Raw genomic sequence first — 57671 nt, forward strand, 5'->3', positions numbered from 1 at the left:
CCAGGCGACGGCGGAATTCGGGACTATGGTTCGGGCGGCCTTTACGGCTGCCAGGCCTCTGAGTTGGCTCTGACAAAATGGTGTCCACCACTTCGAAAATGATGGACATCACTTTGATGCCGATTCTAGCGCCCGTCTACGACGGCCCATCGCGAGCCGCTTACACTTCAGCGCAAGCAGGCGCTGGAGGTGTATGGCTCCGAAGGCAGTGTAACGTGATAAGCCTTTAAGAAGCCTTATTAACGGTTGCCGATCTGGCAGCTGTGTGCGCTCCCGCGCATTGCCAGCACACAAAGGTTTGACGATCGTCAGTCTTCTGCGCACGTATTCTCTTACTGGCAGACCTTAAGCGCATGGCGCGATCGATGTTTGTTGCCCGTTAAACGTGAGCCAAAAGGTCACCGCGCGATCTGAGGGGTAGCTATCGGCGGCGCGGGTGTCGCGTGCTGCCCGATGGGCAAGCCTGTCCAGATAATCACTCGCCCGGACCACAATTTCCATACGCGTTACGGAAATCTGGCGATCGTATTCGTTGATCACGGCAGTGAGGCCATCGATTAACGTTTCAGGAATATCCCACGTCCCGGTGTTATCGGCCTCGATGAGGACATCTTCCAGGCCACCCTTAACGGCTTCAAGGACCTCGATATCAAGCTTCCCGTGGCCTGCCTGGGTGATAAACCTCGCGATGAGGGTGACCTGCGAGACGAGATTGATCAGGGATCGGTCAGCCTCGCCATTGCGCAAACGCTCAAGCGCGATCCGTGCGCGCAGCACCAGATCGGAGGCCTCTTTTCGCGGCATAGGGAGTAACAGCGCCTTTGAATGGGCTGCGGCCGATGGCTGAAGCAATGAAGGGTGTTTTTTCCTGTTCGGCATGTCCTGGGTCGGGCAATTCAGTTTCAAATCACATCTTGGGATGATTTCCCTGTGATCAAGAGTCACTGGGGCATTAAACATCACTCACCGAACTGTCTTCTGAGCGCAGACGGCCTCAACTGAATTGGCTGGCAGTGACTTTTCTCGCGAAATTGAGAGGCCCAGCAGGTGAGCCCGCGCGCCCGCCCCGGCCCGGAAAGCAGCTAACGGAAGCCGTCAGGGAGGCGCTTAGCGAGCTGGTCGGCTACGGTCCTGAAAACGGCTCAGGAAATCGCAGAATACGCAACTAACGGTCATGCCAATGAGCGGCGGCCACGGCCTCTCGGCCCACCAAAGGTCGAGCAGCAGAAGGGACGACCTCGTTAAGTGCTGGTGCGTTTCCGGACGCCCCGAGAGCGAATGCAGGCAACAACGGCAAAGGTTCACTTCACTTCCTTTACTCCCTTGACAACCTTGACGGCATTGCCATCTTCGGATTACTCTTGATCGTTCACACGGAGAGATGTCATGTCTACGGCAACCATACAAGCGTCAGAGTTTTCGCGGCTACTCGTGCGTGCGGCGAAGGTGCTCGATCGTACCGGCGCGCGGACCCCGGAAGCGATCCGCAAGGTCGTGGCGAGTTCCATGCAAGCCGATATCGGGCAGCTCCCCGCGAAAAAGCAGCAGAAGTTCGCGCAGTCGATCGCGCTGTTCGCACAGGGCTTCGATGATGCGCTGGCGGCGGTAACCGACGCGGCGGGCGAGACGGCGTCGGCTACGAAGCCTGAAACCGGCCACCGCCGTCGTGCGCCCGCGCAGCGCGCCCGTTCCGCAGTGGACATCAGGGCGGGGCGGCGCGTGGGCACATCCTCCGTCGAAGCGGAGATGTTTGCTGAGGCGATGGCAGCCCGAGCGAAGCTCGCAAAGGAAGGGCGATTGCTCGAGCCAGCGGAATTCATGCGACGTGCGGGCGTCACACGGCAGGCAATCAACCAGCGGCTGAAAACGGGATCGCTGTTCACTGTGGACGGCCCCAACGGGATCAGCTATTACCCGGCCTTTTTTGTGGACGAGAGCCTCGACCGGCGCACCGTTGCCCGCGTGTCCCGGGCGCTGAAAGGGCTGCCTGGCGCCAGCAAATGGTCGTTCTTCACGAATCCGCGGCGTTCGCTCGGCGGTCTTACCCCGCTGGAGGTGATCGGCGGCAAGCAGCCCGGGCGCAGGCAAGGCGGTCGCAACAGCATTGATCAGGTCGAGCAGATCAATCTGCCGATGGTTCTGCGGGCCGCAGCGGGCTACGCGGAGGAATAGCATTTGTCTGCTCGCGCCCTCAAGAATCCCGCAAGGAATTTCAGCACACTTGAATTGCCGCTCGTCACCGTAAAAGCAGAGCGCCTGGTCCGTATCTCGAGCTACGAGTCAGGCGAGCCGCATTTTGGGAGAACTGCAAGTCACCGATTCGACGATGCCAGAAGGGAATACGGGACCAGTTACTTTGGTCTGAGTCTGGCAACTGCCGTCGCAGAGTCCCTGCTTCACGACCTCGAGCCAGTTGGGACCCGATATCATGTTGCGGCCGATGAAGTGAAGCGTCGCTTTATACACAGATTCGACGGCAAGGACCTGGCGCTCGCTGATCTGACGGGCCAAAGCATGAACATTCTTGGCGCGCACGCCGGGCTGTTTGGTACGGCAAACTACAGCATTCCGATGCGCTGGTCCCGGGCGATCTATACCCATCCGGCTGACGTGGACGGAATACTCTACGTCTCGCGCATGATGGCTCCCCACCTGGCTGTCGTGCTTTTTGATCGAGGCGGAAGTATCGGGCTCACGCAGCGCAAGCCCTCCAGCGCACTGGCGAGTTGGAGATGGCCACGCGATGCGTATAGCGCGACAGATAGGCGAGCACCGCCTCCGGTCCCGCGGTTCTGGTTGACGGTATGGAGTCTGACGGTATACGCAAAGGCAAAACTAGCGCTTGCGCCCGTGCTGACCGATACGAAGCTCGGGAACCTTTAAGTCCAGGACAGGCTGTACAAAGTCTTTGACCCAGACAGCCTGTACGCTGTTGTCAATCCCGGCGGAGTCGTCACGTTCAGGCTCGACCACCTCCGCTGAGACCCTTCGCGCACCAGCATCACGGCCTCGACCTCGACCACCATCCCGTGCGGCAACGATCCCAGGCCAAAGGCGGAGCTCGCGTGGCGGCCGGCTTCGTCGAAAAGCAGCCGTGATGACTTCAGAGAAGCCATTGATCACCTTCGGATGATGGCGGAATCCTGATGCGGCATGGACCATGCCGAGGACCTTTAGCACGCCCTCAACGCGATCCAGGTCGCGAGGCCAAGCTTCACGGTCGCGAGGCCAAGCTTCACGGTCGCGAGGCCAAGCTTCACGGTCGCGAGCATCTGCAAAGCCACGTAGGGGGCAGCTTCATAACCCGCCGACAATCCGGCGACACTACCGAATGAATCAGGAGGGCGACTTGGCTTCGCGCGCAATTTGGTTTTGAGCTCGGTGCGTACTATCGCTTCTTGAGTTTCTCAACCGAATCCAAACAAGGCCGCGACTATAAACCGAATTCCGCTTTCATCATGCTCAAGCGATCGACTACCCGTCGTGTATAGCCCTTGGCGCCCCCGCTATAGCGATATAACGCGTCCTCGAGGTTTCCACCTGACGCTCTTATATATTCTCGCAGAATTGCGGACCCGATGCGGACGTTCGTGCGTGCGTCGGTCAAATCAGACGTGCGAAGGGCGCGGTCTCTGTGTTGAGATGGTAGCACTTGCATGAGTCCCTTGGCGCCAACCACACTTACCGCAAATCGGTCGAAACTAGATTCGACCGCGATCACTGCAAGCAATAACAACGGTGAGATTGTGTAGCGCCTCGCCGCAATTAGCACCGCGTGACCGATTTCCAAGGCGTCGTGCAATCCTATATGGAAGCGGGCACTTACAACAGCTGCGATCTCCTCTGCAGAGGGCGCTTCCTCTGGCGGCACGTCGACAGTTTGCGTGCACGTCGGCCAAGCCGGTGCAACAGCGCCATAACACTGTCCCGTTAGCGAGTAGAAAACCACAATCGACGCGAGGACAATATCGCGGAGGCGGTGAGCACTAGTGCGTAACCACCCAATCGAATCTTCGCTGAGGTTCGTGAACACGGTCTATGTTCCTCAATATCAAGTGGTCACGAGCGGTTCAAGCGGTGCTTCCCCAAGAACAGCCTGACGACGGCAATTAAAAGCGATAAGGTAAAAATCAAAGGATCCCGTACTGTCCAATTCAGTGGTCAAAGTGGAAACAATCTGCCCAGCGACGACCGCTGCGTAAGCATCGGAGTCGCCAATCCAAGCGCTTTGGCGCCAAATCAATTCGAGCGGCGCGCGTTTCGCTGGCAACCGACTCGCGAACGCTGTTGGCAATGCGCTGCAGCGCCTTTAGGAACCCGGAATAATTGTCAAACCGCGAGATCAATTGCTGAAAATTACAGGCGCAACCCTTTTGAGAAATTGACAGCCATATTCGCTTCAGTTTTGATCGGTTCAATTTCTCATTGACGAGATGGCGCGTTTTCACCTCATGTGCCCGCAGTACGGGTGGAAGTGCAATACGCAAACGTCACAGTATGCAAACCTGACTAAAGTCTACAGTCCGACGGTAAACGTTCTTGTTCAGCCACGGCACGAACGTGTATTCGTCGTATGCATTGCTGCCCATATAGATCCAATTGCTGAGAATGCCGGACATCACGATCTCCCACCTTTTCCGCCGCTGAGGGGCGCCGCACCGGCTTCGCGACAAAAGCCGCTCCAAGCCACGTTTCCACGCCTTCCGATGCCAAGGCGCCGGGTTGCTAACTCGATCGACTGCAGCACGTCGCTGCCAAAAGGGAAGACCACACGCAAAAGGGCATTGCAGATATCCCCGAAGATCTTTCAGGTAGTACACAAAGACTAAGATAGGTACGTTTACCAAATAAAGCAAGGAAAATTTCGGCGGCGTGTCCGTTGCCTTCCGTCCGTGAAGGGCGCCCTCGTTCGCTCAAGATGCTTGCAGATGCCGCAACCATGTTCCGCGACTAACCGTGGGGTCGGCAGGCTGGTGTGTAACCCTGTGAAGACGGGGAATACCCCGTCATTTACTCCTTCTTCATTTTTCCATCATGACCTAATTTAGGCAGCATTTTCTACGAAGACGCTAGGGGGCGGAGCGAACGGCGAGGACACCGCCGTCTGGCCATAAGTCTTCTTGGCTAGCAGCAACTGGCACGGTGCCGGCAGTTCTTCGGCTGGGGTATAGAAAACCCTGGACCCATGGCCTGCTGCTTCTTCGAAGACACGGGCTACAAGACCCAACAACGCCAATCCGTTCGCGAAGGGCGCCCGGACGACCTGGTCGGACAGATGTCGTTCAGCGGACTGTTCGCGGATCTGTTGGCCCGGACCACGCCTGGTACTTCGCCATTGCCACCGATCCGCACACACAGGGAATTCCCTCTCTTTTTTCTTTTTTCATTATTTGTATCATGACCTAACTTTAGTAGCGTTTTCTACTAGGCGCCGCGGGGAAGCGATTGCAACCAAGCCGCCGATTGATGATTCAGGATTTCAGCCATGGATGAAGCCACGCGCAAGGCGTTCGCCGAGGACGGTGCCGTTCTGGTCAAAGGTCTTCTCAGCGAGCAGCAGTTGGCGCGGTGCCGGCAGGTCTTCGACTGGGGCATAGAGAACCCCGGGCCCATGGCCTGCAGCCTGTTCGAAGGCACGGTGCACAAGACGCACAACGACAACGCCAATCCGTTTGCAAAGGAGCGTCTGGACGAGCTGGCTGGCGAACTGCCGTTCGGCCGACTGTTCGCGGACCTGTGGGGCTCGGATCACGTCTGGTATTTCGCGGAGGAACTGTTCCTCAAAAGCGGAGGCAGGAGCGGTCGCTCGCCGTGGCATCAGGACACTTCCTACCTGCCATGGGAGGGCATGCACTTCGGCAATGCCTGGATCAGTTTCGAGGCCGTACCTAAACAGAATGCGCTCGAGATTGTGTGCGGCTCGCATCGAGGCCCGCGTCACGACGGCACGACCTTTCAAAACGCTGAAGATCCGACTGATCCTCTGCATGGCAGCGATATCTGGCCGCGCCTGCCGAATATCGAAGCTGAGCGCCGCGTCGACCCGGCTGCCTACGACATCATTTCGTGGGCGACTGAGCCCGGCGACGTCCTGCTGCTGCATCCCGGCGTGCTGCACGGCGGCGGCGCGGTGGACTCCGCATTTCCGGATCGCCACACGCTCGTGCTGCGCTTCTTCGGCGACGACGCGGTTTTCAGTCCGCTTCCACAACCGAGTGTCTCAGGCTTCACACCGGCGGGCGTCTTGTTCCTCGACGAGCTTGCCGGGTTAAGAGAAGGCGATCCGTTTCGCGCGCCGTGTTTCCGTCAACTCGTCTGATCATAGGAACCCACATCATGACAACCTCCACCAGGCGGCAATCGATCGTTCCGCCGCCGTTCCAGTCGTTCTACGACGCCTACCATTTTTCGCCCGCGACCCGCGTCGGGGACACGATCTGGATCTCCGGCCAGGTTGGCATCGGACCGGATATGAAAGCCGGTGAGGGCATGCAGGCGCAGGCCCGCATTGCCTTCGAGTCCCTGAAAGCCGTGCTCGAGACGGCAGGCGGGACCCTTGCCGATGTTGTGGAACTGACGACCTTCCACACGGACCTGCGCGGCGCGATCGAGGCCTTTTCGGCGGTGAAGGACGCGTACTTCCCGACGCGCTATCCGTCGTGGACGGCGGTTGGCGTAACACAGCTGGCGCTTGCCGAGTTGTGTATCGAGATTCGGGCGGTGGCCGTGGCCGGGTGCGGCGAGGGCTGAGCAGTTCGGTTCAAAGACATTCAGTTTGAATCAAACGATATGTACAGCGAATGAAAGTGGTATAGGACGGAGAGTCATGATGAGAAAGCACACAATCGGAGCCGTATCTGCAATCACGGCGGCGTTATTGTTCATGGCCGGAGTGGCCGCTGCCGACGACCTCACGCCAGTCGGCGGCGAGCGCGCGGCGAGCAAGGACGGGCTCGTCCCGGCGTTTGCCGGCAGGGAACCCACGCCCGCAGGCTGGGAATGGGGCAAGGTTCGCGGCGACTTCTGGACGCACAAGAACGAAAAACCCCTGTACACGATCGATGCGTCGAACGTCGACAAATACGCCGACAAATTGGCGCCGGGGCAGATCCAGCTCATCAAGCAGTTGAAGGGCTACCGCATGGACGTCTATCCGTCCCATCGCGAATGCCAGTTGCCGGATTTCGCCGAGCAGAATTCGAAGGCCAATCTCATGACGGCGAAACTCGCTTCGGATGGCGAGACGGTGCAGGCCGCAGTGCTCCCCGGGGTAGCCTTCCCGGAGCCGAAGAACGGCGCCGAAGCGATCCTCAACTACGAGACGCGTTATCGCGGCGAGGGTATCGAGTGGTCGCCGGTCGTCACGTCCATTTCCCCGCGCCCCGGCAACGGTGACTGGATCGACGCAATCGGTCCGCAGGCGTTCTATTTCCCGGCGGGCAAGGAGGGCAAGACCACACCGCAGGACGTCGACCAGTTCAACCTGGGCGCCTATTTCTCGGTCGATTCACCCGCGGCGCTGGCCGGTCAGGCCTTCGTGCAGCGCCAGTACTTCGACAAGGACTCGGAAACGTACTACTACTTTCCTGGCCAACGCCGCGTGAGGCGCATGCCGGCCTATACGCACGATGCGCCGCTGATCGGTTTCGAAAATCAGTATCTGATCGACGAATCCAACATGTTCAATGGCTCCATTGACCGGTTTAACTGGAAGCTCGTGGGCAAGAAGGAAATGATCGTCCCGTATGACGATTTCGGCATGTACGGCTTTAAAGACAAGCTGCACGACGTCGCCACGCCCAACGGCATTTCGTCCGATCATCGTCGTTACGAGGTACACCGCGTCTGGGTAGTGGAGGCAACGCTTAAGCCATCGGCCCGCCACGTCGCTTCAAAAAAGGTCTTCTATCTGGATGAGGACAGCTGGCTCGCGCTCGTGGGCGAGGACTATGACGCGCAGGGCAAGCTTTGGAAGATGCGCGAGAGCTACCCGATCCCGGTATGGGAACTGGGCGGCGCCTGCGATAACGAGCCGATGGTGCAGTACGACCTCAACAATGGACGCTACGTCTTTGACGCCTCGTCGATCGGCCAGGGCAAGGACGTCCGCTGGTACCAGCAGGCCAACGATCCTCGTTTCAAGACCGACTTCTACTCGGCCGAATCCCTGCGGTCGGTGAGCGAGCGCTGAAGTTCGGCAAACCACAAAAGGGGGCCGGGGCGCATCGATGAGGCGCGCCGGCAATGAGATTGGCTGCAGGGGAGAATCATGAAAACGAAGACGTTAGGAAGGACTGCTACGGTCTCGCTGGCGATCGCCGGTGCGGCTGCTACCTCCAGCGCGTATGGGTACGAGTTTTCGACCGGGATCAACGATCTTACCGGCTCGTGGGTGACCAACCTCACGGCAGGCGCTGGCATCCGCACCAAAAACCCGAGCTGCTCGCTCACGGGTGACCCGAACGCGTTTGACTGTGGAGCAGCCGCAAATGTGAACCAGTGGGGCGTTGGCGACAACGGCAACCTGAACTATCGCAAGGGTCAACCTTTCAGCACCTACATCAGCGCAACGAGCGAGCTGCTCTTCAAGATGCCGAGCGAGGGACTCAAGTTCATGATCCGTGGCACGGGCATGTACGACTTTCTTGCCGGTGATACGAACAGAACGCCGCTATCGAGCACCGCGTCGGCGCAGGTCGTTTATGACGTGCAGTTGCTCGATCTATGGGGTGAGAAGGATTTTACGATCGGCGGCAACGCCGCGCATGTGCGGCTCGGCAATCAGGTGATCAACTGGGGAGAAAGCATCTTCGCGATGGGTGGCGTGAACGCCACCAATTCGCTGGATGTCCAGAAGCTGCTGATTCCCGGCTCGCAACTCAAGCAGGCGCTCTTGCCCGCGCCCATGATCAGCTTCGCCGCCGATCTTTCTCATGGATTCAGTACGGAGGATTACTACCAATTTCAGTGGAACGGCAACCGCTATCCGCCGGTCGGTTCCTACTGGTCGGTGTCCAATAGCCTCGGCCGCGGGACGGAGCCATATACGGTCAGCACCAACAACCTCAACGTGGCCGGCCCGAGCGCCGGCACGATCGCCGGGCCTGCCAGCGGCAACCAGAATACGCTCAACGGTATCTACACGGGTCTCGTCAACGGCGCTTTCGCCGGGCCGCCGTACAACGTGATCGGCCTTCCGGTCGAGTGGCAGGCGCCATCAAAGTACAAGCCCCAGTTCGGCGTGAAGTTCAACTATTCGCCGCGGTCGTTCGACGCAAACTTCGCGATCTACTACCTGAACTATACCGACAAGTCGCCGGTGCTTTCGTCGCTGGCCAACGGGACATTGCAGTGGTCGTATCTGCAGAACCGTCAGCTTTTTGGAGCAAGCGCAAACTTCGGGCTTGGCCCCTGGGCGATCGGCACGGAGCTTTCGTACCGGCCTCATGACGCCGTAGCGCTGTCAAGCTGTTATGGCGCGGGTGGACCGCTCGACCTGAATACCAACGGCGTGGCAGGCATCGACTGCCAGCAATGGGCCGATAAAAAGAGATTCCAGTACGACATCAACGGCATTCTCGCGCTCACACGCAGCGAATATCCGTTTCTCAAACTGGTCGGCGCAGACGCTGCGGCGCTCACCTGGGAACTCACGTGGATCTACTACCCGGGTCTAGGCTCGAATGGCGTTACGCGCACGGTCAACGGGCAGAGCGTCACGCAGGTGCCGATGGCGGGATATTTCCCATGGCTGAACAACAACTCGAACCTGGGCTATCCGATCGCTATGGGACAGGGAACGTCGAGCTCGGTGGGCGCCACGGTGGACTTCAACTGGACCTATGACGGTTCTCTGATTCATGGCTGGCAGGTGACGCCGGGCATTACTTTTGCCGATGGCCTGTACGGCTATACCCCGACACTGAGTGCGAACTACATGCAGGGGGCGAAGTCGTTGAACCTCTACGTGCTGTTCAACCAGAACCCCACGGTGTGGCAGGCGGGAATCAACTACACGCTGTTCTGGGGAGGGCACAACACGGTCGGACAGCCTTATGCGGACCGAAACTTCGTCGGGATGTTCGTCACCCGCAACTTCTGACGATTCATCAGCTAGAAGGCGATCCCGCGCGCGGAGTCGTCGATACACCTGAGGGGATAATGCCGTGTTAAATCGCCTGGTAAAAACGCTGGAACGGGTCTTCTTCGGTTACCGTGCGGCGGTGCTCGTGAGCATCGTCGTGTTCACCGCCGTCATGGCCTTTTTCGCGGTGCAATTGCGCATGGATGCCGGCTTCGAGAAGCAGATGCCGATCGGCCACGAATACATCCAGACCTTCCAGAAGTACCGCTCCGATCTGCTCGGCGCGAACCGGATCACCGTGGTCGTGCGCGCCCGCAAGGGCCCGATCTGGACGAAGGACGGGCTCACGCGTCTGTATCGGGTGACCCAGGCGGTGACGTACCTGCCGAGCGTGGACCGCATTGGCGTGCAGTCACTGTGGACGCCGAACGCCTATGTGAACGAGATCACCGACGAGGGCTTCCGTGCCGAGCCGATCATCTCCGGAACGATCACGCCTGAGCAGCTCACGCCGGACGTCGTCGCGAAGATCCGCCGCGCGACCACACTCGGCGGCTATGTCGGCACGCTCGTTTCGCACAACGAAGACAGCGCCATGATTACGGCGGAGCTCAACGAGCGCGACCGCAACGGCAAGGTTCTCGACTACGTAGCGTTCAACCACCTGCTCGAAGCACAGATCCGCAAGCCGTTCGAAGACGCGGGCTATGAAATCCAGATCATCGGTTTTGCCAAGCAGATTGGCGATATCGCCGATGGCGCGACCGCCGTGCTCGGCTTCTGCGGCATTGCACTGCTGCTGACTGCGCTCGCGGTCTACTGGTACTGCCATTCGGTGCGTTTCACGGTGCTGCTGATCTCGTGCTCACTCACGTCGCTCGTCTGGCAGTTCGGCACGCTCAAGCTGCTGGGCTTCGGACTGGACCCGCTCGCGGTGCTGGTGCCATTCCTCGTCTTTGCGATTGGCGTCTCGCACGGCGTGCAGCAGGTCAACTTCATCGTGCGCGAGATCGCTCACGGTAACAGCTCGTTCGATGCGGCGCGGCACAGCTTCAGCGGTCTGCTGATTCCGGGCGTGCTGGCACTTGTCACCGCATTCGTGTCGTTCATCACGCTGCTGCTGATTCCGATTCCGATGGTGCGGGAACTGGCCATCACGGCCTCGCTCGGTGTCGCATACAAGATCGTGACGAACCTCGTGCTGCTGCCGCTCGCGGCGTCGTGCTTCAACTTCACGAAGCGCTATGCGGATAGCGCGCTCAAGCGCAGCGAGCGGCGCTCGGAGTGGCTGCGCGGGCTCGCGCGCATCGCCCAGCCGCGCTACGCGGCTGGCACCGTGGCATTGACGCTGGTGGTATTCGCACTCGCCGCGTGGCAAAGCCGCGACCGCGTGATCGGCACGCTGCAGCCGGGCGCACCCGAGTTGCGTGCGGACGCGCGTTTCAACCGTGACGCCGCATCGATTGCTTCGAGCTACGACATCGGCCTCGACTGGCTCACGGTCGCGATCGAGTCGACGCAGAAAGGCTGCGATAACCCGGCAGTCGGCCTGTACGAGGACGACCTCACGAGCGCGATGCGCACCGAGCCCGGCGTGGTGTCGGCACAGTCGTACTCGGCGATGCTGCGGCGCTACAACCAGGGCTACAACGAGGACTATCCGAAGATGAATGTCGTGCCGATCGACCCGGAGAACTACGGCTCGGTTTCGGTGGACGTGGGCCGGGTGAAGGGTTTCATGAAGGCGGATTGCAGCATGACGGCGGTGCATCTGTTCCTCACCGATCACAAGGCTACGACGATCAGCCGGATTCTGGATGACGTGAAGGCGTATCGCGCAACGCATTCATTCCCCGGCATCACCCTGCGTCTCGCGGCCGGCAATGCGGGCGTACTCGCCGCAACCAACGAGGAGGTGGCTGCAAGCGAGTTGCCGATGATGCTTTACGTGTACGCGGCGATCCTGATCCTCGTGTTCCTCGCCTATCGCGACTGGCGCGCGATGCTGGCGTGCTGCCTGCCGCTCTCGGTGGCGACTTTCATCGGCTACTGGTTCATGAAGGAACTGCAGATCGGGCTCACGGTGGCCACGCTTCCTGTGATGGTGCTGGCCGTGGGCATTGGCGTTGATTACGCGTTCTATATCTACAACCGGCTGCAGGTGCATCTGGCGGGCGCCCAGAACATCGTCAAGGCGGTGCAGCACGCGATGCTCGAAGTGGGCGTGGCGACGATTTTCACGGCGATCACGCTGGCGATCGGGGTGGCGACGTGGAGCTTCTCGGCGCTGAAGTTCCAGGCTGACATGGGCAAGCTGCTGGCGTTCATGTTCCTCGTGAACCTGCTGATGGCGATGACGGCACTGCCCGCACTCGCCTCGGTGCTGGAACGGTGGTTCCCGAGGCGCAAACCGGCCCGTGCGCCCGGACTCTTCAGTCATTGAACATGGGAGACGCAGTCATGATCAAGATGCTTATCGCCTGTGCCGCGCTGTGCGCGAGTGCGGCAGTCTGGGCCCTGCCGCCGGGAACCGTTGCGGACTGGGCGGCCAAACCCGCGCACGCGTGGAGCGCGCCGGCGCACATGATGTTGATGGACGCGGCGCGTGCAGGTAAGCGCATCGTGGCGGTGGGCGAGCACGGCGTGATCGTTCTATCGGATGACGAAGGAAAGACGTGGCGCCAGGTCCGGCAGGCGCCGGTCTCGGCCACGCTTTCGGCGGTGACGTTCATCGATGCGCAGCGCGGCTGGGCGGTCGGCCAGTGGGGCGTGATTCTCGCGACCACCGATGGCGGCGAAACGTGGGAGAGACAGCGCATGAACCTCTCGGTGGACCAGCCGCTGTTCTCGGTTCTGTTCACGAGCGAGAGGGACGGCCTGGCGGTAGGCCTGTGGTCGCTGATGCTGGCCACACACGATGGCGGCAAGACGTGGGCCAAAGTGACCGTGCCGAAGCCGCCAGGCGGCACGAGGGCGGACCGCAACCTGTACCACATCTTCGCGGACCGTCAGGGCGCGCTTTTTATCGATTCGGAACAAGGCATGGTGCTGAAGTCCACGGACGGTGGCGCGAACTGGAGTTATCTGGCGACGGGCGGCAAGGGCACGCTGTGGACGGGCGTGGCGCTACCCGACGGGCGGATCGTGGTGGGCGGCCTGCTGGGCAGCCTGTACCAGAGCAGCGACGGCGGGGCGACGTGGGCGGCGCTGAACGCGGGCACGAAGAGTTCGATCACCGATCTCGTGGCGACTCGAAACGGATTGATGGGCGTCGGGCTCGATGGCCTTGTGTTCCGGCAACGCGAGGGCAGCACGTCGTTCGAAGTTCAGCAGCGCGACGATCGCGCGACGCTCACCGCTGCAGTGATCGATGACGCCGGCAAACCGGTCTTGATTTCGCAGGACGGGGTGCTGGCGGCACGTTGAGAAACGCCAGTCGCTACCTTGTCAGAACGTTCTCCTTAGGTGCAGAGAAGAAAGGGGAGAAATAATGAAACTGAATTGGGCATCAAGCATGGATCGGAAAAATAAGCCGGATGCACAGACCCGGCGTCAGCTGCTACGCGTTACGGCGTTGGGCGCGGCGTCACTTGCGGCCGGCGGCATGTCGCTGGCGCAGGCCGCCGTAAAAACGCCCATCAACGGCGACATTCTGGACGTCGCGATCATCGGCGCGGGTCTAGCAGGACTGACCGCGGGTCGCGACCTCAAACAGGCCGGATGTGATTCGTTCGTCGTGCTCGAGGCACGCAACCGCGTCGGTGGGCGCACCTATAACCATGACCTCGGACAAGGCGTCGTTGCCGAAGCCGGAGGGCAGTGGATCGGTCCCGGCCAGACGGCGATCTTCGATCTGGCACGTCAACTCGAGATCGATACGTTTCCGAGCTGGTACACCGGCAAGACCGTGGTGATGGCGGAAGGCGCCACGATGGCCCAGGACTTTCATGGCGGGACTGGCGGCGACGACACGATCGGGAACCGGCTTGCCGAACTGTCGCGCGGTGTGCCGTCCGGCGCGCCATGGAAGGCGCCGCATCTGGCGGAACTGGACAAGCTCTCCTACGGCGAGTGGCTCCTGCAGCAGGGCGTGAAATACGAGGACGGGTATTTCCTCGCGCTGGCCGCGAAGCTGACCACGGGCGGTGCGCCGGCGCAGTTGGGGCTGCTGCATTACTTATCGATGATCAACAGTGCAAGCTGCAACTACACGCAGCTCGAAGCGTTCAAGGGCGGCGCGCAGGAAACACGCATCGTCGGCGGCTCGCAGCGTCTGAGCATCAAGATGGCCGAGCAACTGGGCGACAAGGTCAGGCTGTCCTCGCCGGTGCGCAGGATCGCGGGCTGGGATCACGATGTCGTTGAGCTTCACACCGATCAGGGCGTCCTCAAGGCGCGTCGTGTGATCGTTGCGATGAATCCGGCCCTTTGCAATCAGGTCGTTTTCGATCCGCCGTTGCCCGGCGGACGGGCGCAACTCCAGCAGAACTGGCCCACGAATGCCCCCATGCGCAAGACGGTCCACGTCTACGACAAGCCGTTCTGGCGTGACGCCGGATACTGCGGAACGATCTTCCAGGTCGGCGGCCCGGTCTTCATGGCCTACGACAACTCGCCACCCGATGCGTCGCTGGGCGTGATCGCCGCATTCGTTGCACCGGGGATGTTGCCGGACGATTCGGCGATGGCCGAAAAGACCCTGTCGGCCACTTTTGCCAAGGCATTCGGGGACCGCGCGCTGCATCCGACGCAGTTCCACGACTACGACTGGGGCCGGGTCGATCGCTGGACCCTGCATTGCATCAACCCCATGCCGCCGGGCTTCTGGACGAAGTGGGGCAAGTATCTGCATCCCGAAGTGGGGCGTCTGATCTGGTCAGGGACCGAAACCGCGGACATCTGGGCCGGCGCGATGGACGGTGCAGTGCGTTCGGGCCACCGCGCTGCCTTGCGGGCGCTGGCCGGTTTCACTCGACGCGGCGAGGTGGCGTGAATGAGACGCACATGGATCGTGAGCACAGCCGTCGTGCTGGCAGGCGTAGTGAGCGTGGGAGCGCTCTACGGACGCGATTGCCTCGACGGCATGCAGTTTGAGAAAGCGATGAGCGAGGTCGACAAGACGGAGGTGGCCAACGGCGGCCCCTGGCCGCAACGTCAGGAGACCTGCTACTTCTGCCACGGTGCGCACGGGCAATCCGTCAACGCCTGGTATCCGGCGCTGTCCGGGCAGCCAGAGGCTTATCTCGTCGCCCAGTTGCACGCGTTTGCCGGTGGGCAGCGACCCGACCCCTACATGGGTGCGATTGCGAGGGAGCTTACGGACGGGCAGATCAAAGCACTGGCTGCCTATTTCTCGCGGCAGACGTCGGCCCAAAACGAAGCGGTGCACGGCCAGCCGGCGCTCGAAAAGCGGGGCATGGAACTCGTGTCGGCGAAAAGCTGCCAGGCCTGCCACGGGGCAGCGTTCATGGGCCGGGAACAGGTGCCGCGGCTGGCCGGCCAGGGCGAAGCCTATCTCGCGAAGCAGCTTGCTGCGTTCAAGACGGGCGAACGTCGTGACCCGAGCGACGCAATGAACGGGATGGCCGCTACATTGTCCGGCGAAGACATCCATGCGGTGGCCAGCTACCTTGCGGGCTTGACGCCGGGAGGCAGCAGCGCAGGCATGCAATAGCCGTTATGGCATAGAGCGACAGGAGCCGGGAACAGGCAGGAAATAACCTGCTTTTTTTAAATCTACGTATTTTGTAATCTGACCTATATTTTGTATTGTGTTCTATAAAATAGGAGCGCATTATCGCGGCAAGCCCGGCATCAAGCCGACGCAAACATTCCACCAATCAGGTTTCAGGAGGCAAGTATGGCAAAGCATCCCGTCGTCGTTTATGGCGCAAGCGGTTACACCGGCATGTTGATCATGGACTGGCTCATCGACCAGGACATTCCCTTTACGGCGGTTGCGCGCAATGCGAAGCGCACGCAGGACATGATGGCGCAGCGGGTCGTGCGCCTCGAATCGGCGAACTACGAAATCATCGAGGCCGACCACAATGTTGATGCGCTCGTGAATGCATTTCGAGGTGCGAAGGTCGTGTGCACCACCGTAGGGCCGTTCTTCGATTTCGGGCTGGTTGCGGTAGAGGCGGCACTCAAGGCAGGGTGTCACTACCTCGACACCACCGGCGAGCAACACTTCATCCGCGAGGCGCGCGATCAATTTGGCGAGTTGTACCGTCAGGCTGGTCTGCTGTTGTCGCCGTCGAACGCGTACATGTACACGTTCGCGGAAATTGCCGCCGAGCTGGCACTCGAGACGCCGGGTGTCGACGCGCTGGAGACGGCGACCTTGACGCGCGGCCCGCGCGGTGCCGGCGCCGGTGTGAGCGTCGGTTCCACGGCGACCATCTTCGGAGGCTACCGCCAGGAGTCGTGCTATCTGTGGGAAAAGGAGCTGGTGCCGCATGACAAGCACGCTTCATTCAACGTTGCCTCCCCCGATTTCCTTCAGCCCGTGTTCGCGCTCCCTTGGGGTGGCACGTCGCTGCCGGTGTACTTCGAGCACGATCCGCGCGTGCGCAGCTGCATTTCTTGCGTCGGCTTCTACGACAACAACGCGATGCAGATGGTGCATGTGCTCGGACAGAAGTGGGATGCCGAGTACGCGAACCTGCCCCGCGAGCACCAGGATGCGGTGCTCAAGCAGCTCGTCGATTCCACCACGCCGGCCATGCCGCCGCGCGAGCGCACCTCGCTTCATCGCACTGTCGACTTCGCGATCGGTCGCGGCCAGCTTGCAGCGGTGCGTGCAACCCTGCACGGCATCACGCCGTACATCTCCACTGGCGCCATTCATGCGGCCGGTGCCATCAAGCTGCTTGACGGCGAGACCGCCAGGGTGGGCTTCGCTTCAGGTTCGAAGGCATTCGGGCAACGCTATCTGCTCGGGTTCCTCGAGCAGCGTGGGCTGGCGCGCGCAACGATCGCGCAGCTGTAAGCGCCGCGCGTGCAGATTCCGGAATGACTCAGGGAAACATGGGACATGGCAATCATTGACTTCTTCGACCGCGGTTGGCGCATCAACCCCAACGGCGTCGCCTACATTCAGGACGAGCGTAGCTATTCGTTCAGTGAGGTTCACACACTGTCGTGCCGCATCGCCAACGGCCTGCTCGCAGCCGGCTTCGAAAAAGAAGCGAAGGCGGCGGTCTGGGCCGACAACGACGTCACGGCATGGACCTGCACGCTGGGGCTGTGGCGTGCCGGGGTGGTATGGATCCCCGTGAACGGACGCAGCGCACCGCGGGAGAATCAGTACCTGCTCGACGCATTCGATTGCGAAGCGCTTTTCTTTCATCAGGCGTTCGCACCGGCGATCGAAGCGTTGCGTCCCAGCCTGCCCGGAGTCAGGCTCTGGGTCTGTATCGATGCCGATCTGCCGTGGGCGCCGTCGCTCGAGAAATGGAGCGCGGCGCAACCCGCGACCGAACCGCGCGTCGATTACGACATGGACGACATCGTGACCCTTTCGGGCACAGGCGGGACGACCGGCTTGCCCAAGGGCGTGATGAACACGCATCGCGCGTTTCAGACTTACTTCGCGCAGTTCATGATGGCGTATCCGTATGGTGTTGAGCGCCCGGTGAATCTCGCCGCCGCGCCCATGACGCATACCGCAGGGATGCTGTCGCTGCCGTGCACCGCCCGCGGCGGTACGGTGGTCGTGCTGCCGAAGCCGGATCCGGCGCTTCTGCTCGCGGCGATCGCGAAGCATCGGGTCACGGAGTTCTTCCTGCCACCGACGGTCATCTATCGCCTGCTCGATATCCCGGGCATCGAGAGCCAGGATTTTTCGTCGCTCAAATGCTTCCTGTATGGCGCGGCACCGATGTCGGTGGAGAAGCTCAAGCGCGCGATCGAGGTGTTCGGTCCGGTCATGGCGGGCGGCTATGGCCAGACGGAAGCCCCGGCGTCCATCTCCTATCTCACGCCTGCCGAGCACTTCGTCGACGGCAAGCTTGGGCTGGACAGCCGGCTCTCGTCGGTCGGCAGGCCCAACCCGCTGATCCGCGTCGAAATCATGAACGACCGCGGTGAGATCGTGCCGCAAGGCGAGACGGGAGAAATCTGCGTACGCGGCGACCTCGTCATGAAGGGCTACTACAAGGCGCCGGAGAAGACCGCGGAAACGATTGTGGACGGCTGGCTGCACACGGGCGACGTCGGGCATCTTGACCCGGAAGGGTATCTGCACATCACTGATCGTAAGAAGGACATGATCATCAGCGGTGGCTTCAACGTCTATCCGAGCGAAGTCGAGCAAGTGATCTGGGCGCATCCGGCGGTGCAGGATTGCGCGGTGATCGGCGTGCCCGACGAAAAGTGGGGCGAAGCCGTGAAGGCGGTAGTGGAGCTCAACGCGGGTCATAGCGTCAGTGCCGAAGAGCTCGTGGCGTTGTGCAAGGAGAAGCTCGGCTCGGTCAAGTCACCGAAGAGCGTGGACTTCATCGGCGCGTTGCCGCGCAGCCCGGCCGGCAAGGTGCTGAAAAAGGATCTGCGCGAGCAGTACTGGCAGGGAGAAACCCGCCGCATCTGAGTCAGCCACGCTGGGATAAAACACCATGAGCGACATTTACATTGCCGGCATTGCGATGACCGTGTTCGGCCGGCATTTCGAACGCAGCGTCGACGATCTCGCGGGCGAAGCACTCCGCGGAGCGTTGAAGGATGCGGGTTGGGGAGCCGAGGCGATCGGCGCGGCTTTCTATGCAGGCATCACCAGCGGGCCGTTGCAAGGCCAACTGTCGATTCCGGGTCAGGTCGTCTTCAGCAAGATCGGTATTGAAGGCATCCCGGTCTACAACGTCGAAAACGCCTGCGCATCCGGCAGCACCGCTGTGCATCTCGCGGTACAGGCATTGAGGTCGGGTGCCTGCGATGTTGCGCTGGCGCTCGGTGCGGAGAAGATGAACGTCCCGGACAAGGCGAAGTCATTCGCCCTGTTCGAGGCGGGTTGGGACGTGACGCGCGTCGATGAAAACTTCGCCAGCCTGTTGAAGCTCGGCGAAGGCGTCGAGCCGCCGCCCGGTTCCGAGTCGGATCGCCCCTATAGCCGCTTCATGTCGGTCTATGCCGCGCTGTGCCGGTATCACATGAAGACCTACGGCACCACGCAGCGCCAGATCGCCGCCGTGTCTTCGAAGAACCATCTGCATTCGGTGCACAACCCGTATTCGCAGTTCCGCCAGGCTTTCACGATCGACGAGGTGCTCGCGGCGCCGCCCATCACGTATCCGATCACGCTGCCCATGTGTGCGCCCGTTTCGGACGGCGCTGCTGCGGCGATCCTGTGCACGGGGGAGGGCTTGAGACGCATCGGCGCGGACCGTAGCCGATGCATCCGGGTCGCGGCCAGCGTGGTGCGCAGCTTCACGCATCGTCGCGTCGACGAGACGCAGAAGAACATCGGCCGCCTCGCGGCGCTGCAGGCCTACGAGCAGGCGAGTCTCGGTCCCGATGACATCGATGTCGCCGAGGTGCACGACGCGTCGGCGATGGGCGAAATCATCCAGGCCGAAAACCTCCAACTGGTTCCACCCGGTCAGGGCGGTCCGGCTGCCGAGCGCGGCGAGTTCACGCTGGGCGGGCGCATTCCCATCAACACGTCGGGCGGACTCGAATCGAAGGGACATCCATTGGGTGCGACGGGGATCGGTCAGCTTTACGAACTGGTGACCCAACTGCGCGGTGAAGCGGGGGCGCGTCAGGTACCCGGCGCGCGTCACGCGATTCAGGAAAATGGCGGTGGATTTCAAGGCATCGAAGAGGCGGCGCTTGCCGTCCACATTCTGAGCAAGTCTTGACGGAGCAGGTATGGACGAGATGACGGAAACCCAGGCAGGGCGGCAAGACCACTCGCGCTCCGGAGTGAATCGCCGCACTTTCCTCAAGGGCGCGGCTGCTGCTGCCGTGGTGGTGCCAGCAGTGGCGGCCACGCAATGCTCACGTGTCGATTCTGCTGGACCCGTTGTGGAGGGCAGAATGTCTGCGGACATGGAGAAGTACCGCACGCTAGGCGGCTGGGTCGAAAGGCCAGACGATATGCAACCCGAACTCGTAGGCGACGTGAGCGCGGATGTAGTCATCGTCGGCGCCGGTTTTGCTGGACTTTCGGCGGCGCTGGAGCTGGTCAGCCATGGAGCGAAAGTGGTCGTGCTCGAGCGTGAGTTCGCCGGATTTGGCGCGAGCGGACGCAACGCGGGCTATCTGGCCGGCGCGCTCGCGCTCGAATACGATCTGTTTCTCAAGAGCATCGGCCATGAGAAAGGGAAGGCGATCGTCCGCTACTACGAGGACGCCGTCCCCTTCGTGGAGGGCAAGCTCAAAGAGTACGAGATCGACTGTGACTACAACCAGACGGGCATCATCCGCGCGGGGATCGATCCCGCCCAGGAGGAGAAGGTACGCGAGGACATGCGAACCGGCGCCGAACTGGGCTTTCGCTCGGACTTTCTCGATCAGGGCGAGATGCGTGCACGCGGCATTCCGCCGGCGTTTCTGTTCGGCAACTACGTGCCGCGCGGTGGCACGCTCCACCCCGGCAAGTACGTGATGGGGCTCCGGCGCGCGGCTCTGCGGGCTGGGGTTAAGCTCTACGAGAATGCGCCGCTGCTGTCTTACACGGAGGGGCCGGTCATCAAGGTGCAAACCCCTCGAGGCAGTGCGAGCGCCCCGGTGCTGATGCTGGCCACCAACGCCTACACCCCGCAGCTCGGCCTCCTTGCAGACAAGGTCGTACCGTTGCGTGTCTCGGCCATCGAGACCGAGCCGCTTTCCGATGCGCAGCGCAAGACCTTGGGCTGGCCGCGGCGCGAAGGCATCGTGACGGCACACTGGACCATGGAAAGCCACCGCCTGACCGTCAACAACACGCTCGTTGTGACGACGAAGCGAATCCATTATCCATACGGCTCCAAAACGCCGAACGTGCCGGACTACGAGTCGTATCGCGAGCTGCGCACGGCGCTGCATGACCGCTTTCCGACACTCAAAGGCATTGCGTTGCGGGCCTGCTGGAGCGGCTATATCAGTTTGGCCAATGACGCGTTGCCGGTTGTAGGGGCGACAGGGGCGCACCGGAACATCTTCTACAGCGCGGGGTGCTCCGGACATGGCGTGGCCGCTCAATCCATGGTCGGAAACATGATTGCCGGGCGGATTCGCGGCACCGACAATCCGCTCCTTTCCGCGCTGGATCACAAGACGCCATCGACGCTTCCAGAGCCCCTGCGATGGTGCGTGATCAACGGGACGCTGGGCGTCGTGGACGCGCTCGACGACCGCGTGAACGACAAGGCGCGCGCAGCGCAAGCGCAGCGGGCGTAATGTGCATAGCGCCACGAAATGCATACAGAGATCATGCTTCGACGGGGTGCGATTGAGGTGTTGGGCAAGTGACTCGACGGTTGGCCACGGTGAACGAACGTGATAACAGGCGGGGACAAACGCTGCGTCACGCGCCCTCCATGTGGATGGATGTTCAGCCTGGCGTAAGGTATAGTCAAGTTTACCTAGAGAACGGTTCGTGTGACCGCATTGCTTCGCTTCGGCGAGGCGTCATACTTCACTCAGGACGGAAAGCGATGACAGTGCCAAAAGAACCAAGCACCCGTAAGCGGCACACGTCGAGCGTGGCAGCCTCCACGGGAACCGCCCCCGACGGCCTGCGTGCCCAGGGTCTACGTACGCGCAACGCGATTATTCGTGTGGCAAGGAAGCTCCTGCTCGAGAGTGGTCCCATGGACTTCTCGCTGCGCGCCGTCGCCCTCAAAGCGGGAATCAGTGTAAGCAACCTGCAGTATTACTTCCCGACGCGGCCTGCCGTCCTGCGGGCGGTCATGGCGCCCATCATCGACACGTATCTCGATACGCTGAAACAGGCGCTTCAGAGCAACGTTTCGCCGCGTGCAACGCTCGACGCTATTTTCGATCAGTCGGTGAAAGACGCGAAGGACTCGAAGAACATCGCGCTGTGGTGGCATTTCTTTTCGTTTGCGTCTACCGACCCGGAGTGCGGACAGTTGCGCGACGAATGGTACGACACCTTGACGACCGAACTTGCCACGCTCATTCGCGCGGCGAATCCGGAGCGTGGGGCGGCCGAGAGTGCCCACATTGCCGTGCTGCTCATTTCGATGGCGGACGGCATGACAATGCATCTGGGCACTCCGCGCGCCAAGCGCGCGTACATGCGAGGGTTCGAAGCGAAGTTTCTTCAGATCGCGCATGAGCTGGTGTGGGGAAAGACGGTGGACGCCGAGGCGGCTTAGGGCCGCTCACGCCGGTACAGGCACTGGCAGCCGCAGCGCCGTGCCAGTGAAGAAAGAGGACAGGGGAATACCCTGTCTTTTTTTTTCATCTCGTGTTTTGTATTGTTACCTATGTTTGGTATGTTGATCTATTAATGAAGTGATCGGGTTGCGGGGCAGTCCGGTCGACATGCGTCCAGGAAAGGAGGAGTACCGAAATGATTCGACTGCACAAGTCCGTAGGGTTGCCGCTGGCAGGATTGACCGGTTTCGAAACGCCGATGAGCGAAGAGGAGCGTGCGATCCAGGACACGGTTCACCGTTTCGCACGCGACGTACTGAAGCCCGTCGGCCGCGAACTCGACCGCATGACGCCGGAAGAAGTGATCGCGCCCGGTTCGCCGTACTGGGCGGCCATGATGGAAAGCGCGAAACTCGGCCTCGATCCGCAGCTTCTCGCGCAGCTTCCTCCGGACATGGCGGTGCGGATTGAATCGTTGATCGGCGAAGAACTCGGCTGGGGTGATGCCGGGTTTGCCATCTCGATCGGTGTCGCGCCCGCACCTTTGATGATGGCGCAGTCGGTCGGTAATCAGGAACTGATTGACATGTGCACGGGCAAGATTGGTTGCTGGATGAACACGCAGCCCGACCGTGGCACCGATGCCGCGATTCTCTACCGCGACGAGATCGGCGCGGGCGGCAAGCAACCGGTGGGTAACCTCACGGCGAAGGTAGGCGCGGACGAAATCGTCATCAACGGGCAGAGTTCGGCGTGGATCTCTAACGGCTCGGTCGCGCAGGTGGCGCTCGCGTACATGGCGGCGGACTATGGCGATGGCTTCTATGGCACCGGCGAACATGGCTCGTTTACCAATGGCGTGGGCATGATCATTCCACTCGATCTGCCGGGTATCTCGCGCGGCAAGCCGCTCGACAAGATTGGCCAGCGCTCGCTGCCGCAGGGCGAGATCTACTTCGACAACGTGAAGGTGCCCAAGCGCTTCGCCATTGCGTTGCAGGACGAATATCTCGGCAATCTGGCCTCGACCTGGTCGTTCGCAGGCACACACATGTGCCAGGTGTTCGTGGGGGTGGCGCGCGCGGCGTTCGAACTCGCACTGGCGTATTGTCACGAGCGCAAGCAAGGTGGAGCGTTGTTGATCGACCACCAGATGACGCAACTGCGCGTTGGCGAGATGCTGCGCCGGCTGGAGATGGCGCGTGCGATCGCGCGGCGCAGCCTCGCTTTCTCGCGTCTGTCTCCGAAGAGCCATCCCTATGCGACGGCCCAGGCAAAGGTAAGCGTGACCGAAGAGGCGATGAAGATCACGCACGAGGCGTTCCAGCTATTTGGCGGCAACGGCACTACCCGCGAATTTGCGATCGAGAAACTGTTCCGCGACGTGCGATCCGCACTGATCGAAGATGGCGAGAACTACCACCTCACGTTGCGTCTGGGCGTGCTGGCAGGAAAGCTCTATCAGAACGGGTGGACGAAGGAGTAACCACGCCTTCGGCGCCGAAGAATCGGTTCGGCGTTGGAGTTCGATGGCATTCGGATCGGGTTATCAGTTAGCAGCTGGTGTGGGGGAGTGCCGTCAATCTGGGTTCGCTGAAGCGACAGATCTCGCGGTTCCCGGTCGAGGCGCGCAAGTGATTATCAAAGGAGTGCGAAGGAGTTGCGCGGCAAGGTGAATCGACCAGATATGGAGACTCGCCTCTGACCGGGCAGTAGCGGTGACCGCGCGGAGCGGGAGCTCTCATCACGTAGACAGAGTCAATATGGCAAAAAAATCTTCCCCAGACAGCGCTGCAAACCCGCAGCGCAGGCAATGGCTCAAATATGCCGGTGCCTCGGCTGCCGCGGGCACGCTCGCCATGGGTGCGCAGCAGTCGTATGCCGCAATCACCAAGGCCGCGCCAGGCGAGGACGGCATTCTCGACGTCGCCATCATCGGCGCGGGACTGGCCGGACTGACCGCCGCGCGCGACCTGCGTCAGGCGGGCTGCGAGTCCTTTCTCGTGCTGGAAGCCCGGGACCGCGTGGGGGGGCGAACGCTTAACTACAACATCCCCGGCGGATACGTTTCGGAAGTCGGCGGGCAATGGATCGGGCCCGGCCAGACCGCCGTCGTGGATCTCGCGCGCGAGCTGGGCGTCGGGACCTTTCCGACCTACTACGACGGGAACACGGTCATTCTGGGCGGAGACGGTCGCGTGGCAGTCGATCTGAAGGGCACGTTCGGCACCGACGAGTCGGTCGGGGCAAAGCTCAGCAGGCTTTCGCGCGACGTGCCTTGTGGCGCACCATGGACGTCCCCGAAGGCCGGTGAACTGGACAAGCTCTCGGTTGGTGATTGGCTGGAAAAGCAGAATATCAAGCCTGAAGACCAGGTTGCGTGGAATGGCAGCATCACCCTTTCGGGCGGCGCGGCGCCGGCGAAGATGGGGCTGCTGCATTTCCTTTCGATGGTCAATTCGGCGGATTGCGACTACTCGCAGCTCGATTCGATCAAGCACAGTGCCCAGGAAACCCGCTTCATCGGCGGCTCGCAAATCCTCAGCATCAAGATGGCCCAGCAACTTGGCGACAAGGTGCGCATGTCCTCTCCGGTTCGCCAGATTTCCGGTTGGGATGGCGATGTCGTCACCGTGCATACCGACCATGGCGAAGTGCGGGCACGGACCGTCATCATGGCCATCCATCCGGCTTTGTGTCATCGGGTGCAGTTCGATCCGCCCCTGCCCGAAAAGCGCGCGGCCCTGCAGCGAGCCTGGCCCACGCATTCTCCTGCACGGAAGACGGCGATGGTCTATCGCCGCCCGTTCTGGCGTGACAAGGGCATGAACGGCAGCATTTTCCAGTTCAATGGCCCAATCCTCTGGGCCTATGACAACTCCCCGCCCGGCGCAGAGATCGGAGTCGTCAACGCATTCGTCGAGAATGCGATGGTCCCGTCGGATCGGGACGCGGCAATGGCCATGCATAAGCAGTTCTACGCGCAGGCATGGGGCGACGAAGCGCTGTCTCCAATCGCCTACCACGATCAGGACTGGGGCCGGGCCGATCCGTGGACGATTACCTGCGTTTCCGCGATTCCGCCGGGATTCTGGAGCGCCCACGGCGAAGCGCTGCGCCCCTCGTGCGGCAAGCTGATCTGGTCGGGGACGGAGACTGCGAATATCTGGGCCGGCTACATGGATGGTGCCGTGCGTTCTGGCCATCATGGCGCGCTTCAGGCGCTGAATGCCCTGCGTCGGGCGTAGGAAGGCGACGATGAAAAAAATTCTATTGATTGGCATTCCTTTGGTTGTCGTCCTGTTGCTGGCTATTTTCGGTTCCGATCTGCTGGGTCTTTATCGCCTTCAGAGCTATATCACGACGTCGACCACGGCTTACCTGGCCGACGGCGGCGCCTGGCCGCATATGACCGATGTCTGCATGGGCTGCCATGGGGTCAAAGGCAATTCGCTCGATCAGGGGTATCCGAGCCTGGCGGGGCAGCCAGCGCCTTACCTTGAAGCCCAGCTCCACAGTTTCGCGAGTGAGGCGCGGCGCAATCCGAACATGGGGCCTCTCGCGATGACGATGAGCGATCCGCAGATCAAATCGCTCGCTGAATATTTTGCCGCCGTGGCCCCTGCCGCGAATCGCTACTTCAAGCCGGATGCTCAACTGCGCGAGCAGGGGCAGCGCCTGGTCGCCACGGGCAACTGTGTCGCATGTCACGGTGCCCAATTGACGGGCCACGACCAGTTTCCGCGTCTGGCTGGTCAGGGATATGACTATCTGCTCGCGCAGTTCGACGAGTTCGCTTCCGGAATCCGCAGCGAACCCACTGGCGTCATGAAGAACCTTGCAACAGGTTTTTCGCCCGAAGACCGCAAGGCCATCGCCACCTATCTGGCAAGCCTCGACCCGAAGAAAGATTGACCAATCAGATGCAACCGGAGTTAGGAGTTTAGTCATGGACCTCAGAACCTTAGTTCTTATGCAATCCAGTGCTGTGCTGGCATTGAGTTCGTTTTTTTACGGCTGGAAGATCGTCAGGAAACGAAACTATCTTCTCGGGCTGGAGATGTGGATCGTCGGTACCTCGGCCACGAACGCCATCGGATTTTTTGCTACTGGCAATGCAGTTTCCTATGAGATAGCACACTTCTTTGACGCGTTTTCTCGTGGGTTCGGCATGCCTATTATCGCCGTCGCGGGCTTGATGGCGATTACGCATGACTACAGGCCATCAATTCGCCAGGACGTCGTGGTATTCGTCGCTTCCTTTGCGCTCACATTCGTCCTCGTTGGGGCGGATTTCATCTCCGGAGTTTTGCCCTACTTCTATCTGGCGATGTGGATCTGGCTGTCGATATATCTCGCTTATTTCGTCAAGCGATTACTGGACATCGGCGCGATGCTCGAGGCGTTGGGAGTGGCAGTGGCGCTGGCGACATCGCTCGCGATTGCCGGCATTTATGACTTCTACAAGATCCCTGGAGAGGAAACCAACGTCGTGCTCAATTTCTTCACGCTTGCGCTGTGCACGTGGGCCTACTTCATGCCAGCGATCTATTACGGCTATTGCGCCTTGGAGCGAGTCCAAAGCCGGAGTATGGCGTCAAATAACCCCATTCCTTATGGCAATTGAGCAAAAGCCCCCGCTGTTGCCGCGGTCCGATGCGACTGGAAGTCCAACGCGGGCAACGCTGAACGTTTCTCCTGGAGAATTGTGATGAATCAGACCTCGCGCAGGGTAATGCGCTTCACTGCCTGGAGTGCCATCATCGGCGGCTTGCTGGCATACGCGAATGTTGGATTGTCCGTGGCGGTGACGGGCTCGGATGCGGATATGGTGCTGCACGGTGCATCGATGCTGGCATTGCCACCGGATACCCGCGACCTGTTCCGCTGGAGTATGGCTGCCGATGTGTTTGGCTTCTACCTGCCTTTCCTGCCCATCGGTGGATACTTTGTGCACGCATTTCGCGAGGAACTGGGCGCACTCGGCAACATGGTGGCGATGGCCGTCGTGCTGTATGTCATGGTGGGCGTGACCGGCGCGGTCATGCAGTTTGCAATCCTTCACCCGCTGGCACATCTCTATGCGGGCGGCGACGATGCCACGAGAAACGCCGCGTCGGCGGTATGGACGGGGATAGCCAATGGGACGCAATACGGTCTCTGGTGGATTGAGGGTCCCCTCGTGCTCTTCTGGACGCCGATTGCCGCCAACGTGCTCAAAAGAGCGGGGTGGAAGGGGTCGATCCTGCTGAAGATCGTCGGCGGGGCTTTCGGGGTCCTCTTCCTGTTCGGTTTTTTTCCGGATCTCGACGCGCTTTCGAATGCGAGCGAGATGGTCGTCGTGCTGGTTCTACCGTTGTGGATGTTGTTGTTCGGCTGGCAGTTGCTGCGCCGCGCACGAACGCTACCGGCACGCTTGCAGGGCGCTGGCGTGACCACCTGAACCCACTCTCACATACATCTCGACACGGAATTGAATATGGCTACCCTGATCGTGAGCTACCCGAGCGCAGAAGGCGGGACGTTTGACCGCGAGTATTACCTTTCGACCCATGCTCCGCTTGTCCGCTCGGCGTGGAGTGAGTTTGGTCTGCAATCGGCCGAGGTTCTGTTTCCATCATCAAAGCTGCAACCTTTCGCATGCATAGCGATATTGCGTTTCAGCGATCGCGTCGGGATCGATGACGCCCTTTCCTCCGCGAAGGCCGCCGAGGTGATCGGCGACGTGAAGAACTTCACCAATACCACGCCGACGATTTTCTGCGCGGACGACTGACCGATTGCGCGGCCTGACTGATTTCGCCCGTGCCGCCAGACCTGCTTTGCATTACTGCGCCTTCTGTTGCCGCAGGGGGGCGACTCGCTCACCCTTCTTGGGGGGGCCGATACCAATGTGAACAATCAACTTGCCCTATGACTTTACTGATTGGAATTCCCCAGGAGACAGCCACCGGGGAGCGGCGTGTAGCGACGGTGCCCGAGGTGGTCGAGAAACTGATCAAGCTGGGGTTCGCAGTTGCCGTGCAAAGCGGTGCAGGGGCCGCCGCGAACTTTGACGGTGAAGCCTACCGTGCGGCCGGTGCCGAAGTCGTCGCAACGGCCGCCGAACTTTGGGCCCGCAGTGACATCGTTTTCAAGGTGCGCCCCCCGAGCAGCGAAGAAGTGTCCCTGATGCGCGATGGCGGCACGCTGATCGGCTTCGTGTGGCCGGCCCAGAACCCCAAACTGATGCAGCAACTGGCCGCGAAGAGCGCCACCGTGCTGGCGATCGATTCGCTGCCGCGCACGCTGTCACGTGCGCAGAAGATGGACGCGCTGACCTCGATGGCCGGCATCAGCGGCTACCGGGCGGTGATCGAGGCAGCCCATGCGTTCGGCCGCTTCCTGAATGGTCAGGTCACCGCCGCCGGCAAGGTCCCGCCTGCCAGGGTCTTCATCGCCGGCGCCGGCGTGGCAGGCCTGACTGCAATCGGCACCGCGGCCAGTCTCGGCGCGATCGTGCGCGCCAACGACACGCGCGCCGAGGTGGCCGACCAGGTCAAGTCCCTGGGTGGCGAATTCGTCAAGGTGGACTACGACGAAGAAGGCTCGGGCGGCGGCGGCTACGCCAAGGTCATGAGCGAGGGCTTCCAGCAGGCGCAGCGCGCGATGTACGCGCAGCAGGCGAAGGACGCGGACATCATCATCACGACCGCGCTGATTCCCGGCAAGCCGGCTCCGAAGCTCATCACGGCCGGGATGGTGCTGTCGATGACGCCGGGCAGCGTGATCGTGGACATGGCCGCGGAGCAGGGCGGCAACTGCGAGCTGACCGTGCCCGGCGAGGCGGTGGTGCGCCACGGCGTGACCATCGTCGGCTATACCGATCTTGCGTCGCGTCTGGCGAGGCAGTCGTCCACGTTGTATGCAAACAATCTGCTGCGCGTGGTCGAGGAGTTGTGCAAGACGAAGGACGGCACGATCAATGTCGACTTCGATGACGACGCCATTCGTGGCCTTACGGTCATCAAGGAAGGCAACATTACCTGGCCGCCGCCGCCGATCAGGCAGCCGGCCGCCGCAACCGCGCCTCAATCGGCCGCGCCGGCGGTGGCGGGGGTCAAGCCCAAAGGCCATGGCCACGGCACCGGCGAGCCGATGTCGGCCAGGACGCTCGCCATCGTCTTCGGCCTCGGCGCACTGGCGTTCCTGCTGGTCGGCCAATTTGCGCCGGCCGCGTTCCTGTCGCACTTCACGGTGTTCGTGCTGGCCTGCTTCATCGGCTACATGGTGATCTGGAATGTCACGCCGGCGCTGCATACGCCGCTGATGAGCGTGACCAACGCGATCTCGTCGATCATCGCGATCGGTGCGCTGGTGCAGGTCGCGCCGCCGTTAGGCGAGGCCGCGGTGGGCGACCGGCCATCAGGGCTGATCCTTGGCCTGGCCGTGGGCGCGCTGGCACTCACGGCCGTCAACATGTTCGGCGGCTTCGCGGTGACGCGACGCATGCTCGCGATGTTCCGCAAATAATGGAACGACAATAATGACTTCCAACCTGACTACCGTTTCCTACATCGGCGCGGCCATCCTCTTCATCCTCAGCCTCGGCGGGCTGGCCAATCCCGAGACCGCGCGCCGTGGCAACCTGCTCGGCATGATCGGCATGGTCATCGCCGTGCTGGCAACCATCCTCGGTCCGCGCGTGTCGGCTGCGGGCATTCCGTACGTCGTCGCTGCGCTGGTGGTCGGCGGCGCCGTGGGCCTCATCGCCGCGAAGAAGGTACAGATGACGCAGATGCCCGAACTGGTTGCGCTGATGCACAGCCTGGTCGGCCTCGCGGCTTGCCTGGTCGGCTTTGCCAGCTACATCGACACCTCCGTGCAGTTCACCGGCGCCGAAAAGGCCATCCACGAAGTCGAAATCTACGTCGGCATCCTGATCGGCGCGGTGACCTTCGCGGGCTCGGTCATTGCGTTCGGCAAACTGTCGGGCAGGATCGGCGGCAAGCCGCTGCTGCTGCCGGCGCGCCATTGGCTCAATCTGGCCGCGTTGCTGGCGGTGATCGTGTTCGGCCGCGCGTTCCTGCATGCGGAGACGATTCAGGACGGCATGACGGCGCTCGTCGTGATGACGGTGCTCTCGCTGCTGTTCGGCGTGCACATGGTGATGGCAATCGGCGGTGCCGACATGCCCGTGGTGGTGTCGATGCTCAACAGCTACTCGGGCTGGGCCGCCGCGGCAACCGGTTTCATGCTCAGCAACGACCTGCTGATCGTGATCGGCGCGCTGGTGGGCTCGTCGGGCGCAATTCTGTCCTACATTATGTGCCGTGCGATGAACCGCAACTTCATCAGCGTGATCGCTGGAGGCTTCGGTACCGGTAGCGGTGCGTCCGCGGCTGCGGGTGGCGGGGCGGAGCCGGCCGGCGAGGTGGTGGCGGTGAGCTCCGCCGAAACCGCCGAGCTGCTGCGCGACGCGAAGAGCGTGATCATCGTGCCCGGCTACGGCATGGCCGTCGCGCAAGCCCAGCACACGGTGTATGAACTCACCAGGCTGCTGCGCGAAAAGGGCGTCGATGTGCGCTTCGCGATCCACCCGGTCGCTGGCCGGATGCCGGGCCACATGAACGTGCTGCTGGCCGAAGCGAAGGTGCCCTACAACATCGTGATGGAGATGGACGAGATCAACGCCGACTTCGCCGAGGCGGACGTTTCGATGGTCATCGGCGCGAACGACATCGTGAACCCGGCGGCGCAGGAGGATCCCGCGAGCCCGATCGCCGGCATGCCGGTGCTGGAGGTCTGGAAGGCCAGGACGTCGATCGTAATGAAGCGCAGCATGGCCTCGGGCTATGCCGGCGTAGACAACCCGCTCTTCTACAAAGACAACAATCGCATGCTGTTCGGCGATGCGAAGACGATGTTGGGTGAGATTTTTGGTGCGCTGAAAGTCTGAACGCAGCGATGTGCGCTTCCCGGCGCAAATCCACGCAACTTTGTCTACCCATAATTTGCTGTTATCCCTGTGCCCTATTGGCATGCCATTTCGAATGAAGGAGCATTTGCATGAGGAAGTCGCGCCGCACTTTTATGACCATTACCGCAGGTATTGCTTCTGGACTAGCGCTGTCTCGCATTGCTTTTGCCGATGAGGCCAAGGTGTCGGAAGCCGACTCGACGGCGCTCGCGCTCGGTTACAGGATCGACGCGGCGAACGCCGACAAGACGAAGTATGCAAAGTACGCAGCGGGTCAGGTCTGTCGAAACTGCGCCTTCTATCAGGGTAAATCGAATGATGCGTTCGCTCCGTGCCCGATTTTCGGCGGCAAGCAGGTGGCGGCCAAGGGCTGGTGTAGTGCCTATAACAAAAAGGTCTGATCGCGCACAGGCTGCTCGAACACGAAAGACGTGCGCATGCAGCGCATCGTTGCGCGCCCCGGGCGCACAACCGATCGGCGCGGGCAAGCCGGGCTCAGGCCAAATGGCATGGAAGCCGTCGGCTGATCCAACAGATAGCCAGGATATATGTTGACAGGGCGGTAACACCGTAAGGCTTCCTCAATTGATGGATGTGTCTAATGAGGGCATTCACAGGTACGATCCGGTTAAAGATCATGCTGGCGCTAAGCGTTTGCGTCGCGCTCATGGCGTCCATAGGTCTGATGGGGCTTCGCGGTCTCGCGAGGCTCAGCGCGGATATGGGCAGCATGTACTCGGTGAGCACGGTTCCAATCGAAGATCTTGCCGCTGTACAGGCAGCCGCTCTGAAGGTTCGCCTTCAGATGCGTTATATCCAGGCGCTGCATGACGAGGACAAGGCTGCCGAGCTCGTTGCAAGCATCGGCGAAGAGCAGCACAAGCTCGATCGGGCCTGGCACGACTATTACCCAGCAAAATCGCCACGCCCGATGAGCGTCGGGTAGCCGATCGCGTGGCGAAGGAACTGGCGGTGTTTCGGACGCAGTCGGACGACATTGTTTCGGTGCTGCGCGCCGGAAATCTGGAAATGGCGGCGTTCACGATCGATGAACTCACAGAGATCGGCGATGCGGTGTCCGACGCGATCGGCCGCGACGTTGCGTTGAGCGCGATGTAGGCACGGCAGTTGGCTGAACGGGGCAACGCCACGTTCAACGCATTGCGATGGAAGGTGCTTGGCGCAATCGGCCTGGATATTGCAGCGGCATCCGCCGCGTCCGCGTGGCTGGTGTGGGCGATTACGAGTCCGTTGAAGGACGCACTTGGAGTAGCCCGGCGAATTGCCGAGGGTCGGTGGGGTGACGCCGAGGGGATACGCTTGCGCGGTGAGTTTGGGCAGTTGCTCCGGGCGCTCCGGGCGATGGACGGACATCTCGCAAGAACCGTTCAGACGATCAAGGTTTCAAGCGACGCGATTCTGAATGCATCCAGCCAGATAACCGACGGTAGTACCGACCTCTCAGCAGGCGCGAGGCGGCAAGCCGCGTCACTTGAGGGAACGGCGGCAAGCATGGATGAACTCATCCTCTCGGTTCGCCGCAATTCGGATCATGTGCGCCTGGCAGCGGAGTTTGCCAACGCGACGTCGCTCGCGGCCGATACCAGCATGGCCGCGGTCGAGCAGATGAGAGGCACGATGGACAACATCTCAGCCAGCTCGGCGAAGATCGTGGAAATTACCGCGCTCATCGAAGAAATCGCTCTGCAGACTAACATTCTTGCGCTGAATGCGGCTGTCGAGGCTGCGCGCGCAGGTGAGCATGGGCGGGGGTTCGCGGTGGTCGCCGGAGAAGTTCGTAGCCTCGCGCAGCGCGCAGCCATCGCAGCGAAGGAGATCAAGGCTCTGGTCCGGACCTCCGCCGAGGCGATTTCCGGGGGGGCCGTGCATGCTGACCGCGTCGTGCAGGCCATGGTGGACGTTCGGGGAGCGATCCAGCGCGTGGTCGAGATCAACGACAATATTTTCGACGCTTCAGAAGAACAGCGCGGGGGAATCGGGCAGGTCAACGAGGCCGTGATCCGTATGGACCAGGTCATTCGCAAGAACGCGGCGGTAGTTCAACAAGCGGCAGAAGCGGCGGCCTCGCAAAAAGAGCAGGTGGGCGCCCAGCGGCGCGCCATTGCCGTATTCGAGGTCCATTCGCAAACGCACGCGTCATCGTCCTGATTCACCTCCGAGGACGTTCCTAGCAGGTCCGGCGAATGGGCTGGCTCATGCCCTCGATTGACGGCATTGCGATGGGCCGGTTAGGCTCGCGACATGCGCCCATCAAAAGTCGATCTGAATCTCTTCGTCGTGTTCGAAGCCGTCTATCGAACGCGCAACCTCACGCGCGCGGCGGAATTGCTGTTCATCACGCAGCCCGCCGTCAGCAACGCGCTCGCGCGCATGCGCAAGGCATTCGACGATCCGCTGTTCGTGAGCACACCGGCCGGCATGGTCCCCACGCCCGTTTCCGAGAACATCATTGGCCGCGTGCGTGAGGCGCTGCAGCTACTCGATTCGAGCACGCATGCCGGCGAGCGTTTCGATCCGGCCTCGTCGCAACGGACCTTCCGGCTCAGCATGAACGACCTGACCGAGGCGATGCTGCTGCCGGCACTGCAGGAGGTGCTGCAGCACCTCGCGCCGGGCATCCGCATCGAGAGCTACTTCACAACGCGGCGCGACGTTCCCGAAGCGCTCGCGAGCGGCGCGGTCCATCTTGCGATCGACGCGCCCCTCATCGACGATCCGTACCTGGAACAGGAGCCGATGGGCCGTGACCGTTACGCCTGCATGCTGCGCCGTGATCATCCATTCACGAAGAAGAAGCTCACGACAGACGACTACTTGCGCTTCGGCCATATCCACGTGTCCAGTCGCAGGCAGGGGCCAGGCCTCGTCGATACGGAACTCAACAAGCTGGGACTCAGGCGCGCTATCCAGACGCGCGTCCAACATTATCTCGTTGCGCCCTTGATCGCGATGCGCACCGATCTCGCCTTGACTGCGCCACTCATGCTGCTCAAGCGCTATGACGCGCGCATCCTCGCGCTGCCTTTCGACCTCCCAGATCTAGAGACGCATGGCTACTGGCACCGCAGCGTCGCCGCGGACCCGGCGCATCGCTGGCTGCGCGAGCAGATTGGCCGTCTCATGCGCAAGCAGCGGCAGTCGGGGGGTGTCACCAATCGTTATGGTGAGACATCACGAGAATAAATTTCCTGAATGTCATGCACCCCGGTATAGTTTCAGTCAGGTTCAGACGAGGTTGGCATGGCGGAACTCTATCTGGTGCGGCATGGGCAAGCGTCTTTCGGCGCTGAAAACTATGACGAGCTTTCATCTTCGGGCTTCGCCCAGTCGCGCTGGCTAGGCGAATACTTCGCGCAGTCGGACCTGAGCTTTGATCGCGTCGTGACCGGCACGATGCGGCGGCACGCTCAAACCGCAGACGCCTTGCTCACCGCGATGGGCGGCCAGCCAGTAGAGATCGCGCAGGACGCCGGTTTGAACGAGTACGATTTTCACGCGCTGTTTTCCGCGCTGGGAGAAAGCGGTCCGGCGTCGGGTCCCTTGCCCGACAGGTCGATGAAGCACTTCTACGAGAGACTCAAGCAGGCCTTGCAGCTTTGGTCCGAAGATAAACTGCCTAGGCGCGTTCCTGAGACCTGGGGAGAGTTCCAGGCGCGTGTAGAGCACGCGCGTCTCGCCATTCAGCGTTCGGGCGGCAAGCGCGTTCTGGTGGTGAGTTCGGGCGGCCCGATCGCCGTCTTCACCCAGCAGATCCTGAACGCACCTGCGGCCGCCGCCATCGCGCTCAACATGCAGATCCGCAACAGTAGTGTGAGCCAGTACGTCTTCAACGACAGCGCGATGTCGCTGGTCACCTTTAACGCCTTGCCACATCTCGAACAGGTCGAGAGGCGCGAACTCGTTACCTATGGCTGATTCGAATCCGGATTCCCGCGCCACGATGAATGCAAGTCTTCAGTTCGATGTCGTTGCCCTCACGCGCTATCTGACCGCACATGTTCCTGCCTTTCAGGGACCCGCGTCCGTCGAGAAGTTCGACGGCGGACAGTCGAACCCCACGTTTCTCCTCGAAGCGCAAAGCGGCCGCTATGTACTCCGGCGTCAGCCGCCGGGCGAACTGCTCAAGTCCGCCCACGCCGTGGACCGCGAATTTCGCGTGTTAAGTGCGCTCAGCAGCACGCCGGTTCCTGTGCCGCGGGTCCTGCACCTTTGCGAGGACCGCGAAGTGATCGGCGGCATGTTCTACGTGATGAGCTTCGAGGAGGGCGAAATCTACTGGGACCCGTCCTTGCCCGCGTTGCACGTGAACGAGCGCGGCGCCATCTACGACGCGCTGATCGCCACGATGGCCGCTCTGCACGATGTGGATGTCGAGGCCGTTCGTCTTGCCGACTATGGCCGCGCGGGCAACTACTTCTCGCGCCAGATCGACGTGTGGACCAAACAGTATCGCGCGGCGCAGACCGAAGACCTCGACGCCATGGAAGCGCTGATCGACTGGTTGCCGGCGCATTGTCCAGCCGAAGCGGGGAAGTCTTCGCTCGTGCACGGCGACTTTCGCATCGACAACCTGATTTTTCATCGCGGAACGCCGCGGGTTCGCGCGGTGCTCGACTGGGAACTCTCCACGCTCGGCAATCCGCTCGCCGACCTCGCGTACTTCTGCATGTGTCTGCGGCTTCCGCCCCAAGGCCATATCGTCGGTCTCGCGGGGCTGGACCGGGCTGCGCTTGGCGTGCCGGACGAGGCCGCGATCGTCGAGCGGTATTGCCGGCTGCGGGGCATCGGGCCGATCGAGAACTGGAATTTTTACCTCGCGTTCAGCTTCTTCCGGCTTGCCGCCATTGCGCAGGGCGTGAAGAAGCGTGCGCTTGGCGGCAATGCGTCGAACGAGAAGGCACGCCAGATAGGCGAAATGGCCGGTTCGCTCGCGCAGATGGGCGTCGACCTAACTTGACGCCTGGCGTTTGACGCATACACGTGGATATATCGAGGAGACAGCTGTGAGCACCAATTTATTCGATTTGCACGGCAAGATTGCATTGGTCACGGGAGCGAGCCGTGGCATTGGCGAAGAGATCGCGAAGCTGCTCGCAGAGCAAGGCGCACATGTGATCGTATCGAGCCGGAAGCTCGAGGACTGCGAGACGGTGGCGCGCTTGATCAAGGAGGCGGGCGGCAGCGCCGAGGCGTACCCGTGCCACGTGGGGCGTCTCGACGACATTCAAGGCGTTTTTCAGCACATCCGCTCGCGGCATGGCCGGCTGGACATCCTCGTGAACAACGCGGCGGCGAATCCGTATTTCGGCCACATTCTCGATACCGATCTCGCGTCGTTCGAAAAGACGGTGGAGGTCAATCTGCGTGGCTACTTCTTCATGTCGGTCGAAGCGGGCAAGCTGATGCGCGAACACGGCGGCGGGGCGATCGTCAACACGGCTTCTGTCAATGCGCTGCAGCCTGGCGACAAGCAGGGCATCTATTCGATCACCAAGGCCGCCGTGGTCAATATGACGCGCGCGTTCGCCAAGGAATGTGGCCCGTGCGGCATTCGCGTGAATGCGTTGCTGCCAGGCCTCACCAAGACCAAATTTGCCGGCGCCCTGTTCGAGGACCAGGCCATCTACGAAGCGTGGATGACGAAGATTCCGCTGCGCCGCCATGCAGAGCCGCGCGAGATGGCCGGCACGGTGCTGTATCTCGTCTCCGATGCAGCGAGCTACACCAACGGCGAGTGCATCGTCGTTGATGGCGGACTGACGATCTGATCAAGAGAACGGCGCAGCATCGACGCTCGCGCCGCGCGACATTCACAAGGATTCAAGGAAGAGCAAAATGGACTTTGCCTATAGCCCGAAAGTCGAAGCGCTGTGCGCGCAGGTGCGTGCGTTCATGGACACGCAAATCGTGCCGCGCATCCACCAATGGCACGAAGAAGTGAGCGCAGGACAATACCCTGTTTCCTTCATGGACGACTTGAAGGAGAGGGCCCGTGCGGAGGGCCTCTGGAACCTGTTCTTGCCGCATCTGCGCGAGGACGAGCCGGGCACGCGGCTGACCAACCTCGAGTACGCCCCACTTGCCGAGATCATGGGGCGTGTTTCCTGGGCTTCCGAAGTATTCAATTGCAATGCGCCGGATACGGGCAACATGGAACTGCTCCATATGTTCGCCACGCCTGCGCAACGAAAGAGGTGGCTCGATCCGCTGCTCGACGGCAAGATCCGCTCGGCGTTTGCAATGACCGAACCCGCGGTGGCCTCTTCGGACGCGACCAATATCACCACGTCCGTTCGTCTCGATGGCGACGAATACGTGATCGATGGCCGCAAGTGGTTCATCACGAACGCAGCGCACCCGAATTGCCAGCTGTTTATCGTCATGGGGAAAACGAACCCGGATGCGCCCGCGCATCGTCAGCAAAGCATGATTCTCGTGCCGCGCGACACGCCGGGTGTGAAGGTCATCCGCAATATCACCGTGGTCAATCACACGGCGCCCGAAGGCCACTGCGAGATCGAATTCAGGGACGTGCGCGTACCGCGCTCGAATCTTCTGGGCGAAGAGGGCAGCGGCTTTGCGCTCGCCCAGGCGCGTCTTGGCCCGGGGCGCATTCACCACTGCATGCGCTCAATTGGCGCTGCCGAGCTGGCGCTCGAGTTGATGATCGAACGTGCGCAGGCGCGCACGGCGTTCGGTAAGAAGCTATATGAGCACGGCAGTGTTGCGGAATGGATCGCGAAGTCGCGCATCGAAATCGATCAGGCTCGTCTCCTCGTGCTGAAGGCCGCGTGGATGATCGACACCGTGGGCGCCAAGGAGGCGCGCAAGGAAATCTCGATGATCAAGGCACTCGTGCCTAGCGTGCACACCGCCGTGTGTGAACGGGCGATACAGGCCTTCGGCGCCATGGGCCTGAGCCCCGACACGCCGCTGGCGGACAGCTGGACCTGGGGGCGCGCATTGCGCTTCGCCGATGGCCCGGACGAGGTGCATCTCCAGAGCATTGCGCGCATGGAGATCAAGGCGCGGCCCTATGCGCCGGGCCACAAGAATCCATACCTGACGCTCGCGGTGTAGGGCATGGCAGCGGGTTGACGACGCGAAGAACTTGCGCGTATCGTCGTGCAAGCCACTCGCCACAGCGATCTGGAGGCCACCTGGAAATGCCTATCAATGTCGCCAACTGTCGTACCCTCCCGACCACGGTGTCGACCGGCAACTTCAACGGCGGGGCGTTCGTACCACTGGTCAACGGCTTGCATCGCCACTACACGGCGGCGAACTGCCGGGTCAACCTGAATCCGGCGATGAATGTCGGCGTCGGCATTGCGGGCCTCACGAGCCTGAATCCGCAGGCCGCGCCCACCGGTGACACCTATTTCCTGCCATTCGCGACCGACGAAATCACTTCGATGGTGCTCCCGTCGCCCGGCGGCGCAGGCGCGCCGCAGTCGTTTCTGACGACGAACCTGTCTGGCTGCATGGTCTACGTCGACAGCGTGCACGGCGTACCGGGGTCCATTGTCGTCTACCACGCGAACAACCAGTCCAATGCGCCGGGCGGTCACTTGGGCGGCTTGCAGCCGACGCTGGAACTGCCGGCTTGCACCGCTTACCTGAATAACCTGTACAATACCGCGCGCGGCCACCTTGCGGCGGCTCCGCTCGGGCTGAACCTGCTGCCGCTCGGCAACGTGGCCAAGCCGGCCTACAACGCCGGCGCGATGGCCGAGATCAACCGCAAGCTCGGGCAGTCGCGCACGAACGTCGAGTTCACCGGCGGCACCATCGTGTTCGGCCACGTGAACGGAGCACACTGGGAACTCTTCTGGGCGACCTACGGCAGTTGTGAATATGACCGCCCGGCCTATGCGCCCAAAGCCTGGTTCGGGCACGACCACCGCAATCCGACGGCCAGTACCAATCCTAACTACCGGGTGCTCGGGTCCGCGCAGTTCGTCTAGCCAGAGACCGGGCGGAAAAGCACGCGAAGCGCAACTCACGCTCGTCGAGCGAAACGCTGCATTTCACACCGCCCGCAGTTGCCTCACCAATAGCGGTCTCATTCAGTCGAAATTCGGCTAAGCGACGTGCCTAGGTCCACAATTGCTCCGCGAGTGCGGCGTTAGTGTTCTCCGTAATTTGACGCAAATTAATTCGGCAACATTTTGCTACGGGAAGCGCTGGACCAGTAGCAAACATTCCGGCAGCCGGAAGGCGCGGGCAATTTTTTTCAGTGCCCCTGCGGTGACGGTATACCTGACGGTATCACCTGCATTTGCGTCAAGAAGATCCTTTAAGTTCAACGATATATGGCGGCAAAAGATAATAGAGTGGGTGGAACGTGACCGAACGCGCTTGTAGGCAGTGATTGATTGTCCAGTCCTGCAGCGGCGGGTCCACCTTTGTTTCCTCTGTTGCCAAAACGCGACATTAGTTTGCCAAAGAGTTGCGATTTGATCCGGCGTAGGTCTTGGCGTAGGTCGGTCGTCGGAAGCCCGTCGGGCAAGGCAACTTCAATACTTCGAAGAGAACGAATAGCGGGGCCGCGATTGCGGTGGCACTCGCCGTCCATCACAACGCGACCCGGGTCGATCTGCCGGGCGCACGAGGCAGCCGCGGCCTCTATATCGTTGCGCAACTACACCTCGCGTTTGTCGCGTGCGAAGGCAACGACAGACTGCTGACGCTGAACCTGCTCACCAGGCAGGTCGTCCAGTCATTCGACGATCCATCAACACATCGCGCCTATTTCCCGCTGAAGAACATCGACGGACGTCCGGTGCTGCGCGTCATGGCGCCCCGATAGGTTTTGCCGTCGCTGGGAAACGATGACGAACATAGGAGGTTGGACACAACACAGGAGATATACCCTGTGTCTCGGGTCAGTCGGACTATGACGGGGCCGTTTCCGTGCCGTTTTCAGCCAGTCGACAACGGGCCGAAGATCGTCGACAATTTCATGCCGCGAATCAACGCGTTTGAATTGGCGATGACGAACCTTGGGACTTTGAAAGGCATCCCTGAACTTGCGAATCTACCCGCGAGCAATCGGCGCGTCCGTTGGCGACGAGCCTATCGTCTTAGCTTGCGCCATTGCTGATATGGGCTGGTCTCCTCGCCTGCATTCCATGCACCGGATTGGTTTGGGACTGGAAGCAGTTGGCCTGCTTGCCGCGGTTCAAGAATGAGGGCTGCAATGCCGATAGCCTTTGAATCGCGTGGGCCAAGCTCGTAGCGGTTTCGGCGGTGCGGTTGGCGCAGAGCGAACAAATGTGAATAACGGCAAAACCTGAATTCTAGCGAGGGTAGTTGGCATGGGCGAGGTGGATTCTCAATTTTGGCCCGGCCAGGCGGTGTTTGGCGCGTTTCCGAAGAACCCCGAGAAGGAACAGGCGATACTGCGCATATCACTTGGAACTGTAGTTCTTCTCGCGTACGTGGCTGCCACTTGCGTTTATCACTCGAAGAGTGTCTACGCGACGCTGGCGACGGTCGTTTTTTATGTGATGTTCGGAGCCATGACGTACGTCACCGCGACGCTGGTGCCAGCGCGCTCACACCTTAGATTGGCCGTCACCACGCTGATCGATCAGGCAACGGTGACGACGGCCCTGGCGGTTGGTGGTCAGGCCGCGCTTCCGTTGCTCTGGGTCGTTTTCTGGTTCCTGGTTGGTGCCGGCTGCCGTTACGGCCGACGAATGCTCGGACTGTCGTGTGCGGTGGCGCTTGCCGGCCTCGTCGGCCTGATGCATTGGCAACCGTGGTGGCGGACAAACATCCCGGCCGGCCTCGGCGTGACGTTCAGCGTCGCGGCAACGTCGCTGTACCTGGCGGTGCTCGTATATCGACTGGAAAAACAAGGTGCGACCGACCCGCTGACGGGGCTGAGCAATCGCATCCGGCTCGAGCAGGCGATTGCCCGGACGCGGGTCGCTCGAGGCGCCGCAGCCGGTCAGACTGCTTTGTTTCTCATCGACCTGGACGGTTTCAAGGAAGTGAACGACTCCCACGGGCATGCAGTAGGGGACGAATTGCTACGGAGTTTTGCCACGGCTCTGGTAAGCCGGATGCGCCGCGGTGACATGCCTGCTCGATTGGGCGGAGATGAGTTTGTGGTCCTTGCCCACCACGTAAATGGTAGGGAAGGCGCGCGAAAAATTGCCGACGGTATTCATGCCATCCTGAGCGGCGTGCGGACCGTTGGTGGACATCCGGTTGCCGTCTCCGCCAGCATTGGAGTGTGCATGCTGGCGGAAGGCGCCGAAGGCGTTGGTCTTGATGCCCGAACATTGATACGCGCTGCTGATAGCGCAATGTACCGGGCGAAATCGCTCGGTGCGGGTCGGACAGCGTTTGCCGACGCAACCGAGATGCAGCCAGTAGCGACGTGAGCGTGCAACGCCACTCCAAATTCGAGCCGGCACATCGCGCGCGCGACTTCAAACTGACGGTGAACAGCCTGAACTGTTAATGACGAAACCTGCACGACGGGGAACCAGGTGCCACCCGTCGGCGCAGACTGCTCCTTCCCTCTGGATGATTCCACATCAGCGCTTTCTGAGTTTCTGTGTAAAATTCTGGCGTCGCATTCTGAGTCGCCATCCGGAAGAACGGGGATGGGGCTAAGGCAGGTAGTGGCGGAGTTTTGCAACTACCATTTGCAAATCGGGATTTGCCGCGAAACATGAAGACGTTCCCGCAGAACGGATATGTGGCGTGACACATATCCGTTCTTATGACTTCACCGGACGGTTGGCCTTTGCCGTCGCATAAGATCTGGATTCCCTCTCTCCGTGCCTGGAATTATCGAGACAGGCCGCGCCGGTCGGCAGCGCGTGCTGCCAGCTTCGACCACGCGTTGATTTACTCATCTCGCGCGATGCCTGCCGGCATCCGTGATTGACCAGGCGGCAAACGCCAATGCCTGGCACCAGGAATGACACATGAGCGCATTACCTCCCTGCCCGAAATGCAATTCCGAGTTCGTCTACCAGGACGGGAACGTCTACATCTGCCCCGAGTGCTCGCACGAATGGGCTGCGGATGCAACGGCCGATCCGGCTGAAACGGCCGGCAAGGTGTATCGCGATTCGGCCGGGAATATCCTGCAGGACGGCGACACGGTCACGGTCATCAAGGATCTGAAGCTGAAGGGCTCCGGCGGTGTGATCAAGATGGGCACGAAGGTAAAGAACATCCGTCTCGTCGATAGCGATCACGATATCGATTGCAAGATCGATGGCTTTGGCGCGATGAGTCTGAAGTCTGAATTCGTCAGGAAGGCGTGACGAAGCGTGCGCCTTAGGGGCGCATTTCCCGCGCGCGCCCCATGATTGAGAAACTAGAACACACCGAAATCGTCGTTGCTGTCGGGAACCGCAGCGAGCAGGTTTGCAAGCGCGCGCCAGCCGATCAGGCTCGATAGCGATATCGCTGCGCGTAGCCAGTGCTCGGCGCGTGAGCCTGGGTTCGTCGGCGGTGCAGGCGTTACGCAGCGCATCCGTCGCATTGCGGTTTTCGTTGATCGGACCTCCATGCGGCTCACCGCGCCGCCGTCTCGGCACCGGCCACGCGCGGTAGCAGCGCCCCCAACACCTGTTTCAACGTCGTGGCGCCGAAGCGTCGCTCGCTGATGCCCGCCTCGACGTCGATGCGGCCCGCGTTGTGCGCGTCGTACAGATCGACGATCAGTTGCGCGTGCCGCTCGCCAAGCCCGGCGCCGCGCAGCATCGCGCTCCATTGGTCGCGCGGCACCTGGCGAGCGACGACCGGCCGCCCCGACAGTTCCGCCAAGGCGCGCGCAACGTCGAGCACGCTCACCCGCTCTTTCCCTTCGATACTGACCACCCGCGGCGTCGCGCGCGCAGGTCCGCCATCGAGCAGCAACTGCGCGGCGAGGTCGCCGACGTCCTGCGCGGCGACGGTCGGAAACAGCTTGTCGAGCGGATCGTGCAGACTCGGCAGTACGCCCCGGCCGAGCGCGACCGGCAGCACGCGTGCCCAGTTCTGCATGTGCTCGGCGGCGCGCAGCAAGGTCAGCGGCGAAGCGACGGTGCGCAACTGCGTTTCGAGGTAGTGGAACAGCGTCGTGATGCCGGTGCCGCCCACGTGCTCGGCGCCGTAGTCGGATAGCGCGAGGAGCCGCGGCGGCGCGGCCGCGCGGAACGCGGCGACGCCCGTGTCGATGATGTGCTGCATCGCCGCCGCCGGATCGTCATGCTCGCGCGGCACCGGACAGAGCCATTGCACCGCGTGCGCGCCGTCGATGGCGCGCACGACCGACCTCGCGTCGTTCAGGTCGGCGAGCGCGATCTCGCAACCGATGGCCGCGAGCGTTTCGGCTTGCGCTGCGTCGCGCACCACCGCGCGTACTTCGTGGCCCGCGCGACGCAAGGCGGCGGCGCTCGCATGTCCCACATGACCCGAAGCTCCGAATATGACGAACACGTTGTGCTCCTTTGAGGATCGCGTTGGATTGATGGTAGGGACGTCGCGCTCGCCGCGCGCTCAGATATGGATTTTTTTGCGCAGATAGGGATGATTTTTTGCAGCCACGCTCCGGCAGTCGCGCGAATCGCGTCGGCCGCCCGCGAGCTACGAAATTCCGTCACGCCGGCGAAGCCGCCAAAAACACCGCACAATGCAGGCATCTCGCCGTCATTCAGGACACTCAGGAGACCCGCGATGAACGCCGTCACCCCGATTCGCGCGCCTGCGCCGCATAGCGGCTCGCGCGTCGCCGTACGCACGAGCAGGGCGCTCGGCTGGCAGGGCTTCGGTGCGGAGCTGGTCAACGTGTCGGCTGGTTTGCATCGGCTACCCGCGTTTCGCCATCACCGCGTGGGCGTGCATGTCGGCGCGCCGGTAACTGCACGCTGTCTGTGCGACGCGCGCCGCCTCACACGGATTCAGGCGCACGGCGATGCGGACGTGATCCCCGCGGGGCTCGAAGGTCAGTGGAACGATGATGCCGCCTGCACGATTTTCAGCATCTGGTTTGCCGAGGACTTCGCGCGACGAACCGTCGAACAACTCGCGCTGAAATCGGCCGACGCGCAGTTGCGCCCGCGCTTTCAGATGCGCGATCCGCGCTTTCAGCATCTCGCGTGGGCATTGCGCGCGGAGCTCGAAGCGGACGACGCGTCCGATCCGCTCTACGCCGAAAGTCTGTGTACGGCGATGCTGGTGCGTCTGATCGGTGCCGAGCCCGTGTCCGGCAAGCGGCGGCGCACGCTCGCGCCGCGCACGGCCGCGCGCGTGATCGAGTTTATCGACGCGCATCTCGATCAGCGTCTGACGCTCGACGAGCTCGCCGCTCACGCGCAACTGAGCGTGCCGCATTTCAAGGCGCTGTTTCGCGACACGCTCGGCGTGCCCGCGCATCAGTACGTGATACAGCGCAGGGTGGAGCGCGCACGAACACTGCTGCTGCAAGGACGCCTCAGCGCAAGCCAGATCGCGCTCGATACCGGCTTCTCGCATCAGAGCCATATGGCGCAGTGGATGTCGCGTCTGCTGGGCGTGACGCCGCGTGAAGTGCGCGGCACCGCGCGCGATGACGCGGCGATGTCGGAGCAGCACAACCCACTACGTTGATGCGCGAACCGCGTGGCGCGGCACGCCTGCGCTTCAACCAGGCGCCGCCCCCGTCAACTGCGCATAGACATCATGCGCGAGCTGCAACAGCTCGTTGCGATCGATTCCACCCGACACCGCATAGCCGAAATCGCCGTCGACCCAATAGAACACGTTGACGGGCCCCGCCTGATACAGCCTGAACGCCGTCGTATTCGCGTTCTCGCGACGATGCGAGATGCACAGCGTGACGCGCTCGCCGTTCGGTCCGCGATACATGAACTGCGCGGTCGGGCCGTCGTCACCGGGCAGCAGGCGGCCGCCCGACAGCATGAAACCGCTCTTCGACAGCATCGGCGGGTGAACTTGCGTGCCGAGCCGGTTCGCGAGCCATTGCACGAAGTCCTGTTCGTGATCGGCGTTCATGTCGCTCGGCCGATCGATCGCCGGCATGTAGACGACATGCGCGAGCGCCGCCTGGCGCGCGAAACCTTCGGCGCTGTCCGCGCTGACCGCACGATTTCCCGTTTGAGTTTCGGCAACCGTGCCGGGTGGATCGATCGCAACGGGTGGGATCAGAACGTTGCGGTGCATGCCGATGCCCACGCCGAGCACGAGCGCCGCGGCCATACCGGCGAACTGCGCGGCGAACTGCGCGGCAAACCGCGGCCAGTTCGCGGCCAGTCGCGCGCGACGCGGCGCGCTCGTCAGAAGACGCTTCGGCACGGGCTCGCTAAGCACGCGGTCGTAGCGCTCGTGAAGCAGACCGTTGAGCGAAAAATAATCGCTGACGCGCGAGGCCAGCTCCGGATTCTGTTCGACCGCGCGCTCCACCTCGTCACGCCGCTCGCCGGACAGCGTGCCGTCCACGTACGCGTGCAGGTCTTCTTCGCCGATTGGCATTTGCGGCTCGCTCATCGCACCACCTGTAATTTCGCACCGGGCTGGGCGCCCGCCATCAAAGCCCGCAGCCGTTCGCGTCCGCGCGACAGCCGCGACATCACCGTGCCGATCGGAATGTTCAGCGCGAGCGCGACATCGGCATAACTCATCTCCTCGAGACCGACCAGCAGCACCACCTCGCGCTGCTCGACCGGCAGCCGCTGCAGCGCGTAATCGAGGTCGCGCATTTCGAGCGATCGCGTCTGGCCCGACGGCACCGCGAGCTCGCTTTCGGCGATGCTGTCGTCGTCGACCGCAAGGTGGACCGCGCGCGCCGATGCCTTGCGCGCCTGATTCGCGAACACGTTGTGCATGATCGTGAAGAGCCACGCGCGCAGATCGGTGCCCGGCTGGAACAGACGGGTGCGGCCGAGCGCGCGTTCGAGCGTGTCCTGCACGAGGTCGTCGGCGAGCTCGCGATTGTTGATCAGCGCCCGCGCATAGCGCCGCAGACGCGGCACATGCTCCATCAGCTCGTCACGAACATCCATGGTTGATCCGGTCAGGGGCCGTTGGGGGTGGCATCGGCTTCACTTGCATCGGCTTCACTTGCGTCGGCATCGATTCGCGTCGGGCCGGGCGCGGAGGCTTCCGTCGCACAATGCGTTCGAACTGCAAACACCTGTCAACGGATTTTATTCCGCGGGGCGGCGCGCACCGGCGTCAGCGCGCGCTCATCACATCGGCGGCACGCATCAGGCCGTGAGTGCGCGCATTGCCCGCGACGACGAAGCGCTGCCGCCGCGCGCTCCACGTCAACAGCCGCAGTTCGCCGATGCGGTGCGCGGCCCACTGCGGCTCCTCGCGCGCAAACGGCGCCGCCGCCGACAGCACCACCACGGGCTGCTGATCGCCGTTCAGATAGACGAGCTCGTTCGCGCGCTGCCATGGCCCGAGCCGCAGCACGCGTTGCTCGACGAGGCGCAGGCCGATCGCGCCGAGATCCGGTGCGACAGGATCGACGCGCGTCGGCGATGCTGGGGAAAAGGGCTGCGCGGTGGCTTCGGCGAGCGCCATCACGGCGGCGTTATCGAGCGCTTGCGCGGAGACCTGAGTCGCCGCGAGCCAGCCGCTGACGGCGATCAGCAACAGTGCGAGCGTGACCAGCGCGGCCAGCGTTCGGCGCCCGCGACCGGCCGGTCGCGCGCGCCTGCGCAAGCGGCGCGATGCGCCAACGTGGTGGCCATGCTCGGGCTCCTCGGTGGTCTGAAACGTGGCCTGGATCTGTGCGTTGAGCCGATCATAAAAGGCCACACGCCGCGCTTCCGCCGGATGCTTGCTGAGATAGTCGCGCAGCGACGCGGCAAGCTCGGGCGTCAGCGTGCCGTCGGCATACGCCTGGATGTCGTCTTCGGAGGGCCGAGCGCCGCGGGGGTGGTGGGTCGAGGTCATGATCATGCGCGATTTTGATTGCGGCTATCAGAAGGCAAACACGGGCCGGTGCGCATTTATTCCCCGGGTTAGCCATGTTTTCTTCACACCGTGAATCGAGGAATAAACGCCGCCGACCCGTGGTTCTCCGTGGTGCGAACCCGCACAACTGTCTCAGGAGTCGATCATGAAAAAGCTTTCGTTTGTCGCTTTGTCGTTCGTCGTTCTCGCCGCTTCGTCTAGCGCGTTTGCGCAGGGCAAGACACGTGCTGAGGTGTACCAGGAACTGATCGAGGCGCAGCAGAATGGTCTCGACTACATCACCGACGCGTCGTACCCCGATGTCAGTCCCGTCTTCGCACGCCAGGTCGAGCAGCGCAAGCAGGCGCTCGCCGCGCAAGCGGCGGTCGCCGCGAGCCACGTCGCGAACTCGGGCGCGCCGGCTGTCGGCACCCATTAAAGCCGCAAGGGCCACCGGCGCGCGCATGGGTTTGAACGGGTGCGCCGGTGCCGGATGGCAGGACCATTCCTAAACCTCCAGATCGCCCGCCCCAGCGATTTTCGTCCAACGCGTAAAATGGCCGGTTATCACTGGCAAGTCGCAGCTGGACAGAATCGGCCGGGCGTCGCGAGCAAGCATCGCGCGGCGCCCGGTCATGGCCCGCCCGCGCTTGCCTTCGCCGGTTTGAACAGGAATGCACGCGGATGTCGTCAGTTTTCTTCGATCGGGAACGCATTGCGGAATGGCTCGGTGAGCGGACCGTCGCCAAGGCGCGCTCGGTGGGCGCGGTCAGCAATGTCAAATGGCATGGCGAGATGCTGTCGGGCGACGTGCAGGGCTCGCAGCCGCAGCCGTACCGGACGCGGGTGCGCTTTCGTACCGATGGCGGGTCGCCGTGGGCCGTGGGCGAATGCTCGTGCCCGGTCGGCCGCAATTGCAAGCACGTTGCGGCGCTGCTGCTCGCGGAACTCGATTACCACGACGAAATGGATCACATCACGCAGGTCGAGGACGACAGCGACCCAGCCGCGTCGGAGGTGTTCATCGCACGACGGATTACGATCCCGGGCGTGCCGCCGGTGCCATCGCCGTCTTCATCTCCATCTCCCGGCGTGCGACCGGAACTGGTCAGCTGGCTCGAGCGTTTTCGCGCGCGCGCCCGCGCGGCCGACGCCGCCGCCGAAAAAGATGCCGCCCGCAAGACGCCCGCCGCGCGCAAGGAAACGCTCGCGTATCTGCTCAACTGGTCGCGTTTCCGTATGCATCACGAGGTCGTGCTGCATCGCGCGCGCTGCGACGCGGACGGCGTGATCATCGAAGTCGGCGACAGTTGGGGCGACGTCGAAGGCGCGCTGCTCAGGCAGCCGCGCTTCGTGTCCGACGAAGACCTGTCGATCCTGCGCGGCCTGTGGCTCGGCCGCTCGCGCGAGGATCTCGGCCAGTTCGTGCTGCGTGGCACGAGTGGCGCGGAAACGCTGCAAAAGCTGATCGCGACCGGGCGCCTGTTCTTCGACTTCAGGACCGCGTCGGGCCAGGCCGGACCGACGCCGCTCGCGCGCGCCGCCGACCGCCCCGGGCGCATCGAGTGGGAGCCGCTCGCCGACGAGCGCCTGCGTCCGGTGCTGCGCACCGAACCGCGCGCGAGCATGGTGCTGCCGACCGAGCCGGTCTGGTACGTAGACGGCGTCGCCAACGAAGCGGGCGTCGTGCCACTGTCGCTGCCGTTCCAGCAACTGCCCGACTACCTCGCGATGCCGCCGATCTCGCTCGCCGAGGCGCCGCTGGTCGCGTCGGTGTTGCGCGAGATCGCGCCCGAGCTGCCGCTGCCGCCGACCCACGACGCGCCCGCGATCCGTGTGATCGACGTAGAGCCGGTGCCCGTGCTGGCGCTGAACAGCCACGTGCCGCCGGGCACGGCGAAGGGGATGAAAGCGGCGAAGACCGCGAAGGCGGCGGAGCGCAACGCCGCCGCAGTCGAACTGGCCGCCGCGAGCTTCGACTACGACGGCGTCAGCATCAACGCCGACAGCAACGTGACGCTGGTGCCGCTGCCGGGCGGCGACGTGATCCACATCCGCCGGCGCTACGACGCGGAGAAAAAGCGTCTGCTGGAATTGCGCAAGACCGGTCTGCAAAAGGTGCCGACGCGCAACCTGCACGCGTCGCGCCTGTTGCCCGACACGATGCTCGGTCTGCCCGACAGCGACGCGTGGTCCGGGTTCGTCAGCGACGCGGTGCCGGATCTGGTCGCGAAGGGCTGGCGCGTGACGATGGCGCCGGAGTTCCGCTACAACGTGATCGAGATCGACGCGATCGACGGCACCGCGCAGCAAGCCGGCGACGGCTGGTTCGACCTGGAGATGGGCATCCGCGTCGGCGAGCGCAACGTGCGGCTCGAGCCGCTGCTGGCCGATCTGTTCCGGCGCGACCGGCGCTGGCTGTCGGGCGCGCTGGAGAGCATCCGCGACGACGAGCCGATCGAACTGAAGACCGAGGAGAACAAGCGCCTGCGGCTGCGCGCCGATCGTCTGAAGCCGGTGGTGCGTGTGCTGGTCGATCTGTTCGATTCGCTCGGCGGCGCGCTTGCCGAAGGCGCGCCGCTGCGCGTGCCCGCGGTCGATGCCGGCCGCCTCGATGCGCTGCACGACACCGGCCGCTGGCAGTTCAGCGGAGACGACTCGATCCGCGAGCTGGCGCGGCGTCTGCAAGCCGGCCCTGGCCTGCGCGAAGTGCCGGTGCCGCGCGGTCTGAAGGCGGAGCTGCGCACGTATCAGCACCAGGGCCTGAACTGGATGCAGTTCCTGCGCGAACAGGATCTGGCCGGCGTGCTCGCGGACGATATGGGGCTCGGCAAAACCGTGCAGACGCTCGCGCACATTCTCGCGGAGAAAGAAGCGGGGCGGCTCGCGCATCCCGCGCTGATCGTCGTGCCGACCACGCTCGTGCACAACTGGCGCGAGGAGGCGCGCCGCTTCGCACCGGCATTGAAAGTGCTGGTGCTGAACGGGCCGCAGCGCAAGGAGCGCTTCGAGCTGATCGGCGAACATGAACTGATTCTGACCACTTACGCGCTGCTGTGGCGCGATCAGAAGGTGCTCGCCGAGCACGACTACCATCTGCTGATTCTCGACGAAGCGCAGTACGTGAAGAACGCGACCACCAAGGCCGCGCAGGCGATTCGCGGGTTGCGCGCGCGGCATCGGCTGTGTCTGACGGGCACGCCACTCGAGAATCATCTCGGCGAGCTGTGGTCGCAGTTCGATTTTCTGCTGCCGGGCTTTCTCGGCAGCCAGAAGGACTTCACGCGACGCTGGCGCAACCCGATCGAAAAGAATGGCGACGACGTGCGCCGCGCGTTGCTCGCGCGCCGCATTCGGCCGTTCATGCTGCGCCGTCGCAAGGACGAGGTCGCGAAGGAGCTGCCGCCGAAGACGACGATCGTATGTCCGGTCGATCTCGAAGGCGCGCAGCGCGACCTGTACGAAACCGTGCGCACGGCGATGCAGCAGAAGGTGCGCGCGGCGGTTAGCGCGCAGGGGCTCGCGCGCAGCCACATCATCGTGCTCGACGCGTTGCTGAAGCTGCGTCAGGTGTGCTGCGATCCGCGACTCGTGCGCATCGCGAGTGGTATCACGGACGGCGCGGCCCCGAATGGCGGCGAACGCGCGATGCGCTCGGCCAAGCTCGATCTGCTGCTGTCGATGCTGCCCGAACTGATCGAGGAAGGACGCCGCGTGCTGCTGTTCTCGCAGTTCACCGGCATGCTCGCGCTGATCGCCGAGGCGCTCGACGAGGCCGCGATTCCCTATGCGATGCTGACCGGCGACACGGCCGATCGCGTGACGCCGGTCGAGCGGTTCCAGCAGGGCGAGGTGCCGCTGTTCCTGATCAGCCTGAAGGCGGGCGGCGTGGGGTTGAACCTGACCGCCGCCGACACGGTGATCCACTACGACCCGTGGTGGAATCCGGCCGCAGAGAATCAGGCGACCGACCGCGCGCATCGGCTGGGACAGGACAAGCCGGTATTCGTGTACAAGCTGATCGCGGCCGGCAGCATCGAGGAAAAGATCGTCGAGCTGCAGGAGCATAAGGCGGGGCTCGCGGACAGCATTCTCGCGGAAGACGCGGCCGGCGCCGCGAAGTTTTCGGACGACGACCTCGACGCGCTGTTCGCGCCGATGCCGGAGATCGAAGGCGCCCGCTGACCGCGCGAGCCGGCGACGCAACGAGGCTGCCGGGCATTCTGACGCGCGGCCCCAACACCAAAGGGGGCCAGACTGTAACAAAACGTCTGGGTTGTAAATCCCGCTTCGCGTGGCTTCAATTCATACCAATTTTCGACCTCGCGCCGTGCGGGGCTTGCGAACCGGGGGCTGCGGGCGGCGCGTAATAACTACTTTGGCGGCGGTTACAAAGGCAGTTCTTTCATCTTGAGGACGACTTTCGGCCGGGCTAACGTGACGTTACTCGTGCGGTTAGACCCCGGCGAGCGTGTGTAGTGTTTATCGGCGGCGTTGCTTCGACAGGGGCGGCGCCGCATTTTTTTTGCCCGCGATCTGTCGCTGGACGTCGTTTTCAGTCTCGTGCTCGACCCTGGCCGATTGCCTCGAATGGCAACTGATCTGCGGCGAAATCTAACAATGTTTAAACGATTTCTTTTGAGATTATTCTTATACTGACCTCGCAATTGTTAAATAAGGGTACGTCGAAGGAATCTTAAAGCGGATAAGCGTACGTGGCCAAAAGGCGCTCCAGTAAGGATTGGCCATCTTCAGTGTGACTTCCCCGCGAGCGCCGGCCAGTGCTGGCGGACCAGAAGAACCTGGAAAGCGCGTCAACCGTTTTTCAATCAGGGTTTTTCGCGACGGATTGCCGGTATGTGGCAAGCGGGAAGACAGGGGTTTTCGATTATCATGATCTGCCCTGCATAATTCGCTATGACAATTCATATATGCGCTCATTTCGATTTCGCGAAAGCAGCGTCATGGCGAGGGGTACGGCGAGGGACCATTAGTCAAAAAGTTGCAGCCGGAGTTTTTTTGGAAGCCGGATCGGCGGCGCGGTGCCGTCATCCCGGTCGTCAGCCGGTTTACCGGTGTCAGCCATGAAGGCACGGTTGCGTTGTGGGGTTTTATGAGAATTGCAGTCCTCGATGATGATTCGGCGCAGGCCGATCTGGTGTGTCAAACGCTGTCCGCCGCTGGACACGTTTGTCACGCGTATGGCGCAGGGCGCGAACTCGTGCGCCAGTTGCGCCGCCAGACGTTCGATCTGCTCGTGCTCGACTGGAACGTTCCCGACATGTCCGGCGAAGAAGTGCTGCGCTGGGTGCGCGAAAGCCTGTCCGGGCGCCTGCCGGTGCTGTTCATGACGAGCCGCGGCCGCGAAACGGACATCACTTCGATTCTGAATACCGGTGCGGACGACTATCTGGTCAAGCCCGTGTCGGCCGCGGTGTTGCTCGCGCGAGTCGGCTCGCTGCTGCGCCGCGCCTATTACCTGAAGCCGCCGGCGACCAGGGAAGTGTTCGGCGACTTCGAGTTCGACCTCAGCGCCAAGCACGTCGTCGTGCGCGGCACGCCGGTCTCCGTCACGCAGAAAGAGTTCGATCTCGCGCTGCTGCTGTTCCAGCATATGAGCCGGCCGCTGTCGCGCGCACACATTCTCGACGTGATCTGGAAGCAGGCCACGGACATCCCGTCGCGCACGATGGACACCCACGTGTCGATGTTGCGCAGCAAGCTCGGTCTGCGCCCGGAGCACGGTTATCGGCTGACGCCGATCTACGGCTATGGTTACCGCCTCGAGCGGATGGAAACCGATACGCCGCCGGCCGACGACGACGAACCTACAGAAGAAGCGGGTGGGGCGTGACGACCTGCGTGGACGCAGCGGCGTCGAGCAGCGCCGCCGTACCCGGCCGTCGTGCGTCTGCGTGGCTTGCAGTGGCCTGTCTGATTGCAACGGGCGCGACCGGGTGGGGCGCGCTCGCGCACGCGCAGCCCGCGCGTGGCAAGGCCGGAACCAAGGCGCTGGCGGTTTACGTTTCGTATACGACGCACGAAGGTGACACGCTATACGACATCGCCGCTCGCTATATGGCCGACCCGACCGACTGGGCGCTGTTGAGCAGCGTCAATCACGTGCCCGCGCCGCGCCGCATGCCGGCCGGCATCGTGCTGCGTCTGCCGTCCCAACGGCTGCGCCAGGAGCGGGAGACGGCTCGCGTGGTCGCAACCCGCGGTCCGGTCGAGCACGCGTTCGACTCGACTCCTTATCTGCCGCTGAAGACCGGTCAAACGCTTGGCGAAGGCGATCGCTTGCGTACCGGCGCCAACGGGTTCGCGACGCTGGAGCTGCCCGACGGCTCGTACGTGACGGTCGCGCAGAACGGCGAACTCAATATCGACAAACTGCGGCACGTTACGCTGACCGGCGCGGCCGATCGCATCTTCGACCTGCGCGCCGGCGAAGTCGAGAGCCAGGTCACGCATGCGACGAGACGCGACGATCGCTTCCAGATCCGTTCGCCGTCGGTCGTCGCGGGGGTGCGCGGCACGCGTTTCCGGGTCGATTACGACGGCGGCATGCAGACCACCGCGGTGGCCGTGCTCGACGGCGCGGTCGGCGTCGATCCGGCCACGCAGCATGGCAGAAGCGCCGCGCCGGCGCCGGGCATGCCGTTGCAGGCGTCCGGGCAACTGGTCAACGCGAGCTTCGGCAACGTCACCAACTCGGGCGGCGCGGTCGGCAGTCCGGTCCAGCTGTTGCCGGCCCCCTCGCTCGCGCAGCCGGCGCGCGTGCAGGACGGCAAGACCGTCGCGTTCGACGTCAACCCGGCCGAGCACGCGCTCGGCTATCGGCTGCAGATTTCGCACGACGCCGATCAGCTCGATCTGGTCCGAGACCTGCGCGTGAACGCGCCGCACGCCGACTTCGGCGATCTGCCAGACGGCACCTATTTCGTGCGCGTCGCATCGACCGATAGCAACGGCCTCGACGGCCTGCCGAACGTGTACGCGTTCGAGCGCCGCCAGCTGGGGCTGGACGCTTCGGCCGCGCAGCGTGCGAATAGCCGCGACTACGAGTTCCGCTGGTTCGTCAGCCACAGCGTCGTGCCGACGCGTTTCCGCTTCGTGCTCGCGAAGACCGCCGATCTTGGCCATCCGGTGATCGATCGCACCGATCTGCCGGACGGCGAACTCGTGGTCAGCGATCTGCCGCCGGGCGTCTACTACTGGACGATCGTCGCCGAGCAGTTCGACAACGGCCGCTTCTACGAAAAGAGCAGCCCGGTCCGCTCCTTTACGCTGGCGCGCTGACGCTGGTAGATTCTCGGGGCCGGCCTGCTGGCCGGTCCGTCCTCTCTTTCCCGACTCCATCGCCTCGTGCCCGCCACTTCTACGCGACTGAGCCTCGATCCGCGCGCCCGTTTCGGACGGCGTGCCGGCCGGCGCTTTCTGATCGAGTGGGTGAGCGTTGGCTGTCTCGGCCTCGTGGTGATTCTGCTGACGTCGTTCGGGCGCGTCGGCGCAGGCATCGATCGGCTGGTGTACGACCAGTTTCTGAAGCTGCGCGCGCAGCCGCTGCTGTCCGACATCGTCGTCGTGGAGATCGACAACGCGAGCATCGACGAGCTGGGCCGTTGGCCGTGGCCGCGCGGCGTGCATGCGCGGCTGCTCGAGCAGATCGCCGCGGCCCGACCCGCCGCGGTGATCTACGACGTGCTGTTCACCGAGCCCCACGCCGACGACTCCCGGCTCGCCCATGCAATCGCTCTGAGCCCGACCTATTTGCCCCTGCTGCTGACGCCGCCCAATGCGAGCGGCGCCCGCACCGTCGAGGAACCCGTCGCGCCGCTCGCGCAGGCGGCGGCCAGACTCGGTCACATCAATTTTGAGGTGGACAGCGACGGCATTGCGCGCAGCGTCGCGCGCTTCGAGGGCGACGACGGCTCGCGCTGGCCGCAGTTGACGGTGCCCGTCGCCGACGCGGTGGAACGCGGCAAACTGCATCTGCGCGGCGGGTTGCCGCCGCGCCGCACGAACGAACCCGCGCGCGGCAGCAACGACGGCGGCGAAGACCGTTTCCTGATTCCGTTCGGGCCGAATGCCGGGAACTACGCGAAGCTCAGTTTCGCCGACGTGCTCGCCGGCAAGGTGCCGGCCGACCGGCTGCGCGGGCGCATCGTCGTGATCGGCGTGACGGCGGCGGGTCTGTACGACCGCTTCGCGACGCCGGTGTCGGGCGAGCTGGGTCCGCTGCCCGGTGTCTACATCCATGCGAACGTGCTCGACACGCTGCTGACCGGCCGCGAGATCCAACCGGTCGGGCTATGGGTCGTGTTCGCGGCCGCGCTCGGGCCGCTCGCCGCGCTGCTCGCCGGCTTCCTCGTGCTGTCGCCGCGCCGCTCGCTATTGCTGACCGGCGCGCTGGTGCTGCTCGCGGTGGCCGGCAGCGCGCTGCTGCTCTACGGCGGCAGGCTGTGGGTATCGCCGGTGCCGGCCATTCTCGGGGTCGTGATCGTCTATCCGATCTGGAATTGGCGACGCCTCGAAATGACGATGGCGTATCTGCGCGGCGAACTGCAACGTCTCGCCGACGAGCCGCATCTGCTGCCCGAAACGCCGAAGCGCCGACGCGAGTTCGGCGGCGACGTGCTCGCGCAACACATGGCGCTGATGGCTCAGGCCGCGCAACGGGTGCAGGACATGACGCGCTTCGTGTGGGACAGCCTGGATAGCGTACCGGAGCCGATTCTCGTCAGCGATGTGGACGGCATGGTGCTGATCGCGAACCACGCGGCGAAAGCGCATTTCGCGCGGCTCGGCGCGCCGATGCCCGAGGGCCGGCCGATGCAGAGCGTGCTCGGCGGCCTCACGCTCGTCAAGACGATCGATGCGGGGGCGGCCTCTGACAGCGGGCGCAATCTGTACGCGCACGCGCACTGGCCGGCGCTGCTGGATCCGACGCGCGGCGAGTTCGCCGCGCTGATGGCGCAGGGCGTCGAGGTGCGCGACGCGAACGAGCGCGACCATCTGCTGCGCTATGCGACCTGCACCAACGCGCAGCGCGAGACGACCGGTTGGATCGCCGGTCTCGTCGACGTGTCGGCGCTGCATGTGGCCGAGCGTCAGCGGGAAGATGCGCTGCGGCTGCTGTCGCACGACATGCGCTCGCCGCAGGCATCGATCATCGCGCTGGTCGAGATCGAGCGCGCGCGGGCCGAGCCGGTGCTCGCGCGCAGCCTGCTCGAGCGCATTGAACGCTATGCGCAACGCGCGCTGACGCTCGCCGACGACTTCGTGCAACTGGCGCGCGCCGAATCGCAGGTCTATGTGCTCGAGCCGCTGAGCCTGACCGAACTCGTGATCGATGCGAGCGACGAAGTCTGGCCGCAGGCGCACGCGAAGCGCATCACGCTGCATACGGAAGCTCGCGACGACGCCGACGATCCCTGGATCTGCGCCGACCGCTCGCTGATGACACGCGCGCTCGTCAATATTCTGAACAACGCGGTCAAGTACAGTCCGCCCGACACGCGCATCGTGTGCAGCTTCGCGAGCCAACCGGCGGCAAAGCGCGCGGGCAGCGAGGCGCCGCGCGTGTCGTGTACGATCCGCGACCAGGGCTACGGCATCCCGAAGGACCAGCAGGCGGGATTGTTCGAGCGCTTCCACCGCTTTCACACGGCCGAGCGGCCGGAAGTGGGCGGCGCGGGACTCGGCATGGCGTTCATCAAAACCGTCGTCACGCGCCATGGGGGCAGTGTCGAGGTCGACAGTGCGGCGGGCGAGGGGACGGCCTTTACGATCTGGCTGCCCGCGCTCGACGACACGCCGCTCGACGAATTGAGCGCACCGCGCGCCTGAGCCGCGTTCGACGTATTCGATGTACTCGGGAGAAAGCAATAATGGCAAAGATCGCCCCCCTCTGTGCCGCGCTGGCCGCGGCGAGCCTCACCGCTTGCGCGGGTCTGAGCGCGGACGTGCACACCGTCTCCGCTAGCGGCGCCGATCGGAACGTTACGCTGCAGGGCGAGCAGACCTATTCGCTCGCGCGCACGCAGTCGCAGGACGACAGCGCCGGCCATCCGCAAGCCGAAAAGCTGCTGCGCGACGAGCTGGCGAAACACGGGTTCGTCGATACGGCGGGCAAGCCCGCGCATTATCTGCTGTCGATCGCGTATAGCACGCGGCCGGCGTCGATCGGTATCGGCGGCAAGGACTGCGTGGCTGCGGATTGCGGCGCGGGCAGCGACGGTCTGGGCGCGCTGCTGTTTGGGCGCGAGTATCAGCATGCGCTGACGCTGCGCTTTTTCGACTACGCGAGCGGCACCGAGCGCTACAAGGTCAGCGCGGTGTTCATGGATCGCGATGCGGACC

47 protein-coding genes and 3 pseudogenes (1 of these 50 running past the window's edge) are annotated in these 57671 nt (G+C 62.7%); 43 read left to right on the forward strand and 7 right to left on the reverse strand.

Features of this window, described 5'->3' with window-relative positions:
* Nucleotides 1–345 precede the first annotated feature (345 nt).
* A complete protein-coding gene (locus F6X42_RS29425) occupies nt 346–879 on the reverse strand; it encodes a hypothetical protein (protein ID WP_246530271.1) in 534 nt (177 codons plus the stop codon).
* Between the two features lie 627 nt (nt 880–1506).
* On the opposite strand from F6X42_RS29425, the gene F6X42_RS29430 reads away from it, so the two are divergent.
* Both F6X42_RS29430 and F6X42_RS44325 read left to right on the forward strand, forming a co-directional pair.
* Entirely contained in the window at nt 1507–2172 is a 666-nt protein-coding gene (locus tag F6X42_RS29430) for a hypothetical protein (protein ID WP_187637559.1), read from the forward strand.
* Between the two features lie 54 nt (nt 2173–2226).
* Nucleotides 2227–2664, forward strand: a pseudogene (locus tag F6X42_RS44325) (RES domain-containing protein); the annotation flags it as partial.
* A gap of 58 nt (nt 2665–2722) precedes the next feature.
* Here the strand turns inward: F6X42_RS44325 and F6X42_RS29435 are convergent.
* Both F6X42_RS29435 and F6X42_RS46010 read right to left on the reverse strand, forming a co-directional pair.
* Nucleotides 2723–2788: pseudogene (locus F6X42_RS29435) on the reverse strand (transposase); the annotation flags it as partial.
* A 645-nt stretch (nt 2789–3433) separates the two neighbouring features.
* A complete protein-coding gene (locus F6X42_RS46010; RefSeq protein ID WP_187637560.1) occupies nt 3434–4033 on the reverse strand; it encodes a lytic transglycosylase domain-containing protein in 600 nt (199 codons plus the stop codon).
* Between the two features lie 1452 nt (nt 4034–5485).
* Here F6X42_RS46010 and F6X42_RS29445 point away from each other — a divergent pair.
* From F6X42_RS29445 to F6X42_RS29610, 34 genes and pseudogenes are all read left to right on the forward strand, one after another.
* Complete coding sequence (locus F6X42_RS29445; RefSeq protein ID WP_187637561.1) at nt 5486–6319, forward strand: phytanoyl-CoA dioxygenase family protein; 834 nt, start codon at nt 5486–5488, stop codon at nt 6317–6319.
* A 17-nt stretch (nt 6320–6336) separates the two neighbouring features.
* Nucleotides 6337–6750: a RidA family protein gene (locus F6X42_RS29450; RefSeq protein ID WP_187637562.1), complete on the forward strand. Its 414-nt coding sequence runs from the start codon at nt 6337–6339 to the stop codon at nt 6748–6750.
* A gap of 76 nt (nt 6751–6826) precedes the next feature.
* Nucleotides 6827–8191, forward strand: a complete 1365-nt coding sequence (locus tag F6X42_RS29455; RefSeq protein WP_187637612.1) for a DUF1329 domain-containing protein — start codon at nt 6827–6829, stop codon at nt 8189–8191.
* Between the two features lie 78 nt (nt 8192–8269).
* Entirely contained in the window at nt 8270–10102 is a 1833-nt protein-coding gene (locus tag F6X42_RS29460) for a DUF1302 domain-containing protein (RefSeq protein ID WP_187637563.1), read from the forward strand.
* Between the two features lie 64 nt (nt 10103–10166).
* Nucleotides 10167–12527, forward strand: coding sequence for an efflux RND transporter permease subunit (locus F6X42_RS29465; RefSeq protein WP_187637564.1), 2361 nt, complete (start codon nt 10167–10169; stop codon nt 12525–12527).
* Nucleotides 12528–12544: 17 nt separating this feature from the next.
* The gene (locus tag F6X42_RS29470; RefSeq protein ID WP_187637565.1) at nt 12545–13510 is read left to right on the forward strand and encodes a WD40/YVTN/BNR-like repeat-containing protein; all 966 of its coding nucleotides are present in this window, start codon (nt 12545–12547) and stop codon (nt 13508–13510) included.
* A gap of 88 nt (nt 13511–13598) precedes the next feature.
* The gene (locus F6X42_RS29475; RefSeq protein WP_187637566.1) at nt 13599–15077 is read left to right on the forward strand and encodes a flavin monoamine oxidase family protein; all 1479 of its coding nucleotides are present in this window, start codon (nt 13599–13601) and stop codon (nt 15075–15077) included.
* 18 nt (nt 15078–15095) lie between these two features.
* On the forward strand, nt 15096–15758 hold the full coding sequence (locus F6X42_RS29480; protein WP_512699636.1) for a c-type cytochrome: 663 nt from the start codon (nt 15096–15098) through the stop codon (nt 15756–15758).
* A 186-nt stretch (nt 15759–15944) separates the two neighbouring features.
* Complete coding sequence (locus F6X42_RS29485) at nt 15945–17078, forward strand: saccharopine dehydrogenase family protein (RefSeq protein WP_187637568.1); 1134 nt, start codon at nt 15945–15947, stop codon at nt 17076–17078.
* Between the two features lie 45 nt (nt 17079–17123).
* Nucleotides 17124–18677, forward strand: coding sequence for a class I adenylate-forming enzyme family protein (locus F6X42_RS29490; RefSeq protein ID WP_187637569.1), 1554 nt, complete (start codon nt 17124–17126; stop codon nt 18675–18677).
* A 25-nt stretch (nt 18678–18702) separates the two neighbouring features.
* The gene (locus F6X42_RS29495; protein ID WP_187637570.1) at nt 18703–19944 is read left to right on the forward strand and encodes a thiolase family protein; all 1242 of its coding nucleotides are present in this window, start codon (nt 18703–18705) and stop codon (nt 19942–19944) included.
* Nucleotides 19945–20122: 178 nt separating this feature from the next.
* Nucleotides 20123–21466, forward strand: coding sequence for an NAD(P)/FAD-dependent oxidoreductase (locus F6X42_RS29500; protein ID WP_187637613.1), 1344 nt, complete (start codon nt 20123–20125; stop codon nt 21464–21466).
* 257 nt (nt 21467–21723) lie between these two features.
* On the forward strand, nt 21724–22410 hold the full coding sequence (locus F6X42_RS29505; protein WP_187637571.1) for a TetR/AcrR family transcriptional regulator: 687 nt from the start codon (nt 21724–21726) through the stop codon (nt 22408–22410).
* Between the two features lie 197 nt (nt 22411–22607).
* Nucleotides 22608–23897 (forward strand): acyl-CoA dehydrogenase family protein, encoded by a 1290-nt coding sequence (locus tag F6X42_RS29510; RefSeq protein WP_187637572.1) that lies wholly within the window; start codon nt 22608–22610, stop codon nt 23895–23897.
* Between the two features lie 277 nt (nt 23898–24174).
* Nucleotides 24175–25659 (forward strand): flavin monoamine oxidase family protein, encoded by a 1485-nt coding sequence (locus F6X42_RS29515; RefSeq protein WP_187637573.1) that lies wholly within the window; start codon nt 24175–24177, stop codon nt 25657–25659.
* Between the two features lie 10 nt (nt 25660–25669).
* A complete protein-coding gene (locus F6X42_RS29520) occupies nt 25670–26326 on the forward strand; it encodes a c-type cytochrome (protein WP_187637574.1) in 657 nt (218 codons plus the stop codon).
* A 34-nt stretch (nt 26327–26360) separates the two neighbouring features.
* Nucleotides 26361–27038 (forward strand): hypothetical protein, encoded by a 678-nt coding sequence (locus tag F6X42_RS29525; protein WP_187637575.1) that lies wholly within the window; start codon nt 26361–26363, stop codon nt 27036–27038.
* An 84-nt stretch (nt 27039–27122) separates the two neighbouring features.
* A complete protein-coding gene (locus F6X42_RS29530; protein ID WP_187637576.1) occupies nt 27123–27854 on the forward strand; it encodes a hypothetical protein in 732 nt (243 codons plus the stop codon).
* A gap of 36 nt (nt 27855–27890) precedes the next feature.
* Nucleotides 27891–28187: an EthD family reductase gene (locus F6X42_RS29535; protein ID WP_187637577.1), complete on the forward strand. Its 297-nt coding sequence runs from the start codon at nt 27891–27893 to the stop codon at nt 28185–28187.
* A gap of 137 nt (nt 28188–28324) precedes the next feature.
* Nucleotides 28325–29923, forward strand: a complete 1599-nt coding sequence (locus F6X42_RS29540) for a Re/Si-specific NAD(P)(+) transhydrogenase subunit alpha (RefSeq protein ID WP_187637578.1) — start codon at nt 28325–28327, stop codon at nt 29921–29923.
* A 13-nt stretch (nt 29924–29936) separates the two neighbouring features.
* The gene (pntB, locus tag F6X42_RS29545) at nt 29937–31349 is read left to right on the forward strand and encodes a Re/Si-specific NAD(P)(+) transhydrogenase subunit beta (RefSeq protein WP_187637579.1); all 1413 of its coding nucleotides are present in this window, start codon (nt 29937–29939) and stop codon (nt 31347–31349) included.
* 110 nt (nt 31350–31459) lie between these two features.
* Nucleotides 31460–31771 (forward strand): high-potential iron-sulfur protein, encoded by a 312-nt coding sequence (locus F6X42_RS29550; RefSeq protein WP_187637580.1) that lies wholly within the window; start codon nt 31460–31462, stop codon nt 31769–31771.
* 200 nt (nt 31772–31971) lie between these two features.
* Complete coding sequence (locus F6X42_RS29555) at nt 31972–32316, forward strand: MCP four helix bundle domain-containing protein (protein ID WP_281394055.1); 345 nt, start codon at nt 31972–31974, stop codon at nt 32314–32316.
* Nucleotides 32317–32342: 26 nt separating this feature from the next.
* On the forward strand, nt 32343–32489 hold the full coding sequence (locus tag F6X42_RS29560) for a hypothetical protein (protein WP_187637582.1): 147 nt from the start codon (nt 32343–32345) through the stop codon (nt 32487–32489).
* 9 nt (nt 32490–32498) lie between these two features.
* On the forward strand, nt 32499–33539 hold the full coding sequence (locus F6X42_RS29565; RefSeq protein WP_187637583.1) for a methyl-accepting chemotaxis protein: 1041 nt from the start codon (nt 32499–32501) through the stop codon (nt 33537–33539).
* Between the two features lie 93 nt (nt 33540–33632).
* Complete coding sequence (locus tag F6X42_RS29570; RefSeq protein WP_187637584.1) at nt 33633–34574, forward strand: LysR family transcriptional regulator; 942 nt, start codon at nt 33633–33635, stop codon at nt 34572–34574.
* A gap of 57 nt (nt 34575–34631) precedes the next feature.
* Nucleotides 34632–35306, forward strand: coding sequence for a histidine phosphatase family protein (locus F6X42_RS29575; protein ID WP_187637585.1), 675 nt, complete (start codon nt 34632–34634; stop codon nt 35304–35306).
* A gap of 25 nt (nt 35307–35331) precedes the next feature.
* Nucleotides 35332–36348, forward strand: coding sequence for a phosphotransferase (locus F6X42_RS29580; protein ID WP_187637586.1), 1017 nt, complete (start codon nt 35332–35334; stop codon nt 36346–36348).
* Between the two features lie 46 nt (nt 36349–36394).
* Complete coding sequence (locus F6X42_RS29585) at nt 36395–37159, forward strand: SDR family oxidoreductase (protein ID WP_187637587.1); 765 nt, start codon at nt 36395–36397, stop codon at nt 37157–37159.
* Nucleotides 37160–37226: 67 nt separating this feature from the next.
* Nucleotides 37227–38471 carry an acyl-CoA dehydrogenase family protein gene (locus F6X42_RS29590; RefSeq protein WP_187637588.1) on the forward strand — a complete coding sequence of 415 codons (1245 nt, stop codon included), beginning with the start codon at nt 37227–37229 and terminating at the stop codon, nt 38469–38471.
* 86 nt (nt 38472–38557) lie between these two features.
* Complete coding sequence (locus F6X42_RS29595; protein WP_187637589.1) at nt 38558–39358, forward strand: hypothetical protein; 801 nt, start codon at nt 38558–38560, stop codon at nt 39356–39358.
* A 602-nt stretch (nt 39359–39960) separates the two neighbouring features.
* A pseudogene (locus F6X42_RS29600) lies at nt 39961–40203 on the forward strand (hypothetical protein); the annotation flags it as partial.
* Between the two features lie 508 nt (nt 40204–40711).
* A complete protein-coding gene (locus F6X42_RS29605; protein WP_187637590.1) occupies nt 40712–41788 on the forward strand; it encodes a GGDEF domain-containing protein in 1077 nt (358 codons plus the stop codon).
* Between the two features lie 552 nt (nt 41789–42340).
* Nucleotides 42341–42685: a zinc ribbon domain-containing protein YjdM gene (locus tag F6X42_RS29610; RefSeq protein WP_187637591.1), complete on the forward strand. Its 345-nt coding sequence runs from the start codon at nt 42341–42343 to the stop codon at nt 42683–42685.
* Between the two features lie 253 nt (nt 42686–42938).
* Here F6X42_RS29610 and F6X42_RS29615 read toward each other — a convergent pair whose 3' ends face one another.
* Entirely contained in the window at nt 42939–43844 is a 906-nt protein-coding gene (locus F6X42_RS29615) for an NmrA family NAD(P)-binding protein (protein WP_187637592.1), read from the reverse strand.
* 237 nt (nt 43845–44081) lie between these two features.
* On the opposite strand from F6X42_RS29615, the gene F6X42_RS29620 reads away from it, so the two are divergent.
* Nucleotides 44082–44993 carry an AraC family transcriptional regulator gene (locus F6X42_RS29620; protein WP_187637593.1) on the forward strand — a complete coding sequence of 304 codons (912 nt, stop codon included), beginning with the start codon at nt 44082–44084 and terminating at the stop codon, nt 44991–44993.
* 33 nt (nt 44994–45026) lie between these two features.
* Here the strand turns inward: F6X42_RS29620 and F6X42_RS29625 are convergent, their stop codons facing one another.
* The 3 genes from F6X42_RS29625 to F6X42_RS29635 form a co-directional block, all read right to left on the reverse strand.
* Nucleotides 45027–45890: an anti-sigma factor family protein gene (locus tag F6X42_RS29625; protein ID WP_187637594.1), complete on the reverse strand. Its 864-nt coding sequence runs from the start codon at nt 45888–45890 to the stop codon at nt 45027–45029.
* The gene (locus F6X42_RS29630; protein ID WP_187637595.1) at nt 45887–46405 is read right to left on the reverse strand and encodes an RNA polymerase sigma factor; all 519 of its coding nucleotides are present in this window, start codon (nt 46403–46405) and stop codon (nt 45887–45889) included. The genes F6X42_RS29625 and F6X42_RS29630 overlap by 4 nt, the downstream gene beginning before the upstream one ends.
* Nucleotides 46406–46577: 172 nt before the next feature.
* Nucleotides 46578–47306 carry an anti-sigma factor family protein gene (locus F6X42_RS29635; protein ID WP_187637596.1) on the reverse strand — a complete coding sequence of 243 codons (729 nt, stop codon included), beginning with the start codon at nt 47304–47306 and terminating at the stop codon, nt 46578–46580.
* Nucleotides 47307–47472: 166 nt separating this feature from the next.
* Here F6X42_RS29635 and F6X42_RS29640 point away from each other — a divergent pair, with 166 nt between their 5' ends.
* The 6 genes from F6X42_RS29640 to F6X42_RS29665 form a co-directional block, all read left to right on the forward strand.
* Nucleotides 47473–47745: a DUF4148 domain-containing protein gene (locus tag F6X42_RS29640; protein ID WP_187637597.1), complete on the forward strand. Its 273-nt coding sequence runs from the start codon at nt 47473–47475 to the stop codon at nt 47743–47745.
* A gap of 245 nt (nt 47746–47990) precedes the next feature.
* Nucleotides 47991–51491 carry a DEAD/DEAH box helicase gene (locus F6X42_RS29645; RefSeq protein ID WP_187637598.1) on the forward strand — a complete coding sequence of 1167 codons (3501 nt, stop codon included), beginning with the start codon at nt 47991–47993 and terminating at the stop codon, nt 51489–51491.
* A gap of 928 nt (nt 51492–52419) precedes the next feature.
* Complete coding sequence (locus tag F6X42_RS29650) at nt 52420–53160, forward strand: response regulator transcription factor (RefSeq protein WP_187637599.1); 741 nt, start codon at nt 52420–52422, stop codon at nt 53158–53160.
* Nucleotides 53157–54608 (forward strand): FecR family protein, encoded by a 1452-nt coding sequence (locus F6X42_RS29655; RefSeq protein ID WP_187637600.1) that lies wholly within the window; start codon nt 53157–53159, stop codon nt 54606–54608. The genes F6X42_RS29650 and F6X42_RS29655 overlap by 4 nt, the downstream gene beginning before the upstream one ends.
* 66 nt (nt 54609–54674) lie before the next feature.
* Nucleotides 54675–57158, forward strand: a complete 2484-nt coding sequence (locus tag F6X42_RS29660; protein ID WP_187637601.1) for a CHASE2 domain-containing protein — start codon at nt 54675–54677, stop codon at nt 57156–57158.
* A gap of 41 nt (nt 57159–57199) precedes the next feature.
* Nucleotides 57200–57671, forward strand: the 5' portion of a protein-coding gene (locus F6X42_RS29665; protein WP_187637602.1) for a DUF4136 domain-containing protein. It continues 143 nt past the right edge of the window; 472 of the gene's 615 nt are visible here — the first part of the coding sequence; it begins with the start codon at nt 57200–57202; its stop codon lies beyond the right edge, outside the window.

It is taken from the genome of Paraburkholderia podalyriae, from assembly GCF_014397785.1.
Lineage (GTDB): Bacteria > Pseudomonadota > Gammaproteobacteria > Burkholderiales > Burkholderiaceae > Paraburkholderia > Paraburkholderia podalyriae.

What these genes read in the sequence shown, in the direction of transcription:
- F6X42_RS29510 (WP_187637572.1), top strand. Translation starts at nt 22,608, where the DNA reads ATGATTCGACTGCACAAGTCCGTAGGGTTGCCGCTGGCAGGATTGACC.
- F6X42_RS29450 (WP_187637562.1), top strand. Translation starts at nt 6,337, where the DNA reads ATGACAACCTCCACCAGGCGGCAATCGATCGTTCCGCCGCCGTTCCAG.
- F6X42_RS29500 (WP_187637613.1), top strand. Translation starts at nt 20,123, where the DNA reads ATGTCTGCGGACATGGAGAAGTACCGCACGCTAGGCGGCTGGGTCGAA.
- F6X42_RS29640 (WP_187637597.1), top strand. Translation starts at nt 47,473, where the DNA reads ATGAAAAAGCTTTCGTTTGTCGCTTTGTCGTTCGTCGTTCTCGCCGCT.
- F6X42_RS29570 (WP_187637584.1), top strand. Translation starts at nt 33,633, where the DNA reads ATGCGCCCATCAAAAGTCGATCTGAATCTCTTCGTCGTGTTCGAAGCC.
- F6X42_RS29590 (WP_187637588.1), top strand. Translation starts at nt 37,227, where the DNA reads ATGGACTTTGCCTATAGCCCGAAAGTCGAAGCGCTGTGCGCGCAGGTG.
- F6X42_RS29540 (WP_187637578.1), top strand. Translation starts at nt 28,325, where the DNA reads ATGACTTTACTGATTGGAATTCCCCAGGAGACAGCCACCGGGGAGCGG.
- F6X42_RS29485 (WP_187637568.1), top strand. Translation starts at nt 15,945, where the DNA reads ATGGCAAAGCATCCCGTCGTCGTTTATGGCGCAAGCGGTTACACCGGC.
- F6X42_RS29575 (WP_187637585.1), top strand. Translation starts at nt 34,632, where the DNA reads ATGGCGGAACTCTATCTGGTGCGGCATGGGCAAGCGTCTTTCGGCGCT.
- F6X42_RS29625 (WP_187637594.1), bottom strand. Translation starts at nt 45,890, where the DNA reads ATGAGCGAGCCGCAAATGCCAATCGGCGAAGAAGACCTGCACGCGTAC.
- F6X42_RS29580 (WP_187637586.1), top strand. Translation starts at nt 35,332, where the DNA reads ATGAATGCAAGTCTTCAGTTCGATGTCGTTGCCCTCACGCGCTATCTG.
- F6X42_RS29630 (WP_187637595.1), bottom strand. Translation starts at nt 46,405, where the DNA reads ATGGATGTTCGTGACGAGCTGATGGAGCATGTGCCGCGTCTGCGGCGC.
- F6X42_RS29455 (WP_187637612.1), top strand. Translation starts at nt 6,827, where the DNA reads ATGATGAGAAAGCACACAATCGGAGCCGTATCTGCAATCACGGCGGCG.
- F6X42_RS29595 (WP_187637589.1), top strand. Translation starts at nt 38,558, where the DNA reads ATGCCTATCAATGTCGCCAACTGTCGTACCCTCCCGACCACGGTGTCG.
- F6X42_RS29550 (WP_187637580.1), top strand. Translation starts at nt 31,460, where the DNA reads ATGAGGAAGTCGCGCCGCACTTTTATGACCATTACCGCAGGTATTGCT.
- F6X42_RS29495 (WP_187637570.1), top strand. Translation starts at nt 18,703, where the DNA reads ATGAGCGACATTTACATTGCCGGCATTGCGATGACCGTGTTCGGCCGG.
- F6X42_RS29470 (WP_187637565.1), top strand. Translation starts at nt 12,545, where the DNA reads ATGATCAAGATGCTTATCGCCTGTGCCGCGCTGTGCGCGAGTGCGGCA.
- F6X42_RS29555 (WP_281394055.1), top strand. Translation starts at nt 31,972, where the DNA reads ATGAGGGCATTCACAGGTACGATCCGGTTAAAGATCATGCTGGCGCTA.
- F6X42_RS29460 (WP_187637563.1), top strand. Translation starts at nt 8,270, where the DNA reads ATGAAAACGAAGACGTTAGGAAGGACTGCTACGGTCTCGCTGGCGATC.
- F6X42_RS29490 (WP_187637569.1), top strand. Translation starts at nt 17,124, where the DNA reads ATGGCAATCATTGACTTCTTCGACCGCGGTTGGCGCATCAACCCCAAC.
- F6X42_RS29515 (WP_187637573.1), top strand. Translation starts at nt 24,175, where the DNA reads ATGGCAAAAAAATCTTCCCCAGACAGCGCTGCAAACCCGCAGCGCAGG.
- F6X42_RS29505 (WP_187637571.1), top strand. Translation starts at nt 21,724, where the DNA reads ATGACAGTGCCAAAAGAACCAAGCACCCGTAAGCGGCACACGTCGAGC.
- F6X42_RS29445 (WP_187637561.1), top strand. Translation starts at nt 5,486, where the DNA reads ATGGATGAAGCCACGCGCAAGGCGTTCGCCGAGGACGGTGCCGTTCTG.
- F6X42_RS29430 (WP_187637559.1), top strand. Translation starts at nt 1,507, where the DNA reads ATGCAAGCCGATATCGGGCAGCTCCCCGCGAAAAAGCAGCAGAAGTTC.
- F6X42_RS29530 (WP_187637576.1), top strand. Translation starts at nt 27,123, where the DNA reads ATGAATCAGACCTCGCGCAGGGTAATGCGCTTCACTGCCTGGAGTGCC.
- F6X42_RS29605 (WP_187637590.1), top strand. Translation starts at nt 40,712, where the DNA reads ATGGGCGAGGTGGATTCTCAATTTTGGCCCGGCCAGGCGGTGTTTGGC.
- F6X42_RS29620 (WP_187637593.1), top strand. Translation starts at nt 44,082, where the DNA reads ATGAACGCCGTCACCCCGATTCGCGCGCCTGCGCCGCATAGCGGCTCG.
- F6X42_RS29610 (WP_187637591.1), top strand. Translation starts at nt 42,341, where the DNA reads ATGAGCGCATTACCTCCCTGCCCGAAATGCAATTCCGAGTTCGTCTAC.
- F6X42_RS29475 (WP_187637566.1), top strand. Translation starts at nt 13,599, where the DNA reads ATGGATCGGAAAAATAAGCCGGATGCACAGACCCGGCGTCAGCTGCTA.
- F6X42_RS29645 (WP_187637598.1), top strand. Translation starts at nt 47,991, where the DNA reads ATGTCGTCAGTTTTCTTCGATCGGGAACGCATTGCGGAATGGCTCGGT.
- F6X42_RS29535 (WP_187637577.1), top strand. Translation starts at nt 27,891, where the DNA reads ATGGCTACCCTGATCGTGAGCTACCCGAGCGCAGAAGGCGGGACGTTT.
- F6X42_RS29425 (WP_246530271.1), bottom strand. Translation starts at nt 879, where the DNA reads ATGCCGAACAGGAAAAAACACCCTTCATTGCTTCAGCCATCGGCCGCA.
- F6X42_RS29525 (WP_187637575.1), top strand. Translation starts at nt 26,361, where the DNA reads ATGGACCTCAGAACCTTAGTTCTTATGCAATCCAGTGCTGTGCTGGCA.
- F6X42_RS29520 (WP_187637574.1), top strand. Translation starts at nt 25,670, where the DNA reads ATGAAAAAAATTCTATTGATTGGCATTCCTTTGGTTGTCGTCCTGTTG.
- F6X42_RS29650 (WP_187637599.1), top strand. Translation starts at nt 52,420, where the DNA reads ATGAGAATTGCAGTCCTCGATGATGATTCGGCGCAGGCCGATCTGGTG.
- pntB (WP_187637579.1), top strand. Translation starts at nt 29,937, where the DNA reads ATGACTTCCAACCTGACTACCGTTTCCTACATCGGCGCGGCCATCCTC.
- F6X42_RS29635 (WP_187637596.1), bottom strand. Translation starts at nt 47,306, where the DNA reads ATGACCTCGACCCACCACCCCCGCGGCGCTCGGCCCTCCGAAGACGAC.